Raw genomic sequence first — 54535 nt, 5'->3', positions numbered from 1 at the left:
GCCTTGAGCAACTCCTCCTTCGGCTCGGTGGCGATCACCAGATCGGCGAGCCGGCCGGCGAGTGAGCAGGAACGCTCACCCGAGACCGCGATGCCGAGGGGCGGCTCGTCCGGGAGGTCCCACAGCTTGGCGTTGTCCACCTCGAAGTGTACGCCGCGGTGGTTCACGGTGCCCCCGGCCAGCAGGGCCCGGATGATCCCCACCGCCTCTTCGAGCATCCCGATCCTGGTCCACGCGGAGGGCCAACCACCACCGGTCACATGCTCGTTGAGCTGTTCACCCGAGCTCAGCCCGAGACGGAACCGGCCCTCGGACAGCAACTGCATCGTCGCGGCCTTCTGCGCGACCACCGCTGGGTGATACCGCCTGGTCGGACAGGTCACGTACGTCATCAGAGGAATACGCGAGGTAGCCTGGGCCGCCGCTCCCAGCACACTCCAGGCGTACGGTGAGTGCCCCTGGGAGACGAGCCAGGGAAAGTAGTGATCCGAGGTCACGGAGAAATCGAACCCGGCACGCTCGGCCCCTGTCAAGGTGCCGACGAAGGCTTCGTCGGCGCTCCCGGTGTCCGGGCGGAGCAGGTGGGCCAGTGGGTACAGGGCATCGGCATGCCGGTGATGCAGATCCGGGAGCACCTGTGCGTGGATATGCCGGGACGGCGACGCGCCGACGGGGGCAGCACCCGGCGCTTCCTGCTTCGGGACTGGATGCGCCACACTCGTCACCCTCAACCCGTGCGGACAGGTCCGCCGGGGGCAGGGGCGCTCTCCGCACATTAGACCTCCGCATCTCCGCTGGCTACCCACACTTTCTCGCCCTCTGTCCGCGACCGCGAGAGATGCCCGACTACCGTCATCCCTGAGGCTTTTACGCTCCGACCCGTCACTCGATGACGGTGTGGATTCGGCGTAACCGCGGTGGAATCTCCAGCAGTTCGATATCCAGGGGGCCATCTTGATGTCACAGGCGATGACGAGCCTCTCGGCCGGGACCTGTACCAGAATCCTGGCCGGATTGGCCTTGGTGAGGGCAGCGGCGGGGCGCGGTCACAACCCTGTGCCGTCACGGCGGCGGCCGGCGAGAACCGTGAGCAGATCCTCGATCGAGGCGAGCCGGGCCTGCAACGCCTCGATCTCACCGCGGGTGGCACCCTGCTGTGCGGTCTTGAGGACGAGGACCAGTTGCCCGTCCGGTTCGAGACGGCCCTCGGCGATGTCGCTGACGCCTTCGCCGTTCTGGAGACGGACCGCGTGCTCGATCTCGGAGGGCCGCAGGGCCAGGCGCCGCAGAGCCCGGTGTTTCAGTTTGCCCTTCGCCACGACGACGGTGGCTGTTCCTTCCAGCAGCCTCGCGGCCCGTGGATCGCGAGCCAGCCACCGGGTCACCGCGGCGTTGACGGCCACCAGCGTGACGGCTCCGATCGCTCCGCCGAGCACGCTGTTGTCCGGACCGATGACCGCGTTCTGCACCACGTTCGACAGCAGGAAGATCACCACAACGTCGAAGGTGTTCACGCCCGCGAGACCGCGTTTGCCTGACAGTCGGAACAGAATCACGATCATGGCGTAGACCGCGACCGTGCGAATGATCTTCTCCACGATCGGAATCTGAAGGGCCAGCATGTCGTGCCACACGGCAGGGAACTCCTCGGGGGACGTGCGTACGGGAGGGGTGCGGGTGCGGGGCGGGTGTCGCCAGGCGGCCGGCGAATGCGGCCGGCGGCTGGCGGAGGCGGAGCTGGTCCTGTGGTGTGGCGGTGCTCGGCACACGGTGGCTGACACGCATACCCAACGGCCGCGCTCCCGGAGTGGTAATGGCGGCGCGTCTCATGATCTTTGCCGGCGTGGCCCTGCTCGTGGATCCGCGTGAGTGGTGGGGCGCCTCAGACGGCATGTGATCGAGCCCAGGGAGCGCAATTCGAGCGGGTAGGGGGACTCCCGACGTCTTCGCCGATCTCCCCGACGGCTCTCGTTGGAGCGCGACCATCATCACTCTCGCCCAGGTCGAGCTTGTGATGAAGAGGTGGGCGACAAGCGGGGAAGCCCTGGAAGGTCGCTACTTCTGGGTCTCGGACGGTCTCATCGTCCGCGATGCCGGTTATCAGCAACATGACCCACGTACTCGTCGGCCTGGTGGAGAACAACGAGTTCGCGCAGGTCCTTCAGCGGCTCGACGACTGACAGGGTCCGGCGGTCACGAGAGTCTGATTCTGAAACGATCAGTTGGGGGTCTCCGCGAGGGCCCCAGGACCAGAGGTGCGTTCCAGCGTGAAAGGCCAGAGAGGGTCATAGCCGTGCGGCCGTGCGGATCAGCCCGGCGAGGGCGAGGGAGCGGCTGTGCGCGGGCCAGGCGATGTGCGTCACGACGGGGGGTGCGTCGGTCAAGGGGACGGCGGTGTGTTCGGCCCACAGCCAGGCGCGGGCGGAGTCGGGGAAGACCGCCAGGGTACGTCCCAGGGCGATCAGCTGGGCCAGCTGCGTCTGGTCGTGGATCTCGGGGCCCCGGCCGGGCGGATACGTGCCGTGGCTGGACCAGCGCGCGAGCGGGAGATCGGGGATGTCGCTGACGTCGGCCAGGGACAGAGTCCCGCGCGCGGCGAGAGGGTGCGCGGTGGGCAGGATGGCGATCTGCCCCTCGGTCATCAGTTCCTCGCTGTCGAATCCGACGAGGGAGTTGAACGGCGCGTGCATGAGCGCGACGTCCGCGCGGCCGTCGCGCAGCATCTCTCCCTGCTCGCACGTGCCGCTCGGCAGCACTTCGATCTCGGCGGAGTCCGGCTCGGCCGCGTAGGCATCGATGAGCTTGTGCAGCAGCTCGTGGGACGCGCCGGCCTTCACCGCCAGCACCAGGCGGTTGCGGGGGCCACCGGGATGGTCGGCGCCACCGGCGCGACGGGTACGGCGAGCTGCGGCGGCGGTCGCGTCGAGAGCTGCGCGGCCCTCGTGCAGCAGCACCTCTCCGGCGCCGGTCAGGGAGACGCCGCGGCGGTTGCGTTCCAGGAGTGAGACGCCGAGGCGCCGCTCGAGCTGCTGGATCGCCCGGGACAGCGGTGGTTGGGCCATGCCGAGGCGCTCGGCGGCGCGGCCGAAGTGCAGTTCCTCGGCGACGGCCGTGAAGTACCTCAACTCGCGGGTCTCCAAGGTATCCATGGCCACAGCCTACCTTCAGTGATACCTAACGGGTATGACAGGACACCGTACCGGTGTTGGATGCACCGCTCCCCCGCGAGCGAACATCAACGGTATGAGCGAAACGAAGATCGCGCTGGTGACCGGCGCGAACAAGGGAATCGGGTACGAAATCGCGGCCGGGCTGGGCGCCCTCGGCTACCGCGTGGGCCTCGGAGCCCGCGACGAGGCCCGGCGTGAGTCCGCCGTCGAAAAGCTGCGCGCCGCCGGGGTGGACGCGTTCGGTGTGCCGCTGGACGTGACCGGCGGCCAGAGCGTCACCGGGGCCGCGGAACTGATCGAACGGCAGGCCGGGCGCCTGGACGTCCTGGTCAACAACGCGGGCATCTCCGGAGAGACGGGACCGGGCTGGGGACAGGACCCGACCACGCTCGACCTCGACGTGGTCCGGACGGTCGTGGAGACCAACGTCATCGGGGTCATCCGGGTGACCAACGCGCTGCTTCCGCTGCTGCGGCGCTCGACGTCGCCACGCATCGTCAACATCTCCAGCGCCGTCGCCTCCCTGACCCGGCAGGCGGACCCGGGCATCGACGTCGGCCCCGTCATGGCGGCCTACTCGCCGTCGAAGTCGTTCCTCAACGCCATCACCGTGCACTACGCCCGCCAGTTCCACGGTACGAACATCCTGATCAACGCCGCCTGCCCGGGCCTGGTCGCGACCGACTTCACCGGCTTCCAAGGGCCCCGCACTCCTGAGCAGGGCGCGGCCACGGCGATCCGGCTCGCCACACTGCCCGACGACGGCCCGACCGGCTCGTTCTTCGAGGACGACGGCGTCGTCCCCTGGTGACCCCGAACCCGCCGTGATCATGCCGTAGGCCCTACGTCCCGTGCGTTGACCATGAACGTGGAACCTGTTGGACCGCCGCAGCCACCCCCGGGAGTGACGCCGCCCGCGCGGGCCACGGGGCGGACGGGCGTCTTCTCCGGGGAGGCAATCCCCGGAGAAGACGCCCGGCTCCATGGTCGGGCCGGTCCGAGCCGGGGCTGCTGGTGCTGGTGCTGGTCCCGTACCCCTTCGCTGTGCCGGCTAGCCGTGCGGAAGGTCCGGTGCGGCGTTGACGATGGCGTGTACCGTCCCGGCGACGAGCCGGCGGTCCAGGGGGGCCTCGTCGAAGGCTCTGTGCATGGGCCAGCCCTCGACCAGTGCGTCGAGAGCCCGGGAGACTCCAGGGGTGAAGTGGAGGGCGAGGCTGTCCCGGCTGCGCTCCAGCCAGGTGCGGGTGGTGACCGACACCGCCTCGTTGTGATTGGCATAGGCGTACATCTCGAAGATGAGCGTCATGTCGCGGGTCGTGGCGTAGGCAGGCCCGCAGATCAGCTCGACGACCGCTTCCTCGGCCTCGGCCCGCGATCCGGCGGCCTGCACGGTCTGCCGGTACAGAAGAGACATCGTGTCCGCGAGCCGCGCGAATGCCTGAGCGAGCAAGTCATCCATGCCGTCGAAGTAGTACGTCAACGAGCCGAGCGGTACCTCGGCCCGTGCCGCGATCTTGCGATGGGTGGTCCGGTGCACCCCGCTGTCGGCGATCACGTCGAGGGCTGCCTCCAGGATGCGTTCCTTGCGCCCTGGGTCGTTCGGAATCTCGCGCCGCGTGCCACTCACGCGACCCAATGTGCCACGTGGCGACGCCCCCAGAGTGTGTACGTCAGTACACTCTAGTGTGTACGGTTGTACTGACTCGTCTCGACCGCACCTGGAGCCACCACCCGTGACCGCCGAACTCGCCTTGCGCCGCACCGCTGTCTTCGCGTTGTTCTTCGCGCCCGGCCTGACCATCTCGTCCTGGGTGACACGCACCCCCGACGTACGCGACCTGCTCGGTGCCTCCACGGCGCAGATGGGCCTCATCCTGTTCGGACTCTCGGTCGGCTCGATGATCGGCATCCTGTGCTCAGGGGCGCTCGTGGCCCGCTGGGGTGCCCGGCCCGTCATCGTGGTGGGCACCGCCGGGGTGGCCGCCGGCGCCGGGGTCATGGGCGTCGGGGCCGCCATGGGCTCAAGTGTCGTCGTGGCCCTGGGCCTGTGCCTCTTCGGCTTCGGAATGGGCGGCGGCGAGGTGGCCCTCAACGTCGAGGGCGCCGAGGTGGAGCGGCTGCTCGGCCGCTCCACGATGCCGGCCATGCACGGCTTCTTCAGCCTCGGCACGGTCGTCGGGGCGCTCGGCGGCATCGTGCTGACGGCGGCCGGGATCCCGGTCCTCGTACACCTCGCGGTCGTCGCCGTCGTCGTGCTGGCCACGCTCGTTCTGGTGATCCGACACGTTCCACCGGGCATAGGCCGACGCGCCGTCGCGGAGCACCGGGAACCGGGGGCGGAGCGTCCCGCGGTGTGGAAGGACCCGAAACTGCTGCTCATCGGATGCGTCATCCTCGCCCTCGCCATGGCCGAGGGGACCGCGAACGACTGGCTCCCGCTGGTCATGGTCGACGGCCACGGCTTCGATCCCGCCCTCGGTTCGGCCGTGTACGCGGCGTTCGCCGCGGCGATGACCCTCGGGCGTTTCGTGGGCGGCCGTTTCGTCGACCGTTTCGGGCGAGCGGCCGTGCTCTGCGCCAGCGCGCTCATCGGGGCGCTCGGACTGGCCCTCGTGATCTTCGTCGACAACCAGGCCGTCGCGGCATCCGCCGCGATCCTGTGGGGACTTGGGGCGTCGCTCGGTTTCCCCGTCGCGCTCTCCGCGGCGAGCGACTCCGGCAGCGACTCCGCCGCCCGCGTCTCCCTGGCCGCCACTGTCGGCTACGTCGCGTTTCTCGTAGGGCCGCCCTCCCTCGGCTACCTCGGGGAGCACTTCGGGCTGCGGTACGCCCTGGTCCTCGTCCTGGCCCTGGTGCTGGCCGCGACGTTCGCGACACCCGCCGCGCGCCCGCCCCGGACAACGACCGCCTTCGACACCGCTCGTGGGTAACGCACCGTACGGACGGCGGGCATCCGCCCGCCGTCCGTACGGCCAGGGGACGTGCCTGGTCAGCGGTCGAGCGGGGGAAGGCGGGCCAGGCCGGTGTCGCGCATGATGCGGTCGATGGTCACGGCCAGAGAGCTGTCGGCGCCGATGACCGTCTCGATGCCGCCGGGCAGGAGGTCGGACGGCCGGTACCAGTCCCGCAACCGCGTCTCGCCGACCTCGTCCGCGATCGGCTTGGTGGTGTGCCGTACGAGGGTCTCGGCGAGCGGCACATCCAGGTAGTAGGCGTAGGTCGGGCCGCGGTGGTCGGCGCGCAACCGGGTGAGCATGGCGCCGTAGTGGTCGGCGTAGAGGATGCCTTCGACGACGACGTGGTAGCCGGCGTCCAGGGCGTAGCGGGCGGTCAGGTCGACCAGGCCGATGTTCGCCGCGCCGGGGCGGTCGCGTTCACGCAGGACGACGCGGCGCAGGTTGTCCTGGCCGACCAGGGCCAGGCCCCGCCCGAAGCGCTCACGCAGGCCGGCCGCCACGGACGACTTGCCCGAGGCGCTGTTGCCGCGCAGGACGACCAGTCTCGTGTTGTCGGTGCCCACGCTCACCCGGGTGAGACTACCGGCGGGCACCGACAACGACCGGGGATCCCGACCGGAGGCCCCGGCAGGAGACCCCGGCAGGAGACCCCGGCCAGAGACCTCGGCCGGAGCCGTTTCCGGCTGCGCTCGCGGTCCGCTGCGCCGGGCGCCGAGACCTATCGCCCTGCTGCCGCCCCACCTGCCCGGCTTCGGAACCGCGCTGAACCCTCCAACGGCATCAGGAGCCTGATGAACGGGCGCGAAGGAGCCTCAGCAGAGGTAGCGCCGGCGGAGGGTCGCCGGGTTACTGGCGCGCCGCGCGACGCCGGGCCAGCAGCACCGCGCCGGCGCCGAGCCCGGTCACCGCGATCGCCGCGCCCGTGAGGGGCAGGACCGATCCGGAACCGGTGCTCGCCAGGCCCCCATTGATGTTCGTGGCCGAACCCGAGTCGCCGCCCGTCGTCGTGGCGTCGCCGCCGGTCGTACCGCTCGTCGAACCGCCGGTCGAGCCGCCGGTCGAGCCGCCGGTGGAGCCGCCCGTCGAACCGCCGGTGGAGTCCGAGCCGCCCGTCGTCGAGGAACCGGAGCCGCCCGTGGTGGACGTGGAGCCGCCGGACGTCGTCGAGGAGCCGCCGGAGGCCGAGCCGCCGCCGGTGACGTCGAGCGTGATGACGGCCTTGTCATTGGACGGGACCTTGTCGAACGGCCGGTCGGAGCCAGCGAGCGCCACCGATCCCTTGGCGCCGTCCACCTTCTTGTCGATCCGCACCTTGAACGTGTACGTCTCGCCGTCGCCCTCCTCGACCCACGACTGGCTCGTACCGCAGGAGTAACTGCCCGTCGCCTCCTTGTCGCAGTACCCGCTGCCCTTGGTGACCGTCGTCCCCGCGGGCAGGTCGATCAGCACCTCGGTGGCGGGCACGCCGAGGTCCCGCAGCACCCAGCCAGGACCGGCGTTGGTGAACGTGACCTTCAGGTCGACCGTGTCCCCGACCGCGCCCTTCAACTCCGCGCCGGAGACCTGGAAGTCGGCGGTGTTGTCCGCGGTCACCGTGACGTCGGCGGCGTCCCCGTCCTCGCCCCCGCCGGTCGCCGGGGTGTCGTCGGGCCGCTCGACGAGCCTGACGGCGGGAGCGGTCCCCCGCACCGGGTCCGAGGCGTTTTCGTCGGGCCCCCAGAAGACCGGCTGTACGACCACCCGGAGCCGGTCGTACAGGGCGTGGTCGGCGGCCTTCAGCGTCAGAGCCTTCTCCGGCGCGTAGACGACACCGGGCTTGACGACCTGGTCGAACTCGCAGACCGCCTCGGACTTGCTCGGCGCCTCATCGTACGAAGGGACCTCGTAGCGCTGGCAGTTGGAGGGAAGATCGGTGTGGCTCAGACCGCGCGTCACGCTGTACGACAGGTAGACCTTGTCCAGCGTCTCGCTGCCCGTGTTGGTGAAGGTGGCCGGCACCTCGAGGCTGCTGCCGGGCTTGACTCCGTCGATCGGGTCGAGCTTGCCGAGGGCGACTCCCGTGGTGGGGTCGGCGGCGGTGGCAGGGGCGGCACCCAGCGCGAGGAGCGCGACGGCGCCGACCGCACCGGCGGTCCGTCGAAGCGTACGGCGGCCGGAGAGTGTCTGGACCATGTGGGGATCATCCTCGGTGAAACGTCGACAACAGGATGGTGAACTGTGGGGAACGTCCGCTCCCCTGACGTCAGACACCGCTGTTTTCCGAACGGTTGTACAGAGAGGAAGTCCGTTTCCGTTTCTCCACACGCGGTGCCGGACAGATCCCTCTTTCTCGTAGCACCTCCACCGGAACCGTCGCTCTGATGTTCACCTTTCCGCCGGTCCCGCCGACTTCAGCGCCGCGCCAGCGCCAGCACACTCAGTCCGAACATCAGGACGCCCAGGGGGAGATGGACCGACGGTACGTGCGCGATGCCGAGCACGACCTGGACCGAGGCGAGAACGAGGAAGCCGGACGCGTGCCAGACGGGCCGGGGCGAGCCGCCGCCCGGCTTCCACGCCAGCACCGCCGCGAGCAGATACAGCATCGACGCCCCGTACATCACGCGGGCACCGGCACTGTGCAGCGTCTCTCCGTAGGACGAGGTGAGCAGCAGTCCGGCGGAGACCACTTGAAGGAAGATGGTCAGGGTCTGCAGGGTGATCGCGATCTGCAGAAACGAGAAGTGGCGCTGCGCCGTCGCCCGGGTCGCCATGGCACGGTCCCCTTTTCCGCCCGGCGGGCAGTAGATCGATAAGGTCTCACCAGCCCGACGACGCGGGGCTGCGAAAGGTAAGGCGAGGGGACGGGCCGGGAGCATGGGGACGGCGGGGAAGAGCACCGACGACCGCCCTGCGCCCGATCGAAGGCGGTGCGCGCATCGCCCAGTACATGGTCGCCATCGCCGACAAGGCTCCGGGGCTCGAACTTCTGGAGCGGTCGGTCAACGGAGTGCCGGGCCTGGTGGCCCAGCGCGCCGGCGTCGTCATGACCGTGGCCTCGTTCGATGTCGCCGGCGGCCGCGTCACGCGGATCTGGGTGGTCCGCAATCCGGAGAAGCTGCGGCCGTGGGTGCGGGATGATTAGGACCTGTCAGGGCTGTGGGTTGTTCTTCGGTACGCCATGGGGCCTCGCCATGACCGGTTGTAGTCTCGGCCCTTATGAGCTGGCTGCCCGACGACTTCGTCCACCCCGTCCACGTACCCGTGCCCGTACCCGTGCCCGCCCCCGGCGGCGCCCTTCACCTGCGGCCGATCCGGGAGGCGGACACCGCCATCGACTACCCCGCCGTGATGGGCTCCCGAGAGCGCCTGTGGGAGATCTTCGGCCCGGCCTGGGCCTGGCCCAAGGAGACGATGACCTATGAAGAGGACCGCATCGACCTGCTGCGGCACGAGCGGGAGATAGCCGCTCACCAGTCGTTCAACTACGCGCTGCTGGACGAGGAGGAGACGGTGCTCCTCGGCTGCGTCTACATCGACCCGCCCGAGCGCACCGGCTCCGACGGCGAGGTCTCCTGGTGGGTGGTGGACGACCTCGTCGGCGGCGAGGTGGAGCGCGCGCTCGACACGCTGGTGCCGCGGTGGATCGCCGCCGACTGGCCCTTCCAGCAGCCCCGTTATCCGGGCCGCGACATCACCTGGCAGGACTGGCTCACACTGCCGCGCACCTCGTGACACGTCCGAGGCGGTGAGGTTCGAGCAACGGCGTGCCGAGGGGCTGCCGGTGGAGTCGTCGGCCGGAGCGACAGAGAAGTGGGCGCTCGCGCGGGACACCTTCGGGTGCCGCGCGAGCGCATCGAGACCATCGCCGTTGGCCGGAGCGACGGGACTCACCGCGGCCCGTCGCCCGATCCGCTGCCGCAGGCATCCACACTGAGGCCACTGAACGAATCCGCGGAACGCTTGCAGCCCCTGTATCGCGGGGTGCCCGCTGTTACCGCTTACTGCTGTTACTGCTTCGAGCTGATCCTCGTGCGGTTCTTCGCTCCGGCTCTCCGTCGCGTCGCCGGATCCGCACGCGATCCGCTCCTCTCAGCGTGGTGAGAGCCGTCCACTCCGACAACGCGACGTCCACGCGCCCCGATTGCGGGCCCGCGTGGCCGCGCGCTGACGACCGCACCTGGGGAAGACGCTGTGACAGAGACGATGACCGGTGCCCAGATCTTTGGTCCGGGCCCTGGAAGAAGGCAGCGTGGAGGTCTTGTTCGGGCTGCCGGGCGGAACGATCCTGCCCGCCTACGACCCGCTGATGGACTCCACCCGGCTGCGCCATATTCTCGTGCGGCACGAGCAGGACGCCGGCCACGCGGCAGTCGGCTACGGCACGTGACGGGCTCTCGCTGTTCACCGCGTGGCGAGAGGCAGCCTGCTCTGTCCCCTCAAGCGGATCGGACGGGGCCGTCGGGGCCTTTGTCGCACCGCTGTTTACTGGTCGGCAGTGTCAGCGGGCATGGGGATGCGGTGTCCCAGGGGGTCCGTCACGGCTTGGACCCCCCGCACCGGCAGTCCCCACCCGTTTCCCTCCCCCGCCCCGCCCCGCACGGGTTCAGCAGCGAGTCGACAGCATCCTTGAGGTAGGGCAGCACGGCGTCGCCCTGCGCGCAGCCGAGCGCGGGCGGCTGGACGGCCAGCCGCATCAGTGTCACGCCCAGCACCAGCGCCGCCAGCAGTTCGGCGCGGATCTCCGCGTCGGGGCCGTCCAGGCGTTTGGCGAAACTGTCGGAGAAGACCTCGGTCACGTCGGCGCGCATGCGCCCGACGCCCTCCTCCCGACTGGGTGAGCGGAGCATCGTCAGCACCGGATGCGGTGTTTCGGCATCTGCCGGACCTTCGAAGGCCATCCGGTGAATCCACTCCGCCACATCCTCCAGCGGCAGGTGGCGCAGCGGTTCGAACACGGCGGTGCCATGGGTGACGACCGCCGCGAAGAGCCCCTGTTTTGAGCCGAAGTAACGGTAGACGAGTGCGGCGTCGACGTCGGCGACCTTGGCGATGTCGCGGATGCTGGTGCCGTCGTACCCGCACCTCCCGAAGCACCGGGCCGCGGCGCTCACCAGAGCCGCCCGGGTCCCCGCAGCGTCGTATTTGCGGGGCGGGGTACGGCCGGCGCCGCCCCGTTTCGCCTCTTCGGGTCTGTCCATCTGCGTCTCCTCCGTCGGGCCGTTCCGTACATGCTCCCGGTACCGGCCCACGCTGTCCAAAAGCCGCCAAATCAATGTCACCGATCGTTGACAAATAATTTGGGGCCGAACTAGCTTCTCGGCTCGGGCTGTTGATCTCCGACACCCGCCTTTCACGCTCAGGTCCGACGACGGCGTCAGGCCTGTTCCCCTACCAGTGCAACGACCGAGGCGCCGGCCCTCGGAGGCTGATACCCGAACGAGAAGAATCGGTTGTTCTTATGGAACTTCGATACATAACCGTCATCGGAACCGGCTATGTCGGGCTGACCACCGGCGCCTGTCTGGCCTCCCTCGGGCACCGGGTGGTGTGCGCGGACTCCGATGCGCGCAAGGTCGAACGGCTCCGGCGGGCGGAGGTCGACATCCTCGAACCGGGCCTGACGGAAACCGTCCGCGAGGGGCTGGACTCCGGCCGTCTCCAGTTCGTGACGGACACCCGGACGGCCGTCGAGGACGCCGAGGTGGTCTTCCTCTGCCTGCCCACTCCGATGGGTGTCGGAGGCGCCGCCGACCTGGCCGCCGTCGAGGCAGTCGCCGACGAGGTCCGTGACCGTCTGCCGCGCGGCTGCACTGTGGTCAACAAGTCCACCGTGCCGGTCGGCACCGCCGAGCGCGTCGCGGCACTGCTCGGCCGCCCCGACGTGACCGTGGTGAGCAACCCGGAGTTCCTCCGCGAGGGGCACGCCGTGGACGATTTCCTCCACCCCGACCGGATCGTGGTGGGCGCCGCCGACGCGGACGCGGCCCGGCTGGTGGCCGACCTGTACGTGGGCATCGACGCACCGCGCGTGCTCACCGACACCGCCGGTGCCGAACTCGCCAAGTACGCGGCGAACTTCTTCCTCGCGATGAAGCTGTCGTTCGCGAACAACCTGGCCACGCTCTGCGAACGGCTCGGCGCGAACATCGACGACGTGGTCGCCGGTATCGGCCACGACCCGCGCATCGGCGGCGCCTTCCTCAAGCCGGGGCCCGGGTGGGGCGGTTCGTGCCTGCCCAAGGACACGCACGCGCTGCTGCGCGTCTGCGAGGAGTCCGGCGTCGAGTTCCCGCTGCTGCGGGCCGCCATCGAGACCAACGTGGAACACCAGCGCCGGCTCGTCGAGCGGGTGGCCGCCGGATGCGCGGGGCCGGACGGCTCGCTGCGCGGCGTCAGGATCGGGCTGCTCGGTCTCACCTTCAAGGCCGGCACCTCGGACCTGCGCGACTCACCCGCCCTGGCCATCGCCCGCCTGCTGCGGGAGCGGGGCGCGGAGCTGTGTGCCTACGACCCGGCCCTCAGCGAACTCCGCCCCGACCTCGGTGATCTGCTCACGATCACCGCCACCCCGCTCGACGCGGTCGAGGGGGCCCGCGCCTGCGTCGTACTCACCGAATGGCCCCAGTTCCGCGACCTGGACTGGGAGGCCGTCGCCGGGCGGCTCGGCGCGCCACTCGTCTACGACTTCCGCAACGTCCTCGACCCCGCACGGCTGGACAGCGCCGGGCTGAACTGGGAGGGCATCGGCCGGTCGCTGGCGATGGCGCGCTGACCGCACCCCACTCACCCCTCCCCTCTCGCCCTCTCCCCCGCTTCCTCTCCCTCTCTGCTCTCCCTCTTTCCCGAGCCCGAAGAAAGGCTTTTCGTGCGAGTACTGTTCACCACGCTCGGTAGTCCCTCCCACGGCCGTGCACAGTTACCGCTGGCGCGGGCGCTCGCGGCGGCCGGACACGACGTGCTCGTGGCCACCAATCCGACCCTGGCCTCCGTCTTCGAAAAGGACGACGTCCGGGTGACCGCCTGCATGAGCGAGTTCGCCCCACAGTCCTTCATCACACCCGAACTGGTCGAGCAGGTGATGCGGCCGGGCCAGGACGGTGAGGGCGACGGGGAGCAGCAGGACGCCATGGCGCGGCTCATGTTCCACATCGTCTCCGGCCCGATGGCCAGGAAGCTCAGGGAAGAGATCCTTCCGGTGGCGCGGGAGTTCCGCCCCGACCTCATCCTGCGCGACGGCATGGACCTGAGCTCCTGCCTGACCGCGGAAGATCTCGGCATCCCGCAACTGCCCACACCGTCGGGCACCAACAACCTCGTCGACCCCGCCAAGGTGCTGCCCGGACTCAACGGCCTGCGGAAGGAATTCGGGCTGCCCACCCAGGAGGACCCGCTGTCGCTCGTCCCCCACGGGCGCATCGACTACGTACCGGCGGCCTTCTCGTTCGCCGAGCACCTGCCCCCGTCGTGGGCCTACCGGCAGACCGTGACCGTGGACCGCGGCTCGGTCCTGCCGCAGTGGGTCGCAGAACTTCCCACCGACCGCCCCCTGGTGTTCGCCGCCCTCGGCACCGCGCTCCCGATGATCAGGGAGATGGCGGCCGACGACAAGGACGCGCATGCGCTGTTCCCGATGCCGGACCCGGTGGCGACGCTGCGGTCGATGATCGAGGCGGTGTCGCGGCTCGACGAGTGCACCGTCGTCGTCGCCACCTCCGGCATCCCGGCGGACACCGAGGGCCTGCCGCCGCATGTGCACGTCACCGACCGGTTGCCGCAGCCCCTGCTGCTGGAGTCCGTCGACCTGTTCCTCACCCACGGCGGCTTCAACAGCATCCGGGAGGCGCTGCGTACGGCCACTCCCATGGCGGTGCTGCCCCAGTTCGGGGACCAGCCCGCCAACGCGCGCCGGGTCGAACGGCTGGGCCTCGGCCGGGAGATCACCGAAGGTACCCCGGACGGCATCACCACGGCCGTACGCGAGGTGCTGGCCGACCCCGGCGTCCTGGCCAGGGCGCGCGGGGCCCGGCTGGCGATGCTGGCGCTGCCGGAGATCGACAGCGCCGTGGCCGATCTACAGAAGATCGTCTGACACCTCAGCGCAGCGTCACCTCGTCACACCGCCACCTCGTCACAACCGTCCTTCCGCCGGACCGACGCCTCGTCGGACCGGCACCTCGTCGGACGGCCATCCCACCGGGCCGTCCGACAATCCGGCCCTGCCCCTGTCCCCGGCCCGGGCCGAGCCCGCTGGGCCCCGGCCGGGGGCTCGGCTTTCCTCCTCATGCCCCTGCTCCCTCCCCACTCCATTCCACAGCGCGAACGCGCAGCGAAAAAGGGTCCCCATGCCGTCTTCCCCACCCCCTACCACCACCGTCACCAAAACAGTGATACCGGCTGCCGGTCCGGGCGAACTGGCGCACGGCGGCGGCACATCCCCGGACAGCCCGGGCGCCGCGGCATGAGCGGAGAGAACGACATCACCTCCGACACGGCCAAGTCCGGCACCACGAGTGCCCCTGGAGGGCCGCCCGCCGGACCAGCGCGGCTGGAACACCGGCAGATCGTCACCGTGCTGTCCGGGCTCATGCTCGGCATGTTCCTCGCGGCGCTCGACCAGACCGTGGTCTCGTCCGCGCTGCGCACCATAGCCGACGACCTGCACGGGCTGACGGCGCAGGCGTGGGTGACGACCGCTTACCTCGTCACCGGCACCATCGCCACCCCGCTGTACGGAAAGCTCTCCGACATCTACGGCCGCCGACCGGTGTACCTGTGCGCGATCGTGCTGTTCGCCGTGGGCTCGCTGCTGTGCGGGTTCGCCACGTCGATCTACGAGCTGGCGGGGTTCCGCGCGGTGCAGGGTCTCGGCGGCGGCGGGCTGATGTCGCTCGCCATGACGATCATCGCGGACCTCACCTCGCCCCGGGAACGCGGCCGGTACCAGGGCTACATCACCGCCGTCTTCGCCGGTGCGAGCATCGCGGGGCCGCTCGTCGGAGGCGTGTTCGCTGGACAGGCCACCCTGCTCGGGCTCGACGGCTGGCGCTGGATCTTCCTGCTCAACGTGCCGCTGGCGGCGCTGGCCGTCGTGGTGATCCTGCGGGTGCTGCACGTCCCGCACCAGCCCGTACGCCACCGCCTGGACTACGGCGGAGCCCTGGCGCTGGCCATCGGCATCGTCCCCCTGCTCATCGTCGCCGAGCAGGGCCGGGCCTGGGGCTGGCTCTCCGCCCCGGCCCTGGGCGCGTACGGTCTCGGACTCTCCGGCCTGGCCCTCTTCGTCCTGCTGGAACGCCGGATGGGGGATGCCGCCCTGCTGCCGCCACGGCTGTTCCGGATCCGGGCGTTCCGGCTCGGCGCCGTCCTGCACTTCGTCGTCGGCATCGCCATGTTCGGCACCATGACGACCCTTCCGCTCTACCTCCAGCTGGCAAAGGGCATGAGCCCGGTGGAGGCAGGTCTGGCCACACTGCCCACCGTGGTGGCGAACGTGTCGGTGACCCTGCTGGTCGGGCGGCTGATGGCCAGAACAGGGAAGTTCAAGACCCATCTGGTCCTGGGCATCGCCTCGTTGACGCTCTCCCTGGTGGTGTTCGCGACACTGCGCGCGGACAGCCCCATGTGGTACGTCTCCATCGGCATGCTGTTCATGGGCGCGGGCCTCGGCGCCGCGATGCAGACCATCACCACGCTCGCCCAGTCGGAAGTGCCCCGAGGCGACATGGGAGCGGCGACCGCGGCGGTGAACTTCTTCCGCTCCAACGGCGGCACGGTGGGCGCCGCCGCGTTCCTCTCCATCCTCTTCTCCCTCGCGGGCACACGCATCACCGAACGCCTCACCACGGCGCTCGCCGAGCCCGCCTTCCGCCGCCTCACCGAAGAACCGGACAACGCCCGCGCGCTGGACGGCGTACTCCGAGCCGACGGCAACGTGAACCTCCAGGACTCGGCCTTCCTCCACGCCCTCGATCCGCGCGCCGCCCAGCCCTTCCTGGAGGGCTACGTCAGCGCCATGCAGGTCGTCTTCCTCACCGGCGCAGCCGTCAGCCTCACCGCCTTCGTGATCGCCGCCTGGCGGGTACCCGACACCAGACTGTCGGACGACTGAGCCTCGCGAGCGGGTCCAGGACCGAGCACCTGGACTCCACGAAGCGGGCTCAGGTGCGAGGCGGGAGGACCTCGATGACCGTGGCCGTGCCGGCCGCAGGTCGGGCCTCGTGCATGGTGATCACGTCACCGCACCTCAGATGCCTCCACTGCTCGGGCCGCAGGGGAGCCAGCCGGACGTCGGCGGTCTCTCCGGGGCCGAGCGCCTCCGCGAACTCCACCCATAGCCTGGCGATGTTCAGATCTCGCTCTCCGCCGGGGGTCCGGTTGCCGATGTCCCACATCGGCCTGAGCCGACCGTCCCCGGCAAAGGCGGTCCGACGTCCGCCCTCCTCCGTACCCACCAGGCTCAAAGTCGCCCGGACCGTACCGTGCTGGTCCTCCCAGCCCCGCCACTCGCACCAATGGCGGCTCCGGTCGAGCGTCATCTGCCGCGCGGCCTCAGCCAGACGCTCCCAGAAATCCGGAGCCACGGGGCGGACATCCCCGATCTCGATGAGGGCGGCGAGCACCATCTCCCACTCCTGGCGTTCGATGTCCTCGCGGACGTCCCCGACCGTCCGGCCGCTCTTCGCCGTGGCGTCATCGGACAGTAGGTCGGCCGCCTGCCGGAGGAGTGTGAACGCGTCATCCATGTCCGGCATTGTCACCTGTCCCCGGACGGCTCGGCCTGCCCGGCCTCCGCACCGCTGCCGACAGGCTCACCCCCGGTCGAGGAGGGGGAACAGCCGGGTGGCCACCGCTACGGCCACGGTGCCTGCGGGGCGCGCGGCGGGGTGTTGGTCCCGGTCGCGGAAGTCGGCCAGTAGGCAGCGGATGGACGTGGCGAGTTCGGCCATTTCCGCTGGAGTGAGGTGGACCACGGCGCTGAAGGACTCGTCTTGCCGCCACTCGCCCGGCGCCTGCTCCCGGTGAGCCAGCCAATGTTGATAGCTCTCGTCCTCCAGTCCACGTGCGAGCGCGGCGAACTCCTCCGGCACTTCGCGTTCGGACTGGTCGGACTGGTCGGACTGGTCGGACTGGTCGGAGGATGCCCAGCGCAGCTGCCACGGCCGTGCCCGGCCGCCGTTGTGCGGCGCCTCCTCAATGAGGCCGTGCCGGGCGAGTTGGCGCAGATGAAACGAGCAGAGGCCGGAACTGTGGCCAAGCCGGGCGGCGGCCTGGGTCGACGTGACCGTGCCGACCTCGGCGAGCAGGTCCAGCAAGGCGACCCGCACGGGATGGTCCGGGAGAAGCTGCCGGGCGCGATGCGGCAGTAGCGGGTCCGTGGACGCGGGTTGACGGTTTTCATCGCTCATTTTGCAAAGGGTGCTACTTTGCAAAGCGATCGGTCAAGCTGGCCCGCGAGCCGGCCGGGGCCTCAGCCCTGGCTGTCCGGGGCATGCGCGGAAGGCGTTGATGTTCCATGACGGTTCGGTTCGACAACCCCTCGCGGGACCGCCGGGTGCGCTTGCTGGGAGAACCCGTCGATTCCTATCCGCGGCTCGCACCGGAGGTCGAACGGGGTTCGGTGCGCCGCATCACCGTCGTCGGGGAGGAGATTCTGCGGCGCCCGTGCCGGGAGGTCACGCGGCTCGGCACGCCGGAGCTGTCGCGGCTGGTCGACGACATGTTCGCTACGAATCAGGTGGCGGAGGGCGCGGGGCTTGCCGCCAACCAAGTCGACGTGGATCTGCGGTTGTTCGTGTGGGACATCACGGACGAGTGGGGGGTGCGTCACGTCGGGCACATCGCCAACCCCGTCCTGGACGAGGTGCCGGCCGAGCAGCGGAGGCTGGTCGAAGAACCCGAGGGGTGTCTGTCCGTTCCCGGCCCCTACCGGGTGGTTCCCCGCCTCGACCGTGCCGTCGTACGAGGCCGCGACAAGAACGGCAAGCCGCTCGTGATCGAGGGCAGAGGGTACTTCGCCCGGTGCTTGCAGCACGAGACGGACCACCTTCACGGTCACCTGTACCTGGACCGGCTTGCCCAGCGGGAACGGAAGGCCGCCCTCCGCGAGATGGCCGCGTCCAAGGACGAGATGTTCGCCCGGCGTGCCGCCCTGGCCCGCAAACTGGGCAAGTAACGCCGCTATCGTGCGCCGCGTATCCCGAGAATGTAGGCCGCGGTCAGCGCGACGGCACGGTCTTCGTCATGTGACAGGTCCGCGAGAGCACGCGACGCCGCGGCTCCCGGAATATCCGCGAGCGCCTGTGTCAGCCGTCGGCGTACGGACGATTCGGCGGTGCCGTCGGTGAGGCAGTCGACGAGCCCGGTAGCGATCCGGTCCGCCAACGCGGGACGACGCGCCAGCACGCTCAGCGCATCGGCCGCATCGACGTCGTTCGTCTCCTTGACGACCATGTCGATGAGCGTCGGGACCGCGTCGGCCACTCCACGTGCCCCGAGTGCCAGAGCCGCATACCCGCGGACCGCGGTGTCAGGGTTCGCCAGGGCGTCATGCAGCAGTGTGGTCGCCTCACCGTTCGGAATCTCCGCGATGGACCGGACGGCACGTGTCCGCACCTCGGCTGCTGGTGAGCCGAGGCCCTCCGCCAGGAGCGCCAGTCCGCCATCGCCCGTTTGCGCCAAGGCCCAGCGCAAGGCTCCGGCGACGCTCGGGTCCGGCTCGCTCAGCACTGCCTCGACCAGGGCTTCCACTGGCACCGGAACCTGTCCGACGGAGGACAGGGCCGCGCGCTGGCGCATCCCGGCACTCTTGGACCCCAGCGCCTGGAGGAGGGCAACAGTCCGGAGGACGTCCTCCCAGCCCGCGGGTTCCGCGGCATCGATCCGCTGGAGTCGAGTGAGCAGCTCCGTCTCAGCGGCGATGCGTTCTCGCGTCTGACGGATGAGGTCGTCGACAAGCTCTGCGGGCGTGAAGCCGGGATCATCGAGCGCGCGCCCGACTTCACGCAGCGACAGCCCCAATGACCGCAGGCTCTCGATATGGAAGATCCGCCGGATGTCCTCGCTGGAATACTCTCGATAGCCGGCACCGGTACGACCCGTTGGCCGCACCAGGCCAAGGGTGTCGTAATGCCTGAGCATGCGGGCACTGACACCGGACCGTCGTGCCACATCACCGATCAACACGGCCCATCACTCCTCCTGGCCGGTCCTGCCGAGGGCCACGACGCGCTTCGCCTCCTCGCTCGCGAACTCGAATCCGGCGTCCGGGTCGCGCAACAACCGTTCCGTGGCCATCGCGTGCGCGCTCACGCGGGGGTCGAGATCCGTCAGCGCAGCGCGCAAAGTCGGCAGAATCACCTCACCGAGCGCGATCAGCGCCCGGCTGAGGCTCAGCTGCGTCTCACGTTCGCCGCGCCCGAGCTGTGTCGACAGCGCCGCGGCCAAGTCGGGCTCCGCGCCTTCCGGTACGAGCACGATCGCTGCCCGCCAAGCGCTCCGCGCCACCTCGTCGTCGCCGTCGGACAGCAGCGCCCGTGTGATCGCCGGCCACGCCTGCCGATCCCCGATCTTGGACAGCGTGTGCAGCGCCTGGCTCCGCGCCTGCGCACGCTCCGAACGGACTTCGACGAGAAGCTCCGGGACCGTCATCGACGCTGAGTGGCGGGTGAGTGCCCACGTCAGCATTTCGCGCACGGAGAATTCGGGTTCGATCGCGCATCGTTCGATGAGCTTGTCGATGAACTGCGGATCAGGGGTCGTGCCGACCGCCAGCGCTGCCCGCAGCCGCACTGACGAGCGGCTGTCCTCCAGCCCCTGGAGAGCTCGAATCGTATCCGCGTCCTGTTTCGCCATGGTCATCGGGACCACCTCCTCGGCTGTAGTGAAGACCTTGTCACCGTGTCAAGGTCAAGCGGAGCCGGGCGATTCAGGCGGAGTCGCGCTGCGAGATCAACTGCCGGATCAGCTGCGGGATCATCAGGCGCCGACCGGGTGTTCCTGGCCGCGCTGGTTCGCGTGGTCGATCTCGGCCATGTGTTCCTCGGCCCACTCACGAAGCATCGCCAGCGGTTCTTCCAGTGTCAGGCCGAGCGGGGTGAGCCCGTAGTACACGCGTGGTGGCACTGACGCCTCCACTCGGCGGTTGACCAGGCCATCACGGGTCAGCCCTTGAAGGGTGACCGACAGCATCTTCTGCGAGACGCCGGTCATCCTGCGCCGCAGTTCCGCGAAGCGCACCTCCTCCGGGGACGCCTCCGCCAGCACCTTGATGGCCATGGACGTCCATTTCGTGCCGATCCGGTCGAGCAGACGGCGGGTCGGACACTGCGGATCGAACAGATCTCCACGATTCCCGGAAGAGGGGCGTCGCGTCGAGGAGGTCACCTGGAACTCACCACCTGTGGCAAAAGTGCGGTCTTGGCTCTCTCATCTTAGTTACCTATCGTTTTGTTGTCACTATTCGTAACCACCTATTCCACATAACCCATACCTTCGTGACCCATGGAGGTCCCGTGTCTGACGCACCGCGCCGCACACCCGTCCCTCGCCCGTCAGGCGTCGAACTCCGGCGGGTCACGGTGAACGGCGTCGACCTCAACGTGGCTCTTGCCGGCGAGGGGCCGGCCGTGCTGCTGCTGCACGGCTTCCCGCACACCTGGCAACTGTGGACCGATGTCCTGGACGGCCTTGCGGGGCAATACCGAGTGATCGCGCCGGACCTGCGGGGAACAGGCGCGAGCACACACGCGAGGGACGGCTACGACGCCGGCAACCTCGCGACCGACGCCGAGGCCCTCCTCGACGCACTCGGGGAGAGTTCGGCGGCCGTGGTCGGCATCGACGCCGGCACCCCACCGGCCTTTCTTCTCGCCATGCGCCGCCCCGGCCTCGTCCGGCAACTCGTGGTCATGGAGTCGCTTCTGGGCAGCCTGCCCGGTGCCGAGGAATTCCTCGCCCACGGGGCTCCGTGGTGGTTCGGCTTCCACGCCGTTCCCGGCCTCGCGGAAACCGTACTCACCGGGCACGAAGCCCCGTACATCGACTGGTTCCTCGGCACGGGCTCTCTCGGGGACGGCGTCGATCCCGCCGTCCGGGACGCCTTCGTCCACGCGTACACCGGGACCGAGGCTCTGCGCTGCGCCTGCTCGTACTACCGTGCGCTGCCGACGAGCGCCGAACAGATCCAGGAAGCCGTCGCTACGGGCCGGCTGATCGTGCCCACCATGGCCATCGGGGCCCGCCCGGTGGGCAGAGCCCTCGAACGGCAACTACGGCCGGTCGCCGATCATCTCGTCGGCCACATCATCGAGGACTGCGGCCACATCATCCCGCTGCACCGCCCCGAGAAGCTGCTCGGCCTTCTCGAACCGTTTCTCGCCTCGGCGGGGACTGCCGCCGAGCCTCGCCCGGGCCACTGGTGAACCTCGCGCACCGCGCCGAGCCGAGCACGCTCCGGCCGCCCGACGGGACTCGCCGGGCGGCCGGAGCTTTCGCGGTTTCGTGGGATTCACAGGTTCGCGCGTTCGCGGGTTTCGCATGGAACGCGTCCGCGGGGCCGGTCAGGCGTGCTGTGGAGCATCGTCCTTGAGCATGGTCCTGATCTGCTCCCGCAGCTCCGGAGTGTTCTCGTGCCCGTGCACGGAAGCGGCGTGTTCACCCGCGGCGCGGACGACCTCGTCCTCCTCGCCGGTGATGGCGAGGGAGCACTGCGTCTCACTGGGGAAATCCCGGCAGTCGACTGTTTTGCGCATCGCTCACACCTCCTCCTTCCAGTGTCCACCCACCACATATGCGCTGTGGGAGGCGGTGAGCGGATCATCGACGGAAGTAATCCGCGCGCAGTCGGCGGCATGCGGCCCGGACCGATGTCGCGCACTCTGGAGCACAGGAGACCAGGACCAAGGCCAGGGCCAGAGGGCCAGGGCCAGAGGGCCAGGGCCAGGAACGAGGTGCGGACGATGGGACTCGGCAGGCGGGCGCTGCTGCTCGGCACCGGCGGGTTGTTGGCGGGGGCCGCCGCCGGGTGCTCCGGGGCCTCGCGGGCCGGCCCGGCCGCCAGCGCCGTCGCCGCGACGCGCTCGCCCGTACCACTGCCGACGACCACCCCGTGGCGGCCCGACCGCGCCGATGTGGACCCCGCCGTCAAGCTGCGTGCCGTGCAGGTGGTGGAGGCGATCGGGGCCTGGTCGGCCGGGCAGGGCGGCGTGGCGGCGGCGAAGCGGCGGGTGGCCGCGCTGGGCGCGGCGCCGTCCCTCGTGGACGCGGCGGGGGCACTGCTGCCCACCGCCGACGAGGCCGCGCTCCAGGTGGTCGACGCCCAGTACGGCGGGATCCTGGCGGACTCGGCCAGTGTGCTGGTGGTCTGCCGGCAGTGGACTCCGGGGCACGCGGGCGGCACGACGATCGACGTACGGCTGCGTCGTGCGCGGCCCCGCTGGGAGGTCACCTCGCTTCACCCGGCCAGGCCGGGCGGCGCCGTACCGTCGCTGCCCGCCGCCGCTCGCTCGGTGTTGGCGGAGCCCCGGATCACACTGCCTCCCGCGGCGGCCGCCGATGTCCGCAGCGGGCACATCCACGAGAGCGTTCTGCGCGCGCTGCTCCAACTGGCGGGTACGTACCGGATGTACGTGAGCGTGATCCGCTCCGGCCACCCGCTGAACGTCTTCGGCACCGACCGGCCCAGCGACCATCCGCGCGGCCGGGCCTTCGACGTCTGGCAGATCGACGGCCATCCCGTCGTGGACCCGTCCACCTCGCGCCGGCTCGTGGAGACCTTCATGCGCGACGCGGCGGCGGCCGGTTCGTACAACGTGGGCGGCCCGGTCCGGATCTCCGGCGGTACTGGGGGCCAGTTCTTCACCGACGCCACCCACCACGACCATGTCCACGCGGGATTCACTGCCTGAGCGTCAGCCGGAGGCGGGAGCGGAAGCGGATGCCGGGCCGGAGTTCGCGCGGGACCTGCTCCGGCCGTACTCAGCGAGCACGTGGAAGGCGGCCTTGGGCTCCCACGGCAGGTCCGGTTACGCGGTACCGGTGCGGCCGCCGTCGAGGACCTTGACAACGCCGAAGGACGCTTTGTCGAAGTCGCGGTCGCCGCCGGTGACGCGAACGGCGTCGCAGTGCAGCTCGTCGCGGATGATCCGCATCTCGCGGCGGACGACGGCGGGGTCGAAGGGTTCACGGGTGGTGGTTCCCGCGGTGGTGAAGCCGGTGTCGTAGGTCATGCCGAAGGTGCGCACGGCGAATACTCTCCTCACGCTCTACGGTACTGGACGTACCTTATTAGGTACTCACCGTACCTTGCGCACGCCCTGGAGCAGAGCTCGCGGAATGCCGGAAAGTACGATGCGTACCGTAGATCCAGCTGTGCGGGGCGAGAGGGGACAACCGGTGGCAGGAGCCGGGAAGGAACCGCGACAGGCCGCGGCGACGCGGCGGCGCGGGGCCGCTCTGGAGGAGGCCATCCTGCGAGCGGCTGCCGAGGTGCTGAAGGAGTCCGGTGTCCCCGGCCTGACGATGGACGAGGTGGCCCGGCGGGCCGGGACGAACAAGAACGCGCTTTACCGCCGCTGGCCGAATCGCGTCGCCCTCGGCGTAGCGGCGTACCGTCGACTTGCCGCGGCGGAGACCGTCCTGCCGGACACCGGCTCGCTGCGCGGCGACACCCTGGAGATGCTGCGGCGCGCGAACAGTACCTGGTCATCGCCGTACGGGGAGATCCTGCGCGGCCTGATCGCGGCGGCCAGCGGCACTCCGGAGCTCCTGGCCAGGCTGCGCGACCCGGCGGCGGACGGTACGCACGAGGCGGCATGGCTGACCCTGCTCGGCCGGGCGGTGGCCCGCGGCGAGGCGGCGCCCGAGGCGCTGCACCCCCGAGTCGCGTACGCGCCCATGGCGCTGCTGCGCAACGAGTACGTGACGCTCGGCGTCCCGGCTGTGCCGGAAGCCGTCCTCACCGAGATCGTCGACGAGGTCTTCCTGCCGCTGGTCCGTGGACGGAGCCCGCACGGGAGCGGCCCGCACCGGAGCGCATCGGGCCTCCACGGCCCGCTCCCGCCGTGATCGCGTAGCGGGGCTCCGTCCGGGAGGGGCGGGACCTCTCCCGGACGGGCCCTGCTGGTGCGGCGCCCGGTACCGACCACCCGAGACTGTGGACCGGCGTCGTGCGGAGGTCAGACGCGCCAGGAGCGGATCTTGTCGGCGGCGCCGAAAACATCCTCTTCGACGGCGAGCAGGTCTTTGCAGAGTTCAACGAGTTCGCCGTAGGGGGCGTCGATCCCCTCACCGCTGGCGTGCATGTACGCGAGAGTGATCGCACACGCGTAGCGGACGTTCAGGGCGGGCAGAGGCCGCAGCGTCAGCAGGGTGTGCAGCAGGGCGGCGGCACGCCAGGAAGCGTCCGAGTCGATGCCCAGCCGGGGCGGGTCGACGCGGTGGCGGGCGACTGCGGCCACCAGCGCGGAGAAATCGGTGACGAGGGGCTGCTCGGGTAGCGCTGTCTCGTGCTGCTGGAGCAGCCAGCGCACATCGACATGAATCTGAGGCGGCATGGCTCAGGCAGCCCTGCGCGCCTTGCTGGGGGCCGGACCGTCCTCGATGCCCGCCGCGGAGATGGCGTCGGCCAGCGCAGGGTCGGCGAAGACGCTCCTGAACACCTCGGCGCCACTCCGCAGGGCCCGGTGATGGGCGATGGCGTCTCCCGTCGAGGCCCGCACGAATGCCTTCATCGGCATGCCCCGCTCCTGGGCGATCGCCCTGAGCTCTTCGAGTTCCGCGTCGGAAAAATCTACGTTGAGTGCTGGCATGGGACTTAGGCTAATACCGGGGTACCTGTGACTCAATCCTTGCACGTCAAGTGCCCTTCATCCGGGTACCTCGGAGGGATTTTCCCTCGGAGTGCGCCCGTCTCCTAATTGTCGGTGATTTCGCCTCCGCGAGCGGGGAGGGAGTACCGGACCCGCGTCGGGTCGCCGCCGGCCCAGTACTCGGTGACGATCACCGTCGTCGTGCCGGGGCCGCTCGCCTCGAGCGCGACGGACCGGCCCCGCGGGACGTTCTGAGCCCGGAAGACCTGGGCGGACGGGGCGACGGCCGCCGCTCCGGCGTCGGCCGCGGAGCAGAGGGCGAAGGCCGCGCCCTCCGCCCGGGTAAGGTTGCGGGCTTCACGGGCCAGGTGACCCGTGCGGCACCGTGGTGAGGAAGTCCAGGACGAGCGGGCTCGCGACGGCGCGGAACTCCTCGAAATAGGCGTGCCGCGCCCCGGGGATCGAGTGAAGCCGGGCACCGGGAATGCGGTTCGCGAGCAAGGGAGCGTTGGCGGCGGGGTTGAGCAGGTCGTCGCCGCCGTGCACGACCAGGGTGGGCGCGCTGATGCCGGGCAGCAGGTCCCACGCGTCGTGCTGGTTACTGGCAGCCAGGTGGCGGCGCCGGGCGTGGGCGGGCATGTCCGGGTCACCGAGTGTCTGGTACGGGCCCGGGTGGGTCGCCAGCCAGGCCGGCGTGTACATCAGTTCGAGCAGGGCCTGTCGTGCCGCACCCGGTTGAGGCTGTGCCAGCGATCGGCGCACGTTGTTGTCGCGTTCGACGGCGTGCGGGCCGCCGGGCGACGTGCAGCCGAGCACCAGGGCGCGCACCCGGTGCGGCCGGCGGGCCGCGAGGTGCTGGGCCACGCGTCCGCCCATGGAGGTGCCGTACACGTCGGCCCGGTCGACGCCGAGTTCGTCCAGCACCGCGATCACGTCTCGCGCGAAGGCTTCGGTGCTGTAGGGCCTGTCGGGCTTGTCGCTCTTTCCCGTACCGCGGTAGTCGAGCGTGACCGTGCTGTGGGCGACGTGGAAGTCGTCACGGATGCCGTCCCACCAGTGGTGATTGTTCGCCTGGCCCGCCAGCAGAACGAGCGTTGGCCCCTCGCCCTGGACCTGGTAGGCGATGCGGATCCCGTCAGGCGTTGTCGTGTACCGCATTGGCCCGTTCCTTCCTCATCGCCGGGGGAACAGATCGCGGCGGACCCGCTTCCGAGCGATCCCTTCCCATGGTCCTCTACCGGTCGGCGGGCTCGGGGGCGAGGCCGTCGGCGACCAGTCCCGCGAGTACGGCTTGCCCCAGGGCCTGAACGGCGGACAGGGGGCGAACCATCACGGTGAACTCCTTGACCCTGCCCGTCTCGTCGAACTGGAGCAGGTCCATGCCGTGGATCTCCTTCCCCTGCACGGTGGCCCGGAAGAGCAGGATCGCCGACGAAGCGTCTTCGCCGTCGGCACTGGTCTCGGCCGTGCCCTCGAAGTGTCCGATGTAGCGGAAGTCCTCGAAGGTGCGCAGCAGGACACCGAAGAGTCCCAGCACCATGGGCCTGCCCTCGAAGGGGGTGAACTTCACCGGGCTGTAGAGGCGGATGTCCTCGGTGAACAGGTCCTCCAGTGCGGCGAGTTCGCCCTTCTCCACTGCGGCACGGAAGCGCTCGGCGGTCTCCATAACCCCTCCTCATACTCAAGAATGTGACTAATCATTTTCTTGAGTATGATGCAGGGGCGGACGAGGAAAGGGAAGGGGTTGCTTCGATGGCCTTGCGACATGCCGTGCTGGCGGCGCTCCTGGACGGCGAGTACAGCGGATACCAGCTGGCGAAGGCGTTCGACGTCGGCGTCGCGAACTTCTGGCACGCCCTGCCCCAGCAGCTGTACGCCGAGCTGACCAAGCTGGAGAAAGAAGGACTGGTCGCGGGTCGGCAGGTGGTCCAGGAGACCCGGCCCAACAAACGTCTGTTCCAGGTCACCGACGCCGGTCGCGCCGAGCTGGAGAAGTTCGCCGCCGCCGTATCGAAGCCCTCGTTCATCCGCGACGATCTGCTGGTCAAAGTCCAGGCCGCCGACCGCATCGGCACCGCACCGGTGATCGAACAGCTCGAAGAGCGAGCGGCCGCGGCCGAAGCCAAGATCGAGCTTCTCGGCAAGCTTCTGATACGGCTGCGCGGCGACAGGGACGAGGAGGAGTTCCTGCGCCGGGGCGAGCGGATCGGGCCGTACCTGACCTGTCTGCGCGGCCTGGCCTTCGAGCAGGAGCACCGGGACTGGTGCCTGCGCATCGGGGCCGTTCTCACGGAAAGACAGTCGACTCGTGCCGAGCGGTGAATAGCCGCGCCACGCGGCCCCGGGCGACAGCCGGACCGATGGGCTCGGGTGCGGGCGACTCCGACCGATGAGTTTTCGTGGATCGGGCGGTCTCCACTGGGCCGGGCCGACAGGCGGCTCGGGGCCGAGGAAAGGCAGTGCGCTGTGAAGTTGGTTCTACAGGAGTTCCTGTCGCTGGACGGGGTGGCGCAGGGTCCCGGATCCCCGCAGGAGGACACCAGCGACGGGTTCACCCGGGGCGGCTGGCTGGTCCCGCACCTCGACGACGCGTTCATGCGGATCGTCACGGGCTGGATCGGTGGGGTGGACGCGTTCCTGTTCGGTCGCCGTACCTATGACAACTTCGCGCGGGACTGGCCGAAGATGAACGACCCGGACGACCCGATCGCCAGCAAGCTCAACGGTCTGCCGAAGTACGTGGCCTCACGCAGCCTGACCGAGGCCGCCTGGGAGCCGACCACGATCCTCTCCGAGGATGTACCGGCTCGGGTCGCGGAGTTGAAGCGGCAGCCCGGAGGGGAGCTGCAGATCCACGGCAGTGCCCGCCTCGGCGCGTCCCTGCTGGCCGACGGCCTGATCGACGAGGTGCGGCTGATGGTCGCGCCAGTGGTGGTGGGCAGTGGCCGGCGGCTCTTCCCGGACAACGGCGTTCAGGCCGGGCTGCGCCTGCTGAGCAGCGAGACGACACCGAGCGGAGTCGTGGCCCAGGTGTACGAGCCGACCGGGCGGCCTCAGTACGGGACGTACGAGGCCGGCGCACACGCCTGAGAGGGCCGGCGTCCGGTCGACCTGGGACGCGAGGACTGCTGAGAGGTGCCTCTGCCTCCTCTGCCTACCCTGCCTCGCTGCCGCGCGCGTGAATTCGCGCGGCGCCCAGGTGTCACCCGGGCAGTTGGTCGGCGGGGCAGGGTCGTCACCCGCGCCGTACGCGGGCGCGTCCGGGCTCGTACGGTCAGCGGGCCGGCCGATCTCAGTCCGGTCGGCCGCCATGCCGTCCGGGTCCGATCGGCATCCCCGCGTTGTTCACCGAAGGGGCCGTGGGCCGGCGGAGCCCGCGCAGTGCCAGAAGACCGCCGATGCCGGGAATGACCGCGACGGCTTTGGTGGCGGCCGTGGCCGGCTTGAGGCGCCAGGTGGCGATGACGACGAACAGGTAGGCGCAGCCGTGGGTGGGTCCCATCAGGGAGGAGACGGGTCCGAGGTGGGCGGTGGCGAGGTTGGTGAGCATGATGATCAGTGAGACGAGTTCGGTGTGTGCGGCGATGCGCAGGGGGCGGAGGGACACGGTCATGCTCCTGTGGTGGAGCCGGGACGGATGATCATCAGGACGGTGACCGTGGCCCACAGCAGGTTGAAGACGCCGGTGAGCATGGCCAGGCGGGCGGCCGCCGCAGGGCCGGAGCCGGTGGCAGGGCCGGAGTCGGAACCAAGACCGGAGCCGGAGGCTTGTGCGTCGGTGAGGGCCGCGTCCTGGGTGGGGAGAATCCGCAGGGCCAGCAGGGCGGCGGCCGCGGCGGTCAGGATGATCGAGGTGATCAGCCATGGGCTGCCGAGGACGCCGAGGCTGCCGGCCGTGGCGAATCCGAAGACGGGTACCGCGAGGCCGATGGCCGCGTAGACGCGGCAGATACGGTGCAGCGTCCGCAGGGTCGTGAGGGCCTCGCCGCCGCCGGGGTCGCTGTGGGCGCGGCGCAGGGCTTTGGGGAACATGCTCGCGGCGGCGGTCACCGGACCGATGGCCAGGACTGCGGCCAGGACGTGCAGGGAGAGAAGGAGTTTCGTCATGGTCAGTGTTCCGTGGCCGTCCGGACGGTACGGCGTCGGCCGGTGACCTTGGACGCGGGCAGGCGTCCGGCCTTGGAGGTGCCGGCCAGGGTGTCGCCGTCGACCGTCACGTCGAAGGCCAGGTTCAGGCGCACGGGTTTGGTGATGGCCTGCTTCCAGGTGAGCCGGTCGCCTTCCAGGACAAGGCCGTTGAGCGGCACTTCCTCTCCCGCGCCGCGGGCCAACCCGGTCAGGGCGCCCTCGGTGCGGAGGAGTTCGACCGCGGCCTTGATCCTGCCGATGGGCGTGGAGATGGACAGGTCCCAGGTGCCTTCGACGGGCATGTTCGTTCTTCCTCACGGGTGTGGTGCGCGCTACAGGTGTGCGGGCGAGGACGGTGTGGTCAGAGGGCGACGGGTGCCGGGCCCTCGTCGCGCCAGACGGTGCCGCGGCGCTCGTGGGCGAAGAGTTCCTCGACGGCGTGGGCGATCCGTGGGCCGGCCTCGCGCTCCAGGAGGTACAGACCCAGGTCGAGCCCGGAGGTGACACCGGCGCCGGTGACGAGGTCCCCGTCGTCGACGACGCGGGCACGCACGGCGTGGGCGCCGGTGGCGTCGAGCATGTCCAGTCCCCTGTGGTGGGTGGTGGCGTGGCGGCCTTCCAGCAGGCCGGCCATGGCCAGGACGAGCGAACCGCCGCACACCGCGCCGACGGTCACGTCGGGGCTGTCCATCGCCGCCTTCAGCAGTGCGGGAAGCTCGGTGGTCAGAGTGCGGCCCAGCAGCACGGGGATGAATTCGTCCTGTTGCGGCTCCCCCGCACCGGCGTCGTGGTCGGGGACCTCGCCGGGCTCTCCGACGCGTCCCGAGGCCCCGGGTACCAGGACCAGGCCCCCTCGTGCGGGTTCGAGGGCGGCCGTGGCGCGCAGCGCCAGACCCCCGGTGCCACTGACCACCTCGCGCGGCCCTTCGGCGGAGACGAGCTCCACGCTCACCAGGCCGCCGGAGGCGGTACCTCCCGCGTACAGCACTTCGTACGGCGCGATGACGTCGAGCGGGTCGAAACCGTCGAACAGGACGATCTGGGCGTGCATGGGAAGGGGCCTCCAGGTACGGCCGGCCCGGTCGGCGCCGGGTTCGCTCACGACGCTAACCGGCCGCCACCCTGCCTCCCAGAGGCATTACCGACACCTTCCAACGGGAAAACGCCATGTCCGGGACTGCCCGTCCGACCAGGGAAAATCGCGGATTCCCGGCCCCGGAACCCCGTGACCGTTTCCCGGTGGACAGGTACGTTCCAGTCATGCATACCGTCGCCGTCCTGGCGCTGGACCAGGTCATTCCGTTCGACCTCTCCACCCCGATCGAGGTCTTCACCCGTACCCGTCTCCCGGACGGCCGCCCCGGCTACCAGATCCGCGTGTGCGCCGAGCAGACCGAGACCGACGCGGGCGCCTTCACCCTTCGCGCGCCCTGGGGACTGGAGGGGCTCGACGGCGCGGACACGATCATCGTGCCCGGTACCGCCAGCCCCGCCGCACCGCTCAGCACCGCGGTCCGCGACGCGCTGCGGGACGCCGCCCAGGCAGGCACGCGCATCGCCTCCATCTGCTCGGGCACTTTCCCCCTGGCCGCCACCGGGCTCCTGGACGGCCTGCGCGCCACCACCCACTGGATCGCGGCCGACCTTCTCGCCGGCCTCTTCCCGGACGTCGCGGTCGACCCGGACGTCCTCTACGTCGACAACGGCCAGATCCTCACCTCGGCCGGCGCCGCCGCCGGACTTGACCTGTGCCTGCACATGATCCGCAAGGACTACGGCTCGGCGGTCGCCGCCGACGCCGCCCGGCTGTCCGTGATGCCCCTGGAACGCGAGGGCGGGCAGGCGCAGTTCATCGTCCACGACTACGCGCCCACCCCTCGGGGCGGCACCCTCGAACCCCTCCTCGCCTGGCTCCAGGACAATCTCGGTGCCGACCTCACCCTCGCGGACATCGCCGCCCACGCCGGAACGAGTACCCGAACGCTGATACGCCGCTTCCGGGAACAGACCGGTACCACCCCTCTCCAGTGGCTCCACCGCGCCCGCGTCCGCCAGGCCCAACACCTGCTGGAATCCACCCACCACACCGTCGAACGGATCGGGGCCCAGGTCGGCTTCGGCTCACCCACCGCCTTTCGCGACCGATTCAAGAAGACGACCGGTGTCAGTCCGCACAGCTACCGCCGCGCGTTCAGCTGACGCCCCAACCTGCGCCGGGACCATGAGCCGCCAGTCGGCCGCGTCCAGGCGCGGGGTCGAGGTGTGGTTGCGCACGAAGAACCGGTCCACCGGCGTGTGGAATCCCGTACCGCGCAGCGCGGTCCAGTTGGTCTCGGCGTTGGTGCCCCGGATCGTGAACAGCTCCGGCGGCAGCGGCTTGACGATCCCGGAGCCGGGCGCGGGGGTGTCCGCCGCCGCGCGGTCGGGCCGGCCGGTCAGCCTCGTCAGCACGCCCGCAGCGGCGGCCAGCCGCAGCAGATCGCGCCGGGACACCCCCTCGGCTCTGGCCTCACCGGCCAGCCATTGGCGCAGGCGGCGTCGGTCGTACGTGGACTCGTCGGTGCGCATGGGCGGCTGCTCCCTGGAGAGTGGGGGGACAGAACGGAGCCCGCCACCGGTGCCGTACGGAGGTATGTACGGGCACGGTCGGCGGCCGGAACCGCGGGGCGGTGGGCCAAGGCCGGCGGGAGGTGGGCGATCGGGTGATCCGCCCGGTCGGCGGGGCGCGCGGGACGCGGGGCGAGCGGATCGGCTCGTCGCCGAACCGAAGCTCATCGGGTCAACGGGTCAGCAGGTCAACAACAACAGCGGTCGTACGGCACAAGGCGGCACGCGGCGGAGGATCGGCTGTCGGCGACCACGTACCGATCGTAGGTCAGGGCGGGCCGCCACGTCAGCCGTACGGGCATCGCGCGGCGGCCCGGTTCCTCCGTCGGGGCCGGGGCCGAGGCGGGCGTCAGTCCTTCCGCTCGGTGAGCGGGCCGTCGAGGATCGTCGGGCGCAGGAACCAGTACGGGAACCGGTCCCAGGGGTTGGTCACCAGTCCGTGGGCGATCCGGGCGAGCAGCACGAACGCGAGCACGACGACCGTGCTGATCCCACGACCGGGGCGCCGGAACGGAAGGGCTCGCCGCGCCCCCGGGAAGCTCGGCGCGGCGGGGCGGGAAATGGTCAAGGCGGGCGGTACCGGCCCGGAGGACGCGGCGATGCCGGGAGATTCACTCATGGGGGGCTCCAGCGGATTCGGACGCCCCGGACCGCGGCGGGCTGCGGCACCGCGCCGAGCGGAAACGGATCAGCACGAGGTGACGCACAAGTACCCGCGGGACACGGGACGGGGGCGGGGACGGAGATGGCGCGACAGAGGGCACACCGCGACAGCGGTGGTCGTCAAAGACTCGGAGAGCCGTCAGCCTCGACAGAGGGCGCGACAAGCGGCCGCGCACGGCGTGCCGTTGACGCGCAGCGGGGCGACGGAGTGGTCCGCGCGCGGCAGGACGCGGCCGGGGCGCCGCCGTGCGGCCGTCCCGTCAGCTGCGTACATCGCTGTCACCATCACTTCTCCGGCCCCCGGGGCCCTCGCTGTGCGCCGCACGTTAGGCATGTCCCGAAAAGGAAGTCAATGCGAGTGACCATCAGGTGAGACCGCACGCTCGGCTTTCTTGACGCCGTCACGCAGTGCACCGAGACTGATGTGGACGGTCACGATTGTCAGCGCCACGGCGCGGGTACGCCCGCTCATGTGGTCATCGGCCCCGGCCCGCCGACAGGCAACCCTTCCACCGCGACGGGGTGCTCCGGGTGACGACCAGGTCCCGCCGGCGCGGCGGGGCAAGCGTGGTCTCGCGTCTCGCGGGCCCCGGAGGTAAGACGGGTGGCAATGCCCAGGAACGGCTTGACGAGGCGCCTGCACATCGATCTGTTGCGTGTCTCCAGCGCTTACTGATCCGTCGGCGGTCCGTGCGATCCGGACCGTGCGGAAGAGCGCAGTCGCTCCGCATTCGGCCGCTGGTGCCCACAAGGCGGCGGTGGCCTCCTCGTTCCCCAAGGGAGAGTCATGCCCGAGACAGCTATGCGCATCTCCAGCACAGCCACGTCCGTCGGCTGTCACCAGAGTCCGTTCCCCTCGGGGCTCCGCCCCAGGACGACCACGGGGTCCCCCCGTCCGCACCGCGTCCACAGCCGGATCGGCGTCGGCCTGGCCGGCGGCTTCTACCCGGCACCGCACCGCTATGACCTCTATCTGTCGGCGAGTTGTCCCCGTTCGCTGCGCATCTCGATCACCCTCGACCTGCTCGGCCTCAAGGGCTCGGTCGCCACGACGCTCCTGACCCATCCCGCCGGGACGCCGGACGGCTTCGCCTCACTGCGCAACGCGTACGAGGCCACGGTGCACCATTACGACGGGCCGCTGACGGTGCCCGCGCTGCGCGACCGCTGGAGCGGACGCATCGTCAGTGACCACACCCCCGACATCCTCCGCGGCCTGGCGGGCCTGCTCTCCGGCCACGACGGTGCCCGCTCCTCCGACCTCAACCCGCCGGTTCTCGCCTCCGACATCGACGCCCTCCGCGACCTGCTGGACCGGGACGTCACCCCGGCCGCGCAGCCTTCGGGACGATCGGCGGCGCTTCAGCTGCTGGACCGTCACCTCGCCTGCCGCCCGTACGCGCTGGGCGAGGAGCTGACGGCCGCGGACGTGGACCTGTGGGTGGCGCTCGTCCATCTCGGCCCGGGCAACACTCTCCGTCCGTACCCCCTGCTCCGGGACTACGTACGTCGCCTCGGCGAGCACCCCGCCTTCCGGGGCAGGGCCGACGCGGCGCCCGACGCGGCCTGAGTCCCCGGGGTCAGGTGCCCGTCCCGAGCGTGGGCGACGGGCCCTGGTCCCCTTCCTCCGGCGAACCGGCGGGAGTTCCTCCGGTGGACCGGCGGGAGCGCCGTCGCGCTGACGCTGTGCGGCCCGGTCCCGCCCGCCCGGCACCCGTAACGGGGCATTGACGTTTTACGGCGCCGCTCCGTACGATCACGATCGGCATCGAGTGTCAGCGTCCAGCCCTGGCTTGCTGACCGGCAACCCTCCGGCGCGGTGGGGTGCTCCAGGTGAAAGCCCGGCAGGATCACCGACGATCTCTGCAAGCGTGTGGCCCCCGTGACGGGGGCCGGAGATGTGGAGGACCGGCATGCGGCACAGCAGCGACCTGAGTGCCTCGAACGTCTCCCTCGTGGCCGCGACGGTGTTCTCCCGGCTCTCGCGCCGCCGCCACATCGACCTGCAGCGCTTCACCAGCTGTCTGTGTCACGGCTGATCGGCGTCCCCACGGCCGACTGACGTCCGTCGTCGCCCGTAGCTCCAGCAGGCATCCCGCGGCCTCTCGCGGTGCTGTCGGTGTGCGCGGACCTGTTCCGCGGCCGCCGGCACCCGGCTCCGTCTGCCCCCGCCCGAACAGCACTCCCCCGTCGTCGGCACAGCGCCGGCCGGGGGCGGCACGCCCACGCGCAGCCGTGATCCGTACGGCATCACGTGACTGGCGACACGAGTAGGAGAATCCTCCGTGACACCACATCCGGGTCTCCGGCCCGCCCGATGGGCGGCGCTGGCCACCCTCGTGACCACCAGCGTCCTGCTGACCGCCTGCGGGTCGGGCGGCGCGGACCCCGGCACCGGCACCGACGGCCGGGCGAAGTCCGGCGGCACCCTGACCTTCGCGGTGAGTTCCGACACCGGCTGCGTGGATCCCCAGCAGGTGGGAAGCAACGACACCATCTACTCGCTGCGGCAGGTCGTGGACTCCCTCACCGACCAGGACCCGAAGACCGGCAGGATCACCCCGTGGCTGGCGAAGAGCTGGGACATCAGCTCGGACGCCACGACGTTCACCTTCCATCTGAGATCAGGTGTCACCTTCAGCGACGGGACGAAGCTGACCGCGCGGGTGGTCAAGGACAACTTCGACGCGGTGCCCAGGCTCGGCGCCCTGGCGCCCCTCGCCAAGGGCTACCTGAGCGGCGTGGAGAGCACCACCGCGATCGATCCGCTCACGGTCCGGGTGAAGTTCCAGCAGCCCAACGCGCAGTTCCTTCAGGCCACTTCCACGCACTCGCTGGGGATCGAGTCGGCGGCGAGTGTGCGCAGGACGCCGGAGCGCAAGTGCGCGGAGGGCGTGATCGGATCCGGACCCTTCGTACTGAAGGACTACGTGCAGAACCAGTCGATCACCCTGGCCAGGCGCACCGGTTACGCCTGGGGCTCCCCGCTCTGGCGCAAGAAGGGCGAGGCGTATCTCGACAAGCTGGTGTTCAAGGTGGTGCCGGAGGCCGGTGTGCGCGTCGGCAGTCTGCGGTCCGGCCAGGTCGACGCGATCGGCGGCGTCGGCAAGGCCGACGAGGCGACGCTGAAGGGCGGCCAGGTGCGCCTGGCGCGGCGGGCCAATCCCGGTTCGGTCTTCAACCTGGGGCTGAACAACTCCCGGCCGGTTCTGAAGGATGTCCGGGTGCGGCAGGCGATCCTGTACGCCATCGACCGGAAGCAGATCGCCGACACGGTGTACCCGACCGGCACCCGGCCGGCGAGCAGCATCCTGGCGCACACCACACCGGACTACAAGGACCTGGGCACGGCGCTGGCCCACGACGCCGCGAAGGCCACGTCCCTGCTGGACTCGGCGGGCTGGAGGACGGGCGGCGACGGCATCCGCTCCAAGGACGGCGCCAGACTGCGCCTGACCGTCAAGTGGTTCGCGAACTCGGCCACGAACCAGCCGGCGCTGGAGCTGATCCAGCAGCAGCTCAAGGCCGTCGGCATCGACGTGGTGCTCAAGCAGTTGCAGATCTCCCAGATCGCTCAGACGCAGCAGTCCGGGGACTTCGACGGGCTGTGGGGCAACCTCACCCGGGCCGATCCGGACATCCTGCGCACCCAGTACTCCACCGGGCTGGCCAACGCCTACCGCATACCGGCGAGTCCCCTGGACTCGCTGCTGACCCGGCAGGCGGCAACCACCGATCCGGCCGAGCGGACAGAACTTGTCGGCAAGGCACAGCAGTTGATCGTGCGGAACGCCTATGTCGTGCCGGTGGTGGAACTCCAGACCCAGCTGGGCGTGGCGAACAAGGTGCACAATCTCGACTTTGAAGCGTCCAGCCGCATCCAGCTGCACGACACCTGGATCGGCTAGCGCATGCGCCGCTATGTGATCAAACGTCTCGCGCAGGCGGTCGGTGTGCTGTGGGCGGCCTACACGGTGTCGTTCCTCGTGCTGGACTACCTGCCCGGTGATCCGGTCTCGGCGATGGCCGGCGCCGGATCGGACTCGGCCGAGATCGATCCGGCGCAGCTCGCCGCGCTGCGGCATCAGTACGGCTTCGACAAGCCGGTGCTGGTGCAGTACGCCGACTACCTCGGCAGGGCGGTACGCGGGGACTTCGGCGACGCCATCTCCACCGGCCGTCCGGTGACCTCGACACTGGCCGACGCGCTGCCGCAGACCCTCCAGTTGACCGGTGCCGCGCTGCTGCTCGCGGTGGTCCTCGGCGGCGGTCTGGCGGTGCTGGCGACGTACACCACTCAGCGGTCGCTGCGGCAGCTGCTGCTGTCGCTGCCGCCGCTGGGGGTGTCGGTGCCCACGTTCTGGGTGGGGCTGCTGCTCGTGGAGGCGTTCTCCTTCCGGTTGCGCTGGTTCCCGGCCTTCGGCAACGACGGGGCGCGGGGGCTGATCCTGCCCGCCGTGACGCTGGCGATCCCGACCGGCGCGCAGGTCGCGCAGGTGCTGGCCAAGAGCCTGCTGACCGCGCTGGACCAGGCCTATGTGGAGACCGCCCGGGCCAAGGGCGCCGGCCGGTGGCGGATCCATCTGCGGCACGCGCTGCGCAACGCGTCGCTGCCGGCGCTGACGGTGGTGGGCCTGCTGGTCGGGCAGCTGATCGCCGGTTCGGTGGTCGTCGAGACGGTGTTCGCGCGGGACGGCCTCGGCCGGGTGACGGCGGCAGCTGTGACGGCACAGGACATTCCGCTGGTCCAGGGGGTGGTGGTGTTCGGGGCGCTGATCTTCGTGCTGACGAACCTGATCGTCGATCTCGTCTATCCGCTGCTCGATCCGCGGATCGTGGTTGCCCCGGGCCGGAAGGCGGGTCTCGCATGAGCCAGGATCTCGCCCATGACACCACCGACGCCGCGCGCGGCCTCGCACGGCCGGCCGATCCGGGAACCGCGCCCGCGTCGGGGGGACGCGTCGACGTGCGACGGGTCCTGCGGTTCCTGCTGCGCCGGCCTGGCCTGCTGCTGTCGGTCCTCGTCGTCGTCCTGGTGGTGCTGGCCTCGTTCTGGCCGGAGCTGTTCACCTCGCGGGATCCGCTGAAGGGGGTGCCGGCGCGGAACTTCCGGGGCCCGAGCGGCGCGCACTGGTTCGGTACGGACGAGCTGGGGCGTGACGTGTTCTCCCGCGTGGTCCACGGGGCCCAACTGTCGCTGAAGGCGACACTGATCGCGGTGGCGGTCGCCTTCGTGGTCGGCAGCCTGCTCGGTCTGGTCGCCGGGTTCGTCGGCCGCTGGGTCGACGACGTGCTGATGCGCTTCGTCGACGTACTGCTGTCGATCCCGGCGCTGTTCCTGTCCCTGGCCCTGGTCACCGCGCTGGGATACGGGACGGTGAAGGTGGCGGTCGCGGTCGGGGTCGCCAGCGTCGCCGGGTTCGCCCGCGTGACACGGGCGGAGGTGCTACGGGTACGGCAGGCGGTCTTCGTCGAGGCGTCCCGTTCGTGCGGGGCCCGCTGGTACTCCGTGCTGGGCCGGCATGTGCTGCCCAACGCCGCCGGCCCGGTGATCGTGCTGGCCACCCTCGATTTCGGCTCCTCGATCCTGGCCGTGTCGGCGCTGAGCTTCCTCGGCTACGGAGCCCCGCCACCGGCCCCCGAGTGGGGAACGCTGATCTCCGACGGCCGCAACTACCTGGCCAACGCCTGGTGGCTCACCGCGCTGCCCGGGCTGGCGATCGCCGCGACGGTACTGGCCACCAACCGCGTCGCGCGGGCGCTGGACGGCGAATGGTCCAGGCAGCGATGACCGGTCATGTGACGAACGACCTCGGAACGGGTGAGAACGTGAGGACCACACCGGACACCGCCCCGGACATCGACGCGGACACCGCCCCGGACCCCGGGCAGGGAGACGCGCTGGAGATACGCGGCCTGTCGGTCTCGTACCGCACCCGGGGCGGCCGGGTGCGGGCCGTGCGGGGAGTCGACCTCGATGTGCGGCCGGGCGAAGTGACCGCGGTGGTGGGCGAGTCCGGATCCGGCAAGAGCACCACGGCCCATGCGATCACCCGGCTCCTGGCGCCGAACGGCAGCATCGACTCCGGCACGATCCGCTTCGGCCGGCACGACCTGACCCGGCTGACGGAGGCGGAGCTGCGCACCGTGCGCGGGGCGCGGATCGGCCTGGTGCCCCAGGACCCGTCGGTGTCGCTCAACCCGGTCAAGCGCATCGGCGAGCAGGTCGCCGAGGTCCTGCGCATCCACGGGCTGGCGACCCGCCGCTCCGCGCCCCTGGACGCGATCGCCGTCCTGGACCGGGCGGGCCTGCCCGACGCGGCCGTCCGCGCGCGGCAGTACCCGCACGAACTGTCCGGCGGAATGCGGCAACGGGCCCTGATCGCCATCGCCATCGCGGCGAAACCGAAGCTGATCATCGCCGACGAGCCGACCAGCGCGCTCGACGTCACCGTGCAACGGGTCATCCTCGACCATCTACAGAGCCTCACGCGGGAGTTGGGCACCGGGATTCTGCTGGTGACCCACGATCTCGGAGTGGCCGCCGACCGGGCGCAGCGCCTCGTCGTCATGTCGCGGGGGCGGGTCGTCGAGGCCGGTGCGACCCGCGACGTCCTCGCCGACCCCCAGCACGAGTACACCAGAAAGCTGCTGGCCAGTGCGCCGAGCCTGGCCACCGCCCGGTCCCGTACCCCGGTCTCCGCGCCGACGGACACCGGGACGGTGCCGCTGGTCGAGGTCCGGGGCGCGGTCAAGGAGTTCCGGCTGCCCCGCGCGGGCGGCGGGTCCCGGTCGGTGCGCGCGGTCGACGACGTCAGCTTCACCCTCCACCGCGGTCAGACCCTGGCTCTGGTCGGGGAGTCCGGCTCGGGGAAGTCCACCACCGCCCGCCTGGTGCTCCGCCTGACCGACCCGACCGCCGGACGCCTCCTGTTCGACGGCGCCGATGTCACGACCGCCCGGGGCGCCCGGGCCAGGCAGCTGCGCCGACGGGCCCAGCTCGTCTACCAGAACCCGTACGCCTCGCTCGATCCGAGGTTCTCCATCGGCGAGGTGATCACCGAACCGCTGCGTGTGTTCAGGGTCGGCGACCGGGCCTCCCGGCTGTCGCGGGCCCGCGACCTGCTGGACCGGGTGGCGCTTCCCGTCTCGCTGCTGGACCGCCGGCCGGCCGAGCTGTCGGGCGGGCAGCGCCAGCGCGTGGCGATCGCGCGGGCCCTCGCGCTCTCTCCCGACCTGGTGGTGTGCGACGAACCGGTGTCCGCGCTCGACGTCTCCGTCCAGGCCCAGGTCCTCCAACTGCTCGGCGAGCTACAGGCCGACACCGGGGTGGCGTACCTCTTCATCTCGCACGACCTGGCCGTCGTACGCCAGATCGCGCACCGGGTGGCCGTCATGCGGGCCGGCCGCATCGTCGAGACGGGCGCCCCCGAGGACCTCTTCACCCGCCCCCGCCACGACTACACCCGCGAACTGCTCGCGGCGATCCCCGGCAGGACGGCGAAGGCATGACGACGGCAGGAGAACGACATGAGGACGAACGCGACATGAGCGCCCCCGGGATCACCTCGCTGGCCTTTCTCACCCCGGGCAACTTCGCCGACGCCGACCCGTACACCGGCTTGGAGGAGACCCTGCGGCTGTTCGAGTACGGCGAACGGCTCGGCTTCGACGGCGCCTGGATCCGGCAGCGCCATCTCGAACACGGTGTCGGCTCGGCCGCGGTGTTCCTCGCCGCGGCCGGTCAGCGGACCGAGCGGATCGAGCTGGGCACCGCGGTCATCCCGATCGGCTACGAGAGCCCGTTCCGGCTGGCCGAGGACCTGTCGCTGGCCGACGTCCTGTCCCGCGGCAGGCTCCAGGTCGGCTTCAGCACGGGCCTGCCGCACGCCGAACTGCTCGGCGATCTCGTGTACGACGGTGACTGGCGCTCCTTCGACCTGTCCTACGGCAGGGTCGCCCGGGTCGTCGACAACCTGCGCGGCGCGTACCTCGGCGGCCCCGGCACGGTGATCCAGTCGCCGGGCAACACCCAGCGACCGCGTCTGCAACCGCACAGCCCCGGACTGGTGGACCGGATCTGGTACGGCGGAGGAAGCCTGCGCTCGACCCGCTGGGCCGCCGCGAACGGCCTCAATCTGCTGTCCGGCAATATCGTCACCGGCGAGGACACCGACGACTTCACCACGGCCCAGCTGAACCTGCTCACCGAGTACCGCCGCACCCTCCCCGGCGGCCGAGCGACGCGAGTCGCGCTGGGGCGCGTGATCGTGCCGTTCGACAGCGCCGACGCGGCCACCCGCGCCCGCTACCGGGAGTACGCGGCGGGTCGGCACGCACGCACCCTGGCGCCGAAGGGGCCGAAACGGACCCTGTTCGCCCCGGACGTGGTGGGGACCGCCGAACAGATCCTGGAGCGGCTGGCCGCGGATCCCGTCGTCGCCGCGTCCGCGGAACTGCGCCTGGAGCTTCCGTACGAGTTCCACCGTGAGGAGTACGAGCAGATCCTTCACGACGTACGGCATCTGATCGCGCCCGAGCTGGGCTGGCGGCCGCACGACGCGGCCGCACCACAGCTGCCCGCCCCGGTGCGCGAGGCGGGCCGATGAGCACGCGTCCGGCGAAGGCCGTACGGCTGTAGATCCATGCCCATGAGCCGTTCGAGGACGGCCATCGCCTCGCCGGGACCGGGGCGTACGAGGTGATCACCGCCGCGGCTCGCTGGGCCTGTCCGAGGCGCCCGCCCACCAGCCGGTCACGAAGCGGTCCTTCCGTGCTCTTGTGAAACCGGCCGCGTACGGACGGGTCCAGGCCGACGGCGCGCGGCAGTTCGTCCACCCGGTCGTCGTGGTCGCCGGGCAGCCGCAGGCACTCCAGCGGCTCGGCGACGATGTCGCGGACGGTGGCGCGCGGGCCGAGGGAGCCCATCGGGTCCTGGAGCACGATCCGGACCTCGCGCCGGAACCAGGCCGGCCCGCGCGGCGCACCCGGTCGTACGTCACGGTTCCGGTAGCGCACCGTGCCGGAACCGGGTCGGTCCAGGGCGAGCAGGAGCCGGGCGAGCGTCGACTTCCCGGAGCCGGACTCCCCCACGACGCCGAGGCTGCGGCCCTCCCTCAGCTCCAGCGACATATCCCGTACGGCGTGGCGGTGGACGGCCGGGGCGAGCAGCGAGGTGCGCGGTAGCCGGAAGCTGCTGCTGAGGCCGGTCGCTCTGAGCAGCGATGTCATCGGACGGCCTCCGGAGTGTCCCAGCCCGTCGCCCGGGCGGCTGTCACGAGCCGTTGTGTGTAGGAGTGTTGTGGAGTGTGTACGACGGCGGCGGTGGTGCCCTGCTCCGCGAGCCGTCCGTCCTTGAGCACGGCGGCCCGGGGGCACAGCTGGGTGACGACGGCGAGGTCGTGGCTGATGAACAGCAGCGAGGTGCCGTGCCGCTGCACGAGGTCGTCCAGCAGCCGGAGCAGGTCGGCCTGAACGGTGACGTCGAGGGCGGTGGTGGGTTCGTCGGCGATGAGCAGCGCCGGGCGGGTGGCGAGGGCCATGGCCAGGCCGACGCGCTGCCGGTGGCCTCGGCGCCGTCCGGGAGCAGTCCCATGACGGCGAGGGCGGTGAGCGACCTCCCCGGGCCGGACTCGCCGATCAGCGCGAGCCGTTCACCGGGGGCCATCTCCAGGGCGATGTCCTCGACCACGGCGGTGCCCCCGATCCGCACGCTCAGGTCGGCGATCGCCAGCTGACTCATGCCGTCGCCTCCCGTGGCTCGCGGACCCGCAGACGCGCGTCGGTGGCCTCGCGCAGACCGTCGCCGAGGAGGTTGGAGTTCCTTCGCGGCAGCGGCGGACCGGCCGCGGCGACACGAAGGTCCTACGGGGGCGGCTGGTGGCCGTGGAGAGGTGCGCCGGGAGCGAGTCGGGAGAGGAGGGAGGCCGATGTCGCGGACCGCTGGACGGCGATCAGCAACAGACCTGGTCGAACCGGTCGGCGCGGCGGCTCACCCAGAACAGGTCGAGCAGCACCGTGTGTGCCGGTCCAGTGGTCTTCACGGCCGGATCAAAGCACACCCGCGATCGGTGCGTCCACCATTCGTCCCGACCGGTGGGACAGCCCGGCGCGCCGGCGTGCGATGCCCCGTGTCGCCGTGGTGGGTGTCCGGTCTCCGGCACAGGCCCCGCGATCTCCGGCACAGGCTTTACTCCACGGTCTACCCATCGTTTCCCCTGGTCACGTAGGTTTCAGGGCATCCATTGATCTTTGTGTACGGGCCCGTTTCGGCATGACCGACCGGGTCCGTGAGAGGGGTGTGTCATGACCGCGATCGACCTTGTGGGGACGGCGGCCGGTCCCGCCGGCCTCCGGGGCCTGGCGGGAGGGAGATCCGCCCGGGCGCCGCCGGTGGTATGTCAGGGGGAAGCCGCTTCCCCTGGAGGCGGGCGGTGAACTGCCCTCTGTGCGGCTGGCGTTCGAGACCTGGGGACGGCCGGCGCCCGGACGGCTCCAACGCCGTGCTGGTGCTGCCCGCGCTCACCGGTGACAGCCATGCCGCCGGCCCGGCCGAACCCGGCCACCCCGCCCCGGCTGGTGGGACGCGCTCATCGGAGCCGGGCGGGCCCTGGACACGGACCGCTGGTTCGTCGTCGCACCGAACGTGCTCGGCGGCTGCCAGGGCAGCACCGGACCGTCCTCGCCCCGCCCCGACGGGCGGGGCTGGGGCGCGGACTTCCCGTTCCTGACCCAGCGCGACCAGGTCGCCGTGGAGGCCGGTCCGGCCGATGAACTGGGCGTCGAGCGCTGGGCACTGGTGTCGGCGGGCTCCATGGGCGGAATGCGCGCCCTGGAGTGGGCCGTGACGTATCCGGAGCGCACGGACGCGGGGACGCGCCGTCGGCGAAGGTCACTTCGTCACGTTCCGGGGACGAGGACGACCTTGCCGAGGACGGTGCGGGACTCGGCGAACGCGACCCCGGTCGCCTCGATCCGCAGGACAACCTGGCCCGGGGCGGGCGCCGGAAGATCACGGGGTTCTGACCTCCAGTCCGTCCGGCTCGACCGTGCCGGGCAGGACGATCTCGGTGGCGCGGATGGTGGCGGTACCGGCGGGCATGGCATACCCCTCAAGGCTTCGCCCGTTCACTTACGGTCGTAACCGTACACACGTAAGCCGGGGGCTCACAAGAGGGGTACGGCGACAGACTTCGGGGCGAGGACGGCCGGATGTGCCGTGTCTCCGGCGGGACCCTCCACCATCGAGGCCCCAGGAATTCCGCGTTCCGCGAGCGAATCATCGCCCCGCATTCATTCCCCTTCCTCTTCCGCCTCTGAGGAAACTTCGGCCCTCACGAGAAAAAGCCGAGCAAGAGGAAATTTCGTCAACCAGCGCGATCGGTGTTTTTAGGACTTTACTCAGCGGTTGAACCGGGAAATCGTTTCTTCGTATCTACGATCGTCAGCTATGACCGACACTCCACGGGCCGGCTCCGCCACCCGTGCGCGCCGGCCGGCACGACCACCCCCGAGCGATGGCGCACAAGGTGCCGAGGCCCGCGACCGCCTGAAAGGGGCGTGCGCAGGCGGCACTTCAGGAAATCCCTGTCAGGGAGATCCCGTATTCCGAGGAGGCAGGACATGGCTGATCTCAACGTACTGATCGCGTTCGACGCGGCCACGATCGTCGAGCGGAATCCCCACGCGTCGAGGAACCCCGACGCGCCGACGCAGGTCGACCACAGCCTGATCTACATGACGACGCGCCACGATCACATCATCGGCGCGTCGGGCGCCGAGCTGAACCTCCGGGCCGAACCCGGGGACAGCATCAGGTGGCGGGAGACGACACTGTCGCTCAGCAGCGACTACAAGGCGTTGCTGTACAAGTACGTGAGCGGCGACAGCGACCACCAGCTCATCAGGACGCCCGAGATCGAAGTGATCGACGGCATCTTTCCGATGCCGAAGGAGGGGGCCGAGGGCAGGCCGGAATTCGTGACGCAGAATTACGAGGATCATTACTGGCGGACGACCGTCAAAAAGGCCGGCATGGTCGTGTACCACTTCTATTTCCAGATCCTGGACCGCCATCGGCAATTGCAGGGGTACTTCCAGTGGGACCCCTTCATCACCATCGAGAACCCCTGACGGTCCTCATCGGCCGACGGCGGCTCACCGCCGGTCCGGCCTGACCGGGAAGCGGGTTACCTGCCGGACGCGTTCCGGCGGGTGACCGGGCCGCCGCCGGACAGCGGCGGCCCGGCGCGGCGCCGCCGGTGACACCGGCGGCGGCGCCCGTCAGTCCACGATCACGGCGCCGATCGGCACCGCTCCGGCCGTCCGCGCTCCGGCCGCCCGCGTGAGCGCGCCACCGAAGTACCTCTCGACCTCGGCCTTCTCGGCCGCGTTCGGGTAGGCGTTCGTGCACGTGGTTCCCGCGCTGGCGCCGGACATCAGGCTCGAACAGGGCCCTGGCTTGCGGTCGGGCAGGCCCAGGATATGGCCCAGCTCGTGGGCCGAGATGCGGATCGTGTTGTGCCCCTCGTCCACCGCCTGCCGGCCGATGTACACGGTTCCGTTGCCCAGCGATGTGGTGAGGGCACGGGGCCAGCCGTTGTCCGCCAGGACCCGTATGTTGGCGCGCTGCCCGGTCGTGACCGGCCGCAGTTCGACCGCGCCGACACTCTCGTTCCATATCGCCGCGCCCCGGTCGACCGCGGACCTGAACTCCGCGGAGCCGCTGGCGTCGTAGGTGACGACACGGGCGGCCACGGCGCTGTCCGCATTCACGGAGGGAGCGGCCGCGGCCTGGCCACTCAGCAGGGAAAAGGTCACGGCCAGCGCGGCAGCGAGCCCGGTGGTCAACTTGCGGACGTTCATGGTCGACCTCCTTATCGGAGAGATGTCGTGCACATGACATGCCTGTCCCCGTGCTCACTGCCCAGCGAGGGACGGCACCAATCCATCAATCCGGGCCACCGCGCCCCCTTCCGGCCCGGACGCCCCACGCCCTGCGCCCACTCGTACGAGGAGACCGGGATAGGCCGATGAGCGGGCGGCCGAACGGCGGGTGCACAGCCACCAACCCCTCCTTGACCAGGTGTTTCCGTACGGCAGGAGCGGCGGCTTCGGAGTGTCTCGTGGCCGTCGGAGCAGCGGGCCGCCGAAGAGACACCGGGGGCGCCGGGTGTTCTTCTTCGAAGGAGAGCCGCTCCGGTTCCCGCACCTGCGGGTCCCGGCGGTCCGGACCCGTGTGCCGGAACCTCCGGGCCCGCCCCTTCTCTTCGAACAGGATCCCCCTCCATGAACCTGCACCGTCTCACCGTCGCCTCCCTCGCCACCGGCGCGCTCATCGCCTGCGGCGCCCCCGTGGCCCAGGCCGCCCCCGCCTTCACCCCGCCGCGTGCGGTGACGGCGGACCGTGCCGTACCCGACCCCGTTGCCTGCGCGGCCTCCACCACCGCCGCCGCGGCCGCCGTCGCCAACGCGGCGGCAGCCGCGGACGCGGCCCAAACCGACGCGGCGACCTCGGCGGCAGCGGCCAAGGCGGTCGCCGCGGCCATCGCCGCCGGCGACCCTCCCGCCGCCCTGGCCGAAGCGGCCGCCACCGCCACGGCCGCCACGGCGGCGGCGGTCACTTCCGCCAACGCCACCGTCGCGGCCACGACCACGGCAGCGGCCGCCACCGCCGCGGCCGTCACCGCGTGCGCGACAGCCTGACATGCGGCACACCCGCACCGTCCCGGTCCTGGCCGGAAGTCTCGCCCTGACGGCGGCCGTAGCCGCACTGGCACCCACCACGGCGCAGGCCGCGGTCGCGTGCACGGAGACGGCGCTCGTCGCCGCCATCGACGCCGCCAACACCGCCGGTGGCGGAAACGTCGTCCTCGCGAGCAACTGCACGTACACCATCACCACACCGCACAGCAGTGACGGCGACGGCGACGGCCCGAACGCCCTGCCGGTCATCACCGCCGCCGTCACCCTGACCGGCGACACCGACACGATCACCCGCTCAACAGCCCCCGGCACAGCTGCCTTTCGCATCGCCAAGGTCGCCGCCACCGGCAGTCTCACGCTCAAGGGCAACACGACCCTCAACAACGGCACAGGCAGCGTCCCCTCGGTTCCGGGCTGCGTCGGCTGACCCTCGTACGGGAGGACACGGAATGAGTGATCTCCTCCGGTCCCTGCCGGAGGCCCAGCAGCGGCTGCTGACCTCGGCGCCGCACGCGGTCGAGTCGGCGGCCGACCCCATGCTCGCCGTCCTCAGCGACCGGCGCGACTTCGGCTCCGGCTGGCTCTTCGAGCGCAAGCTCGACGGGATGCGGGCACTGGCCACTCTGGACGGGGACCGCGTCCGCCTGTTCTCCCGTACCGGCCGTACCGTCCACGGGAGCTTCCCGGAGATCGCCGAGGCGCTCGCCGGGCAGCCGAGCGGCGGATTCACCGTGGACGGCGAGATCGTCGCCTTCACCGGCGGCCGAACCGACTTCGCCCGCCTCCAACGGCGCATGCAGCTCACCGACCCGCACCGTGCCCGGGCCAGCGGGGTCGCCGTCACCTACTACGTCTTCGATCTGCTCCGGCTGGACGGGGTCGACCTGACCCGGCTTCCGCTGCGCACCCGTAAGTCCCTGCTGCGACGCGCACTCGACTTCCGTCCGCCCGTGCGCTTCACGCCCCACCGCAACGAGGGCGGGCAGCGGCGGCTCGACGAGGCATGCGCCCACGGCTGGGAGGGACTCATCGCCAAACGGGCCGACAGTCGCTACCTGCGCCGCCGTTCCCCGGACTGGCTCAAACTCACCTGCGCGAGCGGTCAGGAACTGGTGATCGGCGGCTTCACGGAACCCGCCGGAGCACGCACCGGGTTCGGCGCGCTGCTCGTCGGCCACTACGACAACGGCCGCCTCGTCTACGCGGGCAAGGTCGGCACCGGATTCGACCGCACGACCCTGCCCCTGCTCCGCGCCGGGATGGACACGATCGAGGTCTCCGCCTCGCCCTTCAGCACACCGGTAGAGGTACCGGGCGCCCACTGGGTCGAGCCCGTCCTCGTCGCGGAGATCGGCTTCACCGAATGGACGCGCGACGGAATGCTGCGCCATCCGCGCTTTCTGGGGCTCCGGCAGGACAAGGCCGCGGCGGATGTCGTACGGGAGCGGGCGCACCGGTCCCGACCATGAAGGGGACCGGGCTGCCCGCGCCCGCCGCGCGGCCACGCGGGGTGGGGAGCGTACGGGAACACCTGCCGTGCCGCTCGTTCGACATGCGTGCGCCCCGAGGAGGAGCGATCCTGCTGGAAGTGGAACTGGACCACCTTCCGCCGGACCGGGCCAGATCAGGCCAGACCACGAGGAGTCGGGATCCCGCTGTGACTCAGATGACCGAGCGACAACTCGCCGCCCTCGTCCATCCCGAACTGCTCGCGCACCCCACCTCGCCGCATCACGGTACGGGGGCGATGACGTTCGCCGATCTGGCGGCCATGCGCCGGACGACGCCCCCGCGGAAGGTCCGCAAGAACGAGAAGGACCTCACCGAGACCGAGCGGTCCCGGCTGATCGGCGCGTTCGACGTGATCAACCAGTCCGGCCTGTTCGGGGAGTTCGTCGCGATCCACGCCGACATGGGTCACGATCAGCACCGCATGACACCGGCGCCCATGGATCTCGGCGCGCAGCGGTTCCTGCCGTGGCACCGGGTCTTCGTGGATCAGGTGGAGACGGCCCTGCGCCGTATCCACTCCGAGGTGACCATCCCGTACTGGGACTGGACGACCGATCCGCGGATTCCGGACTGGATGACCGGCGTCCTGCCCACGGTCGTCGCGCCCGGCCCGATGGGCGGCATGATCCAGGTCACCCGGTCGCCCGGCGACCAGCAGGCGCTGCGGCAGATCACCGCCCGGATCGACGGGGTGATGCGGGCCGGCGACTTCAACACCTTTGTCGACGGGCTGGAATCCGTGCACGACGACGTGCACGTGTGGGTGGGCGCCACCATGTCGCATCTGAGCACCGCGGCGGCCGACCCGCTGTTCTACATGCACCACGCCAACGTCGACCGGCTCTGGTGGACCTGGCATCCCGCCCACCGGAACGAGAACCCGGCGCTGGACGGCGACAATACGGTGATGGATCCCTGGAGAGTCACCGAACCGACCACCCGGGACATCGCCGGCTTCCATTACTCCTACCGCTGACCGGGGCTGCTGGGCATATACACGCTGCGCCGAATCAACGAGCTCGGGGAAAACGATCCGGCGCGGGCGCGGGCAGGGGTCACCGCCGCTAACGGCGGTGACCGAGGCGCCTCAGCAGTCCTGTACGGCCGTCAGCGCGCGCAAAGGGGTACGTTTCTCGCGCTGACGAGCTCGGACGAGACGTACTTGTTCTGTACGGGAATCCGGTACCACCGGCGGTTCTCGTCCCTGTTCAGCACATAGCACTCAAGGAGAACCGTCTCCCCTTCGTAGATGGCGCCCCATTCGTTGTCATCGCGGATCGCCGCGTCGTAGCGGATGGGCGCGACCTTCGACCCGACCGTGCCCGGGTAGTACGTCGCGGCCGGGGCCGCCTGCGGTGCCGCCGGGTTGGCAGCCACCGCGACTCCGGTGCCGGCTACCGCGAGGACGGCAAGAACGGTGATGGCCCTGACGTGACTGCGCATTTTGTGCATCATTCACTCATTTCCTTGGGTGGGGAAATTCCCCTCTCCTTTATGGCACCCGAGGAGCGTCGCCAGCTAGAGCGTCCGGCAGTTATCACCCGTACGGGACGGTGAATTCACGAGACCGACCGCGCGCGTATCGAAATACGCCGGTACACGCCGGGAGTGAATATGTAATTAACTTCGACGAAATGTGCTGGAATTCTTCTTATGTGGAGTGCGGATGAATTTGACACCCGTAGTGATTCTGTCATTTTCGAGAGCTGTCGGAACGGATCCGGGCGCGCCTTTCAGTCGTCCCGGTGCTGCGCGGACAGAGTGTCCGACAGGGCCGTGACGGTCTGCGCTGCACTACGTGACCGGCGGAACCGGCCCGGTGGTGGTCCTCCTCCACGGCTGGCCGTTCAGCTGGGTCGAGTGGCGCGCGCTGCTGCCGTTGCCCGCCGCACGGGGCTTCACCGTGATCGCGCCGGACCTGCGCGGTTCCGGCGGCTTCGCCGGGGTCGTCACGTTGTCCACAACCTCCACGCCCACTTGGTTTTTGTAACGAAGTACCGGCGTGAGGTCTTCAACGACGAGATGCTGACCAGGTGCGAGGACATCATGCGGAACGTCTGCGAGGACTTCGGAGCGGACCTGATCGAGTTCAACGGCGAGGGCGACCATGTGCATCTGCTGGTGCACTACCCGCCGAAGATCGCCCTCTCCGGCCTCGTCAACAGCCCGGGGATCTACCGGGGCGGGGGCGGGAGAAAGGGGAGTGGGCGGGGGCAGGAGAAAGGCGAGTGGGCGGGGACGGGAGAAAAGGGGAGTGGGCGGGAGCCGCGACGGACACAGCTCCCGGGAAAGAGCGAGGGCGGCGGCCGACGGCCCGTCAGAGCGGGTGCCGGGCCAGGGCCGCGAGCCGTACGTCACGGTTGCGGCCCAGATGCGCCGCGATCTCGCGGCTCGCCGCCTCCGGGTCGTGCCACCGATCTCGTCGTCGAGATCGGCGGCGCCGGAACGATCTCCCAGTCGATCGCCGCCGTCGCCCACGGCGGCCGGATCTCCCTCGTCGGCAATCTCGCGTCGGGCGGCGGCATGGACCTGACGCGGTTCTTCCAACGCGGCGCGACGCTCAGGACGATCACCGTCGGCAGCCGGAGCGACTTCGAGCAGATGAACCGGGCCATCAGCCAGATCCGGCTACGGCCCGTCATCGACCGCGTCTTCCCGTTCAAGGAGACACCGGACGCGTTCTCCTACTTGGAGAAGGGGGCACGCTTCGGCAAGGTCGTCATCAGCCACTGATCCACCCGTTGGCCACTGATCCACCCGTTCGGTGAGCCTGTCGGACATCAGCGCGGCCGCCCACCAGTTGACGCGGCTGGCGAAGGGCTTCGATCCTCTCCAACTCCCCTTCTCACAGGTTCAGTTCGGGATTTTCACCGGCGCACTCCCTGGTGGCCGGTTATGGATGAACGGTCAAGCGGTGGACTCCGGCCGTACCCATAATCAAGGCTCCGATGTCCGGGAAGGGGCCGCATGACGCAACCGCTGACGGTCGGTGTTGAGGAGGAATTCTTCCTGGTCGACCCGGACAGCGGGTCGGCCGTGTCCGCCTCCGAGGAGGTGATCGCGGCCGCGGCTTCCGTCGGACCTGCCGAACGCCTGCACCCGGAGACATCCACGGCGGTGGTCGAGACCGTGACGGAGCCGCACCGTGAACTGTCCCTGCTGGCCGATGATGTGCGCGCCCTGCGCGCCGCGGCCGCGGCGGCCGCCCAGACGGCGGGCTGTGCGGTGCTTCCGTGCGGTACGGAACTGGTCGCCGGCCCGTACATGCCGCCGACCAGCGGCTCCCGCTATCGCGCGGTCCACAAGAAGTACGGCGCGTATGTGTTCGGCCATATGCCCTGCGGCCTGCACGTTCACGTCGGCATGCCCGATCGGGAGCACGCCGTCCGGGTCGGCAACCACCTTCGGCCCTGGCTGCCCACACTGCAGGCACTCGCCGCCAACTCCCCCTTCTCGCTGGGAGAGGACACCGGATACGCGAGCTTCCGGTCCATGTGGTGGTCGTACCTGCCGGTGGCCGGTCCGGCTCCGCTGTTCACCGACGCCGCGCAGTACAACGCTCTGCTCGACAGGCTGGTCGCCTCGGGGGTGATCCTCGACCGGAAAATGGCGTACTGGTTCGCCCGCCCCTCCGAGTTCGTGCCCACCATCGAGGTACGGGTCATGGATGTCTGCCCCACCAGCGACACCGTGACACTGCTGACGGGACTGACCCGCGCACTGGTCACCACCTGCCTGCGGGCGGTGGAACGCGACGCACAACCCGCCCCGGTCTCCGACCAGCTCCTGGCAGCGGCCCACTGGCAGGCCGCCCGGTACGGTCTGGAAGGCGACGCCCTGGACCTGGACTCCGGGCTCCCACTGCCCGTTTGGACCCTGGTGGACCGGCTGCTGAGACATGTCGCTCCCGCGCTGTCCGAGGCGGGAGACCTCGCCCTGGTCAACGACATGCTGGCGGAGACCCGCAGGAGCGGCTCCTGGGCCGACCGGCAACGGAGCATCATCCGGGAGGGCGGAACCTTGAGCGATGTGTCGGCCCATCTCCGCTCGCTCCTGCTGAAATGAGACCCGGTGCGGGCGGTGGCGGTGGCGGTCGCGGACGCCGGTCCCGTTCGTGAGAGGCGAGATCTGGCCGGATAATTCGGCGTTACGTGCCCACTGCTGTCCCAGGGGTCACACGCGGCGCCGAGGATCATGAACAGAACCACGGCTCTCGGCGCATCCAGTCACCTGCTCGTCACTCCCTCGTACCCCGGTGGTGACGAGCGCGTTCGCCTGGAACTTCTTGCGCCAGGCGAGGGCTACGTAGACGAGGGCGATCAGTACGGGGACTTCGATGAGCGGGCCGACGACGCCGGAGAGAGCCTGGCCGCTGGTGACGCCGAAGGTGGCGATGGCGACCGCGATGGCCAGCTCGAAGTTGTTGCCCGCCGCGGTGAACGCCAGTGTGGCGGTTCGGTCGTAGGCCAGTCCGAGGCCCTTGCCCAGGAGGAAGGTGCCGAAGAACATGATCGCGAAGTACACGAGGAGCGGCAGGGCGATGCGGGCGACGTCCAGCGGCCGCGAAGTGATCGTCTTCCCCTGGAGCGCGAAGAGGATGACGATCGTGAACAGCAGCCCGTACAGCGCCCAAGGGCCGATCCTGGGCAGGAACTTCGCCTCGTACCTGTCGCGGCCCATGTTCTTCTCGCCGATACGGCGCGTGAGGAAGCCGGCCAGCAGGGGGACGCCGAGGAAGACGATCACGTTCAGGGCGATGTGCCAGACGGGAACGTCCAGGCCCTGTCCGTCGCCCAGGCCCAGCCACCGGGGCAGCAGGTCGAGGTAGAACCAGCCGAGCACGCCGAACGCGATGACCTGGAAGACGGAATTGAGGGCGACGAGTACGGCGGCGGCCTCGCGGTCGCCGCAGGCGAGGTCGTTCCAGATGATGACCATGGCGATGCAGCGGGCGAGCCCGACGATGATCAGACCGGTGCGGTACTCGGGCAGGTCGGGCAGGAAGATCCAGGCCAGCGCGAACATCACGGCCGGGCCGACGATCCAGTTGATGACCAGCGAGGACGCCAGCAGCCTGCGGTCGCCGGCGACCGAGTCGAGCCGGTCGTAGCGGACCTTGGCCAGGACCGGATACATCATGATCAGCAGGCCGACGGCGATCGGCAGCGAGATGCCGCCGATCTCGACCTTGGCAAGGGCGTCGTTGAGCCCGGGGATCATGCGTCCCAGGCCCAGGCCGAGCGCCATGGCGATGAGGATCCACACGGCCAGGAAGCGGTCGAGTGTCGAGAGCTTGGCGACGACCGTGTCCGCGCCGGATCCGGCGGACGCGGCGGTGATCGGTTCGGTAGTGATCGGTTCGGTGCCGGTCGGTGGGGTGCCGGTCGGTGGGGTGCCGGTGGGTTCGGTGCTGGTCACGGGCACGGCCTCTTCCTGTCGGCGGTCCGGGTGGCGCGCGCGGTGGCGGCGAGACCGGTGAACGATCCGGCCAGGGCTTCCAGCACCTCGGGGCGCAGCTTGTAGTAGATGAAGCGTCCGCACGGTTCGGTGTCCACCACCCCGGCCTCGCGCAGTACGCGCAGGTGGTTGGAGAGGTTGGTCTGCTTGGCACCGGTCTCCTCGACCAGATGCGTCGTGCAGAGCGTCTCGTGGGCGAGCAGGGTCACGATCCGCAACCTGAGCGGGTCCGCCAGAACCCGGATCAGATCAGCGTCGACTGAAGTCAGCATGGACTGATATTCTCACATCAGTGGCGGCTGACGCCACCGGAAACTGATGTCACCCCCCGCCTGATCCCAGTCGCGAGTTTCGCGAGACAAGAGAGACCGTCTGATGTCCGTCAAGCCTTCTGTGCTGTTCGTCTGTGTCCACAACGCCGGCCGTTCCCAGATGGCCGCCGCCTGGCTGATCCACCTGGCCGGGGACCGCGTCGAGGTCCGCTCCGCCGGGTCGAACCCCGGCGACGCGGTCAACCCGGCCGCGGTCGAGGCGATGGCGGAGGTCGGCATCGACATCTCCGCCGAGGCGCCGAAGATCCTCACCGTCGATGCCGTCAGGGAATCCGACGTCTGCGTCACCATGGGCTGCGGGGACACCTGCCCCGTCTTCCCCGGCAAGCGCTACCTCGACTGGACACTGGACGACCCGGCCGGGCAGGGCGTCGAAGCCGTACGCCCCATCCGCGACGAGATCAAGAAGCGCGTCGAGGGCCTGATCGCCGAGATCGCGCCGGAGACCACGGCCTGAGCGGGATCCGGAGCGTCGCCGTCAGGGGCCGCCGGGGACCGTCGGGCACCTGGACGCTCCGGATGGCGTCCGCTGGGATTCGCTGATGTTCCCGTAGGTGTTCTCGCGGGTGTTCTCGCGGGTGTTCTCGCGAGCGTGCGTTGATCGCTCACCGGGTGCGTCACCACCCGCCCTCGAAGAGGGACAGAAGCGCCGGTGCCGGGTCTGCCGCGCTGGTCGTGTTCGCCACGGCGACAACGATCAGAGCCAGCGACAACAGCGCCGAGAGGACGCCGAACGAACCCACCACACGCCTCGTTCGTCTGTCGGACCCCGCCCCCGTCCTCGCGAACCTCTTCCACAACAGCACGCTCAGGCCGATGAGGACGACCGCGGCGATCGCGGCCAGCACGGCCAGCACCACGTGGTACCGGGAGAAGTCGCTGATCATCACCGTGAGGGCGGGCGGAGTCCGGGCACCCGCGCTCTGGGGCTCGGCCAGTCGCTGCCGGACCTGATCGAGCGTGTCGGCGAGTTCTCCGTCGGCTGTGCGGACCACCAGCATCGGAAACAGAGACGCGAACGGCGCTGTCGCACCCTGGATGTTGGCCATCACCACCACCGACGAGAGCAGCCCGAGCATCGCGGCAAAGATGCCGCCCGCCGCGAGGGCGGCCCTCCGCCCCGCCCCGAGGCCACCGGCCCTCAGGAACGCCTTCCAGAGAAGGACGCCGAGCGCCACGAGCACGGTCAGCAAGAGCGCGGCGATCACGGCCTTGGC

The 54535-nt window shown here is 70.2% G+C and carries 57 protein-coding genes, 10 pseudogenes and 2 riboswitches (2 of these 69 running past the window's edge); of the genes and pseudogenes, 35 read left to right on the top strand and 32 right to left on the bottom strand.

The genetic code is table 11. The annotated features are described in order from the left end of the window. Window positions 1-581: pseudogene (locus tag OG627_RS35100) on the bottom strand (TIGR03557 family F420-dependent LLM class oxidoreductase) (it extends 367 nt beyond the left edge of the window). 465 nt (window positions 582-1046) lie between these two features. Continuing rightward, window positions 1047-1634 carry a DUF421 domain-containing protein gene (locus OG627_RS35095; protein WP_329072150.1) on the bottom strand — a complete coding sequence of 196 codons (588 nt, stop codon included), beginning with the start codon at window positions 1632-1634 and terminating at the stop codon, window positions 1047-1049. 305 nt (window positions 1635-1939) lie between these two features. Between OG627_RS35095 and OG627_RS35090 the strand changes: the two are divergent. Continuing rightward, a pseudogene (locus tag OG627_RS35090) lies at window positions 1940-2180 on the top strand (hypothetical protein); the annotation flags it as partial. A gap of 105 nt (window positions 2181-2285) precedes the next feature. Here the strand turns inward: OG627_RS35090 and OG627_RS35085 are convergent. Beyond that, window positions 2286-3149, bottom strand: a complete 864-nt coding sequence (locus OG627_RS35085; protein WP_329072148.1) for a LysR family transcriptional regulator — start codon at window positions 3147-3149, stop codon at window positions 2286-2288. 94 nt (window positions 3150-3243) lie between these two features. Here OG627_RS35085 and OG627_RS35080 point away from each other — a divergent pair, with 94 nt between their 5' ends. Continuing rightward, window positions 3244-3981, top strand: coding sequence for an SDR family oxidoreductase (locus OG627_RS35080; RefSeq protein WP_329072145.1), 738 nt, complete (start codon window positions 3244-3246; stop codon window positions 3979-3981). 240 nt (window positions 3982-4221) lie between these two features. Here the strand turns inward: OG627_RS35080 and OG627_RS35075 are convergent, their stop codons facing one another. Continuing rightward, complete coding sequence (locus OG627_RS35075) at window positions 4222-4797, bottom strand: TetR/AcrR family transcriptional regulator (RefSeq protein WP_329072143.1); 576 nt, start codon at window positions 4795-4797, stop codon at window positions 4222-4224. Between the two features lie 106 nt (window positions 4798-4903). Here OG627_RS35075 and OG627_RS35070 point away from each other — a divergent pair, with 106 nt between their 5' ends. After that, on the top strand, window positions 4904-6100 hold the full coding sequence (locus OG627_RS35070; RefSeq protein WP_329072141.1) for an MFS transporter: 1197 nt from the start codon (window positions 4904-4906) through the stop codon (window positions 6098-6100). Window positions 6101-6159: 59 nt separating this feature from the next. On the opposite strand, the gene OG627_RS35065 is transcribed toward OG627_RS35070, so the two are convergent. The 3 genes from OG627_RS35065 to OG627_RS35055 form a co-directional block, all read right to left on the bottom strand. Further along, entirely contained in the window at window positions 6160-6696 is a 537-nt protein-coding gene (locus OG627_RS35065) for an AAA family ATPase (RefSeq protein WP_329072138.1), read from the bottom strand. A 277-nt stretch (window positions 6697-6973) separates the two neighbouring features. Next, complete coding sequence (locus OG627_RS35060) at window positions 6974-8299, bottom strand: hypothetical protein (protein WP_329072137.1); 1326 nt, start codon at window positions 8297-8299, stop codon at window positions 6974-6976. Window positions 8300-8517: 218 nt separating this feature from the next. Beyond that, window positions 8518-8880 carry a hypothetical protein gene (locus tag OG627_RS35055; RefSeq protein WP_329072135.1) on the bottom strand — a complete coding sequence of 121 codons (363 nt, stop codon included), beginning with the start codon at window positions 8878-8880 and terminating at the stop codon, window positions 8518-8520. Between the two features lie 77 nt (window positions 8881-8957). Here OG627_RS35055 and OG627_RS35050 point away from each other — a divergent pair. The 3 genes and pseudogenes from OG627_RS35050 to OG627_RS35040 form a co-directional block, all read left to right on the top strand. Further along, window positions 8958-9251 (top strand): annotated as a pseudogene (locus tag OG627_RS35050) (RNA polymerase subunit sigma-24); the annotation flags it as partial. A gap of 74 nt (window positions 9252-9325) precedes the next feature. After that, entirely contained in the window at window positions 9326-9841 is a 516-nt protein-coding gene (locus OG627_RS35045) for an N-acetyltransferase (RefSeq protein ID WP_329072133.1), read from the top strand. Between the two features lie 408 nt (window positions 9842-10249). Beyond that, window positions 10250-10487 (top strand): annotated as a pseudogene (locus OG627_RS35040) (thiamine pyrophosphate-binding protein); the annotation flags it as partial. 157 nt (window positions 10488-10644) lie between these two features. Here OG627_RS35040 and OG627_RS35035 read toward each other — a convergent pair. Continuing rightward, complete coding sequence (locus OG627_RS35035) at window positions 10645-11307, bottom strand: TetR/AcrR family transcriptional regulator (RefSeq protein WP_329072131.1); 663 nt, start codon at window positions 11305-11307, stop codon at window positions 10645-10647. A gap of 260 nt (window positions 11308-11567) precedes the next feature. Here OG627_RS35035 and OG627_RS35030 point away from each other — a divergent pair, with 260 nt between their 5' ends. The 3 genes from OG627_RS35030 (at window position 11568) to OG627_RS35020 (ending at window position 16217) form a co-directional block, all read left to right on the top strand. Continuing rightward, on the top strand, window positions 11568-12881 hold the full coding sequence (locus tag OG627_RS35030; RefSeq protein ID WP_329072127.1) for a UDP-glucose dehydrogenase family protein: 1314 nt from the start codon (window positions 11568-11570) through the stop codon (window positions 12879-12881). 93 nt (window positions 12882-12974) lie between these two features. Next, on the top strand, window positions 12975-14198 hold the full coding sequence (locus OG627_RS35025; RefSeq protein WP_329072125.1) for a glycosyltransferase: 1224 nt from the start codon (window positions 12975-12977) through the stop codon (window positions 14196-14198). Between the two features lie 369 nt (window positions 14199-14567). Beyond that, the gene (locus OG627_RS35020) at window positions 14568-16217 is read left to right on the top strand and encodes an MDR family MFS transporter (RefSeq protein ID WP_329072123.1); all 1650 of its coding nucleotides are present in this window, start codon (window positions 14568-14570) and stop codon (window positions 16215-16217) included. 49 nt (window positions 16218-16266) lie between these two features. Here OG627_RS35020 and OG627_RS35015 read toward each other — a convergent pair whose 3' ends face one another. Continuing rightward, on the bottom strand, window positions 16267-16851 hold the full coding sequence (locus OG627_RS35015; protein WP_329072121.1) for a hypothetical protein: 585 nt from the start codon (window positions 16849-16851) through the stop codon (window positions 16267-16269). Window positions 16852-16917: 66 nt separating this feature from the next. Continuing rightward, the gene (locus OG627_RS35010) at window positions 16918-17514 is read right to left on the bottom strand and encodes a helix-turn-helix domain-containing protein (protein WP_329072119.1); all 597 of its coding nucleotides are present in this window, start codon (window positions 17512-17514) and stop codon (window positions 16918-16920) included. 107 nt (window positions 17515-17621) lie between these two features. Between OG627_RS35010 and def the strand changes: the two genes are divergently transcribed. Continuing rightward, entirely contained in the window at window positions 17622-18281 is a 660-nt protein-coding gene (def, locus tag OG627_RS35005; RefSeq protein ID WP_329072117.1) for a peptide deformylase, read from the top strand. Window positions 18282-18286: 5 nt separating this feature from the next. Here def and OG627_RS35000 read toward each other — a convergent pair whose 3' ends face one another. From OG627_RS35000 to OG627_RS34990, 3 genes are all read right to left on the bottom strand, one after another. Then, window positions 18287-19291, bottom strand: a complete 1005-nt coding sequence (locus OG627_RS35000) for a HEAT repeat domain-containing protein (RefSeq protein WP_329072116.1) — start codon at window positions 19289-19291, stop codon at window positions 18287-18289. 6 nt (window positions 19292-19297) lie between these two features. Next, complete coding sequence (locus tag OG627_RS34995; RefSeq protein ID WP_329072114.1) at window positions 19298-19966, bottom strand: HEAT repeat domain-containing protein; 669 nt, start codon at window positions 19964-19966, stop codon at window positions 19298-19300. 117 nt (window positions 19967-20083) lie between these two features. Continuing rightward, complete coding sequence (locus OG627_RS34990) at window positions 20084-20491, bottom strand: winged helix-turn-helix transcriptional regulator (RefSeq protein WP_329072111.1); 408 nt, start codon at window positions 20489-20491, stop codon at window positions 20084-20086. 128 nt (window positions 20492-20619) lie between these two features. Between OG627_RS34990 and OG627_RS34985 the strand changes: the two genes are divergently transcribed. After that, on the top strand, window positions 20620-21528 hold the full coding sequence (locus OG627_RS34985) for an alpha/beta fold hydrolase (protein ID WP_329072109.1): 909 nt from the start codon (window positions 20620-20622) through the stop codon (window positions 21526-21528). A gap of 138 nt (window positions 21529-21666) precedes the next feature. On the opposite strand, the gene OG627_RS34980 is transcribed toward OG627_RS34985, so the two are convergent. Then, on the bottom strand, window positions 21667-21858 hold the full coding sequence (locus OG627_RS34980) for a DUF1059 domain-containing protein (RefSeq protein ID WP_329072108.1): 192 nt from the start codon (window positions 21856-21858) through the stop codon (window positions 21667-21669). A gap of 207 nt (window positions 21859-22065) precedes the next feature. Between OG627_RS34980 and OG627_RS34975 the strand changes: the two genes are divergently transcribed. Continuing rightward, entirely contained in the window at window positions 22066-23013 is a 948-nt protein-coding gene (locus tag OG627_RS34975) for a hypothetical protein (RefSeq protein WP_329072106.1), read from the top strand. Between the two features lie 117 nt (window positions 23014-23130). Here the strand turns inward: OG627_RS34975 and OG627_RS34970 are convergent, their stop codons facing one another. After that, window positions 23131-23349 carry a hypothetical protein gene (locus tag OG627_RS34970; RefSeq protein WP_329073231.1) on the bottom strand — a complete coding sequence of 73 codons (219 nt, stop codon included), beginning with the start codon at window positions 23347-23349 and terminating at the stop codon, window positions 23131-23133. A gap of 151 nt (window positions 23350-23500) precedes the next feature. Here OG627_RS34970 and OG627_RS34965 point away from each other — a divergent pair, with 151 nt between their 5' ends. Next, window positions 23501-24172 carry a TetR/AcrR family transcriptional regulator gene (locus OG627_RS34965; RefSeq protein ID WP_329072104.1) on the top strand — a complete coding sequence of 224 codons (672 nt, stop codon included), beginning with the start codon at window positions 23501-23503 and terminating at the stop codon, window positions 24170-24172. A gap of 110 nt (window positions 24173-24282) precedes the next feature. On the opposite strand, the gene OG627_RS34960 is transcribed toward OG627_RS34965, so the two are convergent. From OG627_RS34960 to OG627_RS34945, 4 genes are all read right to left on the bottom strand, one after another. After that, entirely contained in the window at window positions 24283-24660 is a 378-nt protein-coding gene (locus OG627_RS34960) for a toxin Doc (protein ID WP_329072102.1), read from the bottom strand. Window positions 24661-24663: 3 nt separating this feature from the next. Continuing rightward, window positions 24664-24915, bottom strand: coding sequence for a hypothetical protein (locus OG627_RS34955; protein ID WP_329072100.1), 252 nt, complete (start codon window positions 24913-24915; stop codon window positions 24664-24666). Between the two features lie 357 nt (window positions 24916-25272). Continuing rightward, window positions 25273-26073, bottom strand: coding sequence for an alpha/beta fold hydrolase (locus OG627_RS34950; RefSeq protein ID WP_329072098.1), 801 nt, complete (start codon window positions 26071-26073; stop codon window positions 25273-25275). Window positions 26074-26149: 76 nt separating this feature from the next. Then, window positions 26150-26581, bottom strand: coding sequence for a nuclear transport factor 2 family protein (locus OG627_RS34945; RefSeq protein WP_329072096.1), 432 nt, complete (start codon window positions 26579-26581; stop codon window positions 26150-26152). 86 nt (window positions 26582-26667) lie between these two features. On the opposite strand from OG627_RS34945, the gene OG627_RS34940 reads away from it, so the two are divergent. Together OG627_RS34940 and OG627_RS34935 are read left to right on the top strand one after the other, a co-directional pair. Then, a complete protein-coding gene (locus OG627_RS34940) occupies window positions 26668-27237 on the top strand; it encodes a PadR family transcriptional regulator (protein WP_329072094.1) in 570 nt (189 codons plus the stop codon). Window positions 27238-27381: 144 nt separating this feature from the next. Then, window positions 27382-28005, top strand: a complete 624-nt coding sequence (locus OG627_RS34935; RefSeq protein WP_329072092.1) for a dihydrofolate reductase family protein — start codon at window positions 27382-27384, stop codon at window positions 28003-28005. Between the two features lie 202 nt (window positions 28006-28207). Here the strand turns inward: OG627_RS34935 and OG627_RS34930 are convergent, their stop codons facing one another. From OG627_RS34930 to OG627_RS34915, 4 genes are read right to left on the bottom strand one after another with little or no spacing between them, the layout of a single operon-like run. Further along, complete coding sequence (locus tag OG627_RS34930) at window positions 28208-28528, bottom strand: hypothetical protein (protein WP_329072090.1); 321 nt, start codon at window positions 28526-28528, stop codon at window positions 28208-28210. Further along, on the bottom strand, window positions 28525-29022 hold the full coding sequence (locus OG627_RS34925; RefSeq protein WP_329072088.1) for a hypothetical protein: 498 nt from the start codon (window positions 29020-29022) through the stop codon (window positions 28525-28527). The genes OG627_RS34930 and OG627_RS34925 overlap by 4 nt, the downstream gene beginning before the upstream one ends. 2 nt (window positions 29023-29024) lie before the next feature. Beyond that, the gene (locus OG627_RS34920; RefSeq protein ID WP_329072086.1) at window positions 29025-29345 is read right to left on the bottom strand and encodes a hypothetical protein; all 321 of its coding nucleotides are present in this window, start codon (window positions 29343-29345) and stop codon (window positions 29025-29027) included. A gap of 59 nt (window positions 29346-29404) precedes the next feature. After that, the gene (locus OG627_RS34915; RefSeq protein WP_329072085.1) at window positions 29405-30094 is read right to left on the bottom strand and encodes a DJ-1/PfpI family protein; all 690 of its coding nucleotides are present in this window, start codon (window positions 30092-30094) and stop codon (window positions 29405-29407) included. A gap of 209 nt (window positions 30095-30303) precedes the next feature. Here OG627_RS34915 and OG627_RS34910 point away from each other — a divergent pair, with 209 nt between their 5' ends. After that, window positions 30304-31242, top strand: a complete 939-nt coding sequence (locus OG627_RS34910) for a GlxA family transcriptional regulator (RefSeq protein WP_329072083.1) — start codon at window positions 30304-30306, stop codon at window positions 31240-31242. Between the two features lie 18 nt (window positions 31243-31260). On the opposite strand, the pseudogene OG627_RS34905 reads toward OG627_RS34910, so the two are convergent. Together OG627_RS34905 and OG627_RS34900 are read right to left on the bottom strand one after the other, a co-directional pair. Further along, window positions 31261-31611, bottom strand: a pseudogene (locus tag OG627_RS34905) (sulfite oxidase); the annotation flags it as partial. Between the two features lie 406 nt (window positions 31612-32017). Then, window positions 32018-32269 (bottom strand): annotated as a pseudogene (locus OG627_RS34900) (amino acid ABC transporter permease); the annotation flags it as partial. 474 nt (window positions 32270-32743) lie between these two features. Beyond that, window positions 32744-32887, top strand: a riboswitch (SAM riboswitch). 36 nt (window positions 32888-32923) lie between these two features. On the opposite strand from OG627_RS34900, the gene OG627_RS35630 reads away from it, so the two are divergent. The 8 genes from OG627_RS35630 to OG627_RS34865 all read left to right on the top strand — a co-directional run bounded on the left by OG627_RS35630 (window position 32924) and on the right by OG627_RS34865 (window position 40922). Then, window positions 32924-32989: a putative leader peptide gene (locus OG627_RS35630; RefSeq protein WP_351121255.1), complete on the top strand. Its 66-nt coding sequence runs from the start codon at window positions 32924-32926 to the stop codon at window positions 32987-32989. Window positions 32990-33100: 111 nt separating this feature from the next. Then, window positions 33101-33883, top strand: coding sequence for a glutathione S-transferase C-terminal domain-containing protein (locus OG627_RS34895; protein WP_329072081.1), 783 nt, complete (start codon window positions 33101-33103; stop codon window positions 33881-33883). Between the two features lie 194 nt (window positions 33884-34077). Then, window positions 34078-34191, top strand: a riboswitch (SAM riboswitch). A 35-nt stretch (window positions 34192-34226) separates the two neighbouring features. Then, window positions 34227-34352 (top strand): putative leader peptide, encoded by a 126-nt coding sequence (locus OG627_RS34890; protein ID WP_329072078.1) that lies wholly within the window; start codon window positions 34227-34229, stop codon window positions 34350-34352. A gap of 246 nt (window positions 34353-34598) precedes the next feature. Then, a complete protein-coding gene (locus tag OG627_RS34885) occupies window positions 34599-36221 on the top strand; it encodes an ABC transporter substrate-binding protein (protein WP_329072075.1) in 1623 nt (540 codons plus the stop codon). Window positions 36222-36224: 3 nt separating this feature from the next. Next, window positions 36225-37184, top strand: coding sequence for an ABC transporter permease (locus OG627_RS34880; protein WP_329072072.1), 960 nt, complete (start codon window positions 36225-36227; stop codon window positions 37182-37184). Then, window positions 37181-38104 (top strand): ABC transporter permease, encoded by a 924-nt coding sequence (locus OG627_RS34875; protein WP_329072070.1) that lies wholly within the window; start codon window positions 37181-37183, stop codon window positions 38102-38104. The genes OG627_RS34880 and OG627_RS34875 overlap by 4 nt, the downstream gene beginning before the upstream one ends. Beyond that, on the top strand, window positions 38086-39825 hold the full coding sequence (locus OG627_RS34870; RefSeq protein ID WP_329072069.1) for an ABC transporter ATP-binding protein: 1740 nt from the start codon (window positions 38086-38088) through the stop codon (window positions 39823-39825). Before OG627_RS34875 ends, OG627_RS34870 begins: the two co-directional genes overlap by 19 nt. A gap of 35 nt (window positions 39826-39860) precedes the next feature. After that, a complete protein-coding gene (locus tag OG627_RS34865) occupies window positions 39861-40922 on the top strand; it encodes an LLM class flavin-dependent oxidoreductase (RefSeq protein WP_329072067.1) in 1062 nt (353 codons plus the stop codon). 253 nt (window positions 40923-41175) lie between these two features. Here OG627_RS34865 and OG627_RS34860 read toward each other — a convergent pair. Beyond that, window positions 41176-41445, bottom strand: a pseudogene (locus tag OG627_RS34860) (ATP-binding cassette domain-containing protein); the annotation flags it as partial. A gap of 95 nt (window positions 41446-41540) precedes the next feature. Next, window positions 41541-41855, bottom strand: coding sequence for a hypothetical protein (locus OG627_RS35625; RefSeq protein WP_443073596.1), 315 nt, complete (start codon window positions 41853-41855; stop codon window positions 41541-41543). Between the two features lie 779 nt (window positions 41856-42634). Between OG627_RS35625 and OG627_RS34850 the strand changes: the two are divergent. Both OG627_RS34850 and OG627_RS34845 read left to right on the top strand, forming a co-directional pair. Beyond that, window positions 42635-43183 (top strand): annotated as a pseudogene (locus OG627_RS34850) (alpha/beta fold hydrolase); the annotation flags it as partial. Window positions 43184-43935: 752 nt separating this feature from the next. After that, window positions 43936-44445 (top strand): inclusion body family protein, encoded by a 510-nt coding sequence (locus tag OG627_RS34845; RefSeq protein WP_329072065.1) that lies wholly within the window; start codon window positions 43936-43938, stop codon window positions 44443-44445. 150 nt (window positions 44446-44595) lie between these two features. Here OG627_RS34845 and OG627_RS34840 read toward each other — a convergent pair whose 3' ends face one another. Further along, window positions 44596-45177 carry a snapalysin family zinc-dependent metalloprotease gene (locus tag OG627_RS34840; protein ID WP_329072063.1) on the bottom strand — a complete coding sequence of 194 codons (582 nt, stop codon included), beginning with the start codon at window positions 45175-45177 and terminating at the stop codon, window positions 44596-44598. 423 nt (window positions 45178-45600) lie between these two features. Here OG627_RS34840 and OG627_RS34835 point away from each other — a divergent pair, with 423 nt between their 5' ends. The 4 genes from OG627_RS34835 (at window position 45601) to OG627_RS34820 (ending at window position 48505) form a co-directional block, all read left to right on the top strand. After that, the gene (locus OG627_RS34835) at window positions 45601-46017 is read left to right on the top strand and encodes a hypothetical protein (protein WP_329072061.1); all 417 of its coding nucleotides are present in this window, start codon (window positions 45601-45603) and stop codon (window positions 46015-46017) included. Window position 46018: 1 nt separating this feature from the next. After that, a complete protein-coding gene (locus tag OG627_RS34830) occupies window positions 46019-46444 on the top strand; it encodes a hypothetical protein (RefSeq protein ID WP_329072059.1) in 426 nt (141 codons plus the stop codon). Window positions 46445-46466: 22 nt separating this feature from the next. Next, window positions 46467-47486, top strand: a complete 1020-nt coding sequence (ligD, locus tag OG627_RS34825) for a non-homologous end-joining DNA ligase (RefSeq protein ID WP_329072057.1) — start codon at window positions 46467-46469, stop codon at window positions 47484-47486. Window positions 47487-47683: 197 nt separating this feature from the next. Next, entirely contained in the window at window positions 47684-48505 is an 822-nt protein-coding gene (locus OG627_RS34820; protein ID WP_329073198.1) for a tyrosinase family protein, read from the top strand. Between the two features lie 131 nt (window positions 48506-48636). On the opposite strand, the gene OG627_RS34815 is transcribed toward OG627_RS34820, so the two are convergent. Further along, window positions 48637-48972, bottom strand: coding sequence for a hypothetical protein (locus tag OG627_RS34815; RefSeq protein ID WP_329072055.1), 336 nt, complete (start codon window positions 48970-48972; stop codon window positions 48637-48639). A 355-nt stretch (window positions 48973-49327) separates the two neighbouring features. Between OG627_RS34815 and OG627_RS34810 the strand changes: the two genes are divergently transcribed. The 4 genes and pseudogenes from OG627_RS34810 to OG627_RS34795 all read left to right on the top strand — a co-directional run bounded on the left by OG627_RS34810 (window position 49328) and on the right by OG627_RS34795 (window position 51594). After that, window positions 49328-49519, top strand: a complete 192-nt coding sequence (locus OG627_RS34810) for an alpha/beta fold hydrolase (protein ID WP_329072053.1) — start codon at window positions 49328-49330, stop codon at window positions 49517-49519. Beyond that, window positions 49507-49695 (top strand): annotated as a pseudogene (gene tnpA / locus OG627_RS34805) (IS200/IS605 family transposase); the annotation flags it as partial. The gene OG627_RS34810 and the pseudogene tnpA, both read left to right, overlap by 13 nt. Beyond that, window positions 49669-50262, top strand: a complete 594-nt coding sequence (locus OG627_RS34800; protein WP_329073197.1) for a zinc-binding dehydrogenase — start codon at window positions 49669-49671, stop codon at window positions 50260-50262. The pseudogene tnpA and the gene OG627_RS34800, both read left to right, overlap by 27 nt. Window positions 50263-50496: 234 nt before the next feature. Beyond that, a complete protein-coding gene (locus tag OG627_RS34795; protein WP_329072051.1) occupies window positions 50497-51594 on the top strand; it encodes a carboxylate-amine ligase in 1098 nt (365 codons plus the stop codon). Window positions 51595-51783: 189 nt separating this feature from the next. Here OG627_RS34795 and arsB read toward each other — a convergent pair. After that, window positions 51784-52947: pseudogene (gene arsB / locus OG627_RS34790) on the bottom strand (ACR3 family arsenite efflux transporter); the annotation flags it as partial. After that, window positions 52944-53258, bottom strand: a complete 315-nt coding sequence (locus tag OG627_RS34785) for an ArsR/SmtB family transcription factor (protein WP_329072049.1) — start codon at window positions 53256-53258, stop codon at window positions 52944-52946. The pseudogene arsB and the gene OG627_RS34785, both read right to left, overlap by 4 nt. Before the next feature lie 103 nt (window positions 53259-53361). On the opposite strand from OG627_RS34785, the gene OG627_RS34780 reads away from it, so the two are divergent. Next, window positions 53362-53775 (top strand): arsenate reductase ArsC, encoded by a 414-nt coding sequence (locus OG627_RS34780; RefSeq protein WP_329072047.1) that lies wholly within the window; start codon window positions 53362-53364, stop codon window positions 53773-53775. A 160-nt stretch (window positions 53776-53935) separates the two neighbouring features. Here OG627_RS34780 and OG627_RS34775 read toward each other — a convergent pair whose 3' ends face one another. Beyond that, window positions 53936-54535, bottom strand: partial view of a hypothetical protein gene (locus OG627_RS34775; RefSeq protein WP_329072044.1) — the 3' portion only. The gene runs 267 nt beyond the window's last position; only the last 600 of its 867 coding nucleotides appear in the window; the start codon falls outside the window, past its right edge — the gene reads right to left on this strand; the stop codon is at window positions 53936-53938.

It is taken from the genome of Streptomyces sp. NBC_01429, from assembly GCF_036231945.1.
Lineage (GTDB): Bacteria > Actinomycetota > Actinomycetes > Streptomycetales > Streptomycetaceae > Streptomyces.
Note: the sequence above shows the minus strand (reverse complement) of the source record. Positions and strands in the feature narration are given on the sequence as shown.

Bases quoted from the DNA above. Each gene is read 5' to 3' on its own strand.
- OG627_RS34785 (WP_329072049.1), bottom strand. From the start codon at position 53,258: ATGCTGACTTCAGTCGACGCTGATCTGATCCGGGTTCTGGCGGACCCG.
- OG627_RS35085 (WP_329072148.1), bottom strand. From the start codon at position 3,149: ATGGATACCTTGGAGACCCGCGAGTTGAGGTACTTCACGGCCGTCGCC.
- OG627_RS34980 (WP_329072108.1), bottom strand. From the start codon at position 21,858: ATGCGCAAAACAGTCGACTGCCGGGATTTCCCCAGTGAGACGCAGTGC.
- OG627_RS35625 (WP_443073596.1), bottom strand. From the start codon at position 41,855: ATGGCCCTCGCCACCCGCCCGGCGCTGCTCATCGCCGACGAACCCACC.
- OG627_RS35080 (WP_329072145.1), top strand. From the start codon at position 3,244: ATGAGCGAAACGAAGATCGCGCTGGTGACCGGCGCGAACAAGGGAATC.
- OG627_RS34890 (WP_329072078.1), top strand. From the start codon at position 34,227: ATGCGGCACAGCAGCGACCTGAGTGCCTCGAACGTCTCCCTCGTGGCC.
- OG627_RS34945 (WP_329072096.1), bottom strand. From the start codon at position 26,581: ATGGAGACCGCCGAGCGCTTCCGTGCCGCAGTGGAGAAGGGCGAACTC.
- OG627_RS34920 (WP_329072086.1), bottom strand. From the start codon at position 29,345: ATGCCCGTCGAAGGCACCTGGGACCTGTCCATCTCCACGCCCATCGGC.
- OG627_RS34950 (WP_329072098.1), bottom strand. From the start codon at position 26,073: ATGCGGTACACGACAACGCCTGACGGGATCCGCATCGCCTACCAGGTC.
- OG627_RS34995 (WP_329072114.1), bottom strand. From the start codon at position 19,966: ATGACCATGGCGAAACAGGACGCGGATACGATTCGAGCTCTCCAGGGG.
- OG627_RS34820 (WP_329073198.1), top strand. From the start codon at position 47,684: ATGACCGAGCGACAACTCGCCGCCCTCGTCCATCCCGAACTGCTCGCG.
- OG627_RS34870 (WP_329072069.1), top strand. From the start codon at position 38,086: ATGGTCCAGGCAGCGATGACCGGTCATGTGACGAACGACCTCGGAACG.
- OG627_RS34940 (WP_329072094.1), top strand. From the start codon at position 26,668: ATGGCCTTGCGACATGCCGTGCTGGCGGCGCTCCTGGACGGCGAGTAC.
- OG627_RS34795 (WP_329072051.1), top strand. From the start codon at position 50,497: ATGACGCAACCGCTGACGGTCGGTGTTGAGGAGGAATTCTTCCTGGTC.
- OG627_RS34880 (WP_329072072.1), top strand. From the start codon at position 36,225: ATGCGCCGCTATGTGATCAAACGTCTCGCGCAGGCGGTCGGTGTGCTG.
- OG627_RS34975 (WP_329072106.1), top strand. From the start codon at position 22,066: ATGGGACTCGGCAGGCGGGCGCTGCTGCTCGGCACCGGCGGGTTGTTG.
- OG627_RS35060 (WP_329072137.1), bottom strand. From the start codon at position 8,299: ATGGTCCAGACACTCTCCGGCCGCCGTACGCTTCGACGGACCGCCGGT.
- OG627_RS35010 (WP_329072119.1), bottom strand. From the start codon at position 17,514: ATGAGCGATGAAAACCGTCAACCCGCGTCCACGGACCCGCTACTGCCG.
- OG627_RS34865 (WP_329072067.1), top strand. From the start codon at position 39,861: ATGAGCGCCCCCGGGATCACCTCGCTGGCCTTTCTCACCCCGGGCAAC.
- OG627_RS34780 (WP_329072047.1), top strand. From the start codon at position 53,362: ATGTCCGTCAAGCCTTCTGTGCTGTTCGTCTGTGTCCACAACGCCGGC.
- OG627_RS34895 (WP_329072081.1), top strand. From the start codon at position 33,101: ATGCCCGAGACAGCTATGCGCATCTCCAGCACAGCCACGTCCGTCGGC.
- def (WP_329072117.1), top strand. From the start codon at position 17,622: ATGACGGTTCGGTTCGACAACCCCTCGCGGGACCGCCGGGTGCGCTTG.
- OG627_RS35030 (WP_329072127.1), top strand. From the start codon at position 11,568: ATGGAACTTCGATACATAACCGTCATCGGAACCGGCTATGTCGGGCTG.
- OG627_RS34845 (WP_329072065.1), top strand. From the start codon at position 43,936: ATGGCTGATCTCAACGTACTGATCGCGTTCGACGCGGCCACGATCGTC.
- OG627_RS34875 (WP_329072070.1), top strand. From the start codon at position 37,181: ATGAGCCAGGATCTCGCCCATGACACCACCGACGCCGCGCGCGGCCTC.
- OG627_RS35045 (WP_329072133.1), top strand. From the start codon at position 9,326: ATGAGCTGGCTGCCCGACGACTTCGTCCACCCCGTCCACGTACCCGTG.
- OG627_RS34910 (WP_329072083.1), top strand. From the start codon at position 30,304: ATGCATACCGTCGCCGTCCTGGCGCTGGACCAGGTCATTCCGTTCGAC.
- OG627_RS34840 (WP_329072063.1), bottom strand. From the start codon at position 45,177: ATGAACGTCCGCAAGTTGACCACCGGGCTCGCTGCCGCGCTGGCCGTG.
- OG627_RS34960 (WP_329072102.1), bottom strand. From the start codon at position 24,660: ATGCCGCCTCAGATTCATGTCGATGTGCGCTGGCTGCTCCAGCAGCAC.
- ligD (WP_329072057.1), top strand. From the start codon at position 46,467: ATGAGTGATCTCCTCCGGTCCCTGCCGGAGGCCCAGCAGCGGCTGCTG.
- OG627_RS35020 (WP_329072123.1), top strand. From the start codon at position 14,568: ATGAGCGGAGAGAACGACATCACCTCCGACACGGCCAAGTCCGGCACC.
- OG627_RS34915 (WP_329072085.1), bottom strand. From the start codon at position 30,094: ATGCACGCCCAGATCGTCCTGTTCGACGGTTTCGACCCGCTCGACGTC.
- OG627_RS35055 (WP_329072135.1), bottom strand. From the start codon at position 8,880: ATGGCGACCCGGGCGACGGCGCAGCGCCACTTCTCGTTTCTGCAGATC.
- OG627_RS34830 (WP_329072059.1), top strand. From the start codon at position 46,019: ATGCGGCACACCCGCACCGTCCCGGTCCTGGCCGGAAGTCTCGCCCTG.
- OG627_RS34835 (WP_329072061.1), top strand. From the start codon at position 45,601: ATGAACCTGCACCGTCTCACCGTCGCCTCCCTCGCCACCGGCGCGCTC.
- OG627_RS34815 (WP_329072055.1), bottom strand. From the start codon at position 48,972: ATGCGCAGTCACGTCAGGGCCATCACCGTTCTTGCCGTCCTCGCGGTA.
- OG627_RS35015 (WP_329072121.1), bottom strand. From the start codon at position 16,851: ATGGATGACGCGTTCACACTCCTCCGGCAGGCGGCCGACCTACTGTCC.
- OG627_RS34925 (WP_329072088.1), bottom strand. From the start codon at position 29,022: ATGACGAAACTCCTTCTCTCCCTGCACGTCCTGGCCGCAGTCCTGGCC.
- OG627_RS34930 (WP_329072090.1), bottom strand. From the start codon at position 28,528: ATGACCGTGTCCCTCCGCCCCCTGCGCATCGCCGCACACACCGAACTC.
- OG627_RS35035 (WP_329072131.1), bottom strand. From the start codon at position 11,307: ATGGACAGACCCGAAGAGGCGAAACGGGGCGGCGCCGGCCGTACCCCG.
- OG627_RS34955 (WP_329072100.1), bottom strand. From the start codon at position 24,915: ATGCCAGCACTCAACGTAGATTTTTCCGACGCGGAACTCGAAGAGCTC.